The following is a 57,671-nucleotide window of genomic DNA, read 5'->3' on the forward strand; positions in this document are numbered from 1 at the left end:
CTGGAGCAATGGCCGATCAAGGCCATACAGTTGACCCCCAGCTGCAACAACCCGCTGGGCTACATCATGCCCGACGCCAATAAACGCGCGCTGCTGAACCTGGCACAGCGCTTCGACGTGGCGATCATCGAAGATGATGTGTATGGGGAATTGGCCTACACATACCCCCGCCCGCGCACCATCAAGTCCTTCGATGAAGACGGCCGCGTCCTGCTCTGCAGTTCGTTTTCCAAGACCCTGGCGCCTGGCCTGCGCATCGGCTGGGTCGCGCCCGGCCGGTATCTGGAGCGGGTGCTGCACATGAAATACATCAGCACCGGCTCTACCGCGCCACAGCCGCAGATTGCCATTGCCGAATTTCTCAAGGGCGGGCATTTCGAACCCCATTTGCGGCGGATGCGTACCCAATACCAGCGCAATCGCGACGTGATGATCGACTGGGTCAGCCGCTATTTCCCCTCGGGCACCCGTGCCAGTCGCCCACGGGGCAGTTTCATGCTGTGGATCGAATTGCCCGACGGCTTCGACACGCTGAAGCTCAATCGGGTCCTGCTGGACCAAGGCGTGCAGGTCGCCGTCGGCAGTATTTTTTCGGCGTCGGGCAAGTACCGCAACTGCCTGCGGATGAACTACGCTGCCAAGCCAACGGCCCAGATCGAAGAGGCCGTGCGAAAGGTCGGGGCCGCCGCTATCGTGCTGTTGAACGAAACCCAGCGCGACGCCGTCTGAACGTTAACCAGGGAAGCAGCACCCAACAGCCGATCAACGTGAACAAGCGGAACGATCCTACGTGAGATCCAGACCGATCCTGCCTGCGCTGCTGTTAGTCGCCTCACTGCTGAGCGGCTGCGCCGGTCTTGATATCACCCGTGAGCCCTCTCAGGCCCTGCCGGCCACCGAATCCTCGTTCGGCCGCTCGGTCCAGGCCCAGGCCGCCGCCCATGAAGGACGCTCGGGCTTTCGGCTGCTGTCGGACAGCACCGAGGCCTTCATCGCCCGCGCCGAGCTGATTCGCCACGCCCAAGGCAGCCTGGATTTGCAGTACTACATCGTCCATGACGGCATCAGCACGCGGATGCTGGTAGATGAACTGCTCAAGGCCGCCGACCGGGGCGTGCGCGTGCGGATCCTGCTGGACGACACCACCAGCGACGGCCAGGATCAGATCATCGCGACCCTCGCCGCCCATCCGCAAATCCAGATCCGCCTGTTCAACCCGCTGCACCTGGGACGCGCCACCGGCGTGACTCGCAGCCTCGGACGCCTGTTCAACCTGTCGTTGCAGCACCGGCGGATGCACAACAAGCTGTGGCTGGCGGACAACAGCATGGCCATCGTCGGCGGCCGCAACCTGGGCGATGAGTACTTCGACGCCGAACCCAACCTGAACTTCACCGACATCGACCTGCTCGGTGTCGGCCCGGTGGCCGAACAATTGGGCCACAGCTTCGACCAGTACTGGAACAGCGCCCTGAGCAAACCCATCGAACAGTTCCTGTCCCATCGCCCCACGCCCAAGGACCTGGCCAACAGCCGCCTGCGCCTGCAAGAGTCCCTGGAGCAGACCCACAAGGAAAACCACGCGCTCTACCAGCAGTTGACCGCCTACAAGACCCAACCGCGCCTGGACACCTGGCGCGACCAGTTGATCTGGGCCTGGAACCAGGCACTGTGGGACGCGCCCAGCAAAGTGCTGGCCAAGGAGGAACCGGACCCGCAGCTGCTGCTGACCACCCAACTGGCCCCCGAGCTGACGGGCGTCAGCAAAGAACTGATCATGATTTCCGCCTACTTCGTCCCCGGCCAGCCAGGTTTGGTGTACCTGACCAGTCGCGCCGATGCCGGCGTGTCGGTGAGCCTGCTGACCAACTCCCTGGAGGCCACCGACGTGCCCGCCGTGCACGGCGGCTATGCGCCGTACCGCAAGGCCCTGCTGCAGCATGGCGTGCGCCTGTTCGAGCTACGCCGACAACCGGGCGACACCGGCAGCAGCCCGCACCTGTTCTACAGCAAGTCCTACGGCGAATCCGACTCCAGCCTGCACAGCAAGGCGATCATCTTCGATCAGCAGAAATCCTTCATCGGCTCGTTCAATTTCGACCCACGCTCGGTGCTGTGGAACACCGAAGTCGGCGTGCTGGTGGACAGCCCGGAACTCGCCGGCCAAGTGCGTGAACTGGCCCTGCAAGGCATGGCGCCGGCCCTGAGTTATCAGGCCCGGCTGAAAGACGGAACGCTCGTATGGACCACCGAAGACCACGGCAAGACCCACGACCTGGACCGTGAACCGGGCAGTTGGTGGCGCCGGTTCAATGCCTGGTTCAGCACGACGATCGGGCTGGAGCGGATGCTTTAAGGGCCGACCACTTCCATGACAACCCGTTTTTTTGTGGACAGGCTGCTTTTTATGGCAGGTCGCTTTTGTGGCGAGGGAGCTTGCTCCCGCTGGACTGCGAAGCAGTCCCGGCTTCTGGCGGTTGCTGCGCAACCAAGCAGGAGCAAGCGCCCTCGCCACAAGGTTTTGGGCTGTTCAAGCGGGTTGGGTGGCCCCAAACGCCCCTTGACGCAACAACAGGATCACCAGCCCGAACGCCCCAGCCGCCATGAACAAAGGCAGCGCATGCCCGCTGACCCATTGGCTGCCCGCCCCCGCCACCAGTGGGCCGATCAGGCAACCGAGCCCCCACAGTTGCGCGACATGGGCGTTGGCCCGCACCAGCGCATCGTCGCGGTAACGCTCGCCGATCAAGATCAGCGACAACGTGAACAAACCGCCCGCGCTGGCGCCGAACAGCACCCACAACGGCCAGATCAACAAGGTATCGATCAGCAGCGGAACCGCCAGGCTCGATAACATCAACGCCACCGCGCACCCCGTCAGCAGGGCCCGGCGAGACACACGATCGGCCAGGGCGCCGATGGGCAACTGCAGCAAGGCATCACCGACCACCACGGTGCTGACCATCGCCAGCGCAATGTCGGCCGTGAAACCCTGGCGCAGGCAATACACCGGCAACAAGGTGAGGATCATCGCCTCGAACGCAGCGAACAACGAGACCGCCCAGGCAATTACGTCCACAAATCGCCGAACGTGACGCTGCCGGCCTCGCTGCTCGGCGCACCGCTACGACCCAGCAACAGCAAGGGTGCGACCAACAGCAGGCCGACGCCCACCCAGAACCCGTAATCATGATCGGTCCCCAGCGCGCCCAGCAGCAGCGGGCCGGACAACTGGCTCAGGGCGTAGCTGCTGCCGTACAGCGCCACCAACCGTCCACGCCATTTTTCGATGACCAGTTGGTTGATCCAGCTCTCACCCAGAATGAACACCAGGGTCAGGACCACGCCAATCATCAGGCGCAGCAGCAACCACACCGGATAGCTGGGCAGCAGCGCCAGCAATCCGATGGACACCGCCCCGCCCCACAGACACATGCGCATCAACGCCGCCGTGCCGAACCGCGCCGCCAGCCGACTCGACACCTTGGCCCCGAGCAACACCCCCACGGCCGGCATGGCCGCCATCACGCCAATGGCGAACGCGCCATAACCCCAGCCCTCCAGGCGCAGCGACACCAGCGGCATGCTCACGCCCAGGGCCAGGCCAACGCTCAGGACAGACGCCAGCACGGCGAAATAGGTTGCCCAACGCATTTCCACGCTCCTGTGGAGGGTTATCAATCTCAGCCATCACCCAAAACACTGTGGGAGCGAGCTTGCTCGCGATGACGGCGCAACATTCAACAAAGTCGTCGACTGTCGTACCGCTATCGCGAGCAGGCTCGCTCCCACAGAGGAATCAGCACTGCATGACGCCCCGGACAGGATCCGGGGCCGCCACTGTCAGAGCTTGATCCAGGTCGACTTCAGCTCGGTGTATTTGTCGAACGCATGCAGCGACTTGTCGCGACCGTTGCCCGACTGCTTGAAACCACCGAACGGTGCGGTCATGTCGCCGCCGTCGTACTGGTTGACCCATACGCTGCCGGCACGCAGGGCCTTGGCGGTCAGGTGAGCCTTGGAGATGTCCTTGGTCCATACCGCTGCGGCCAGGCCATACGGCGTGTCGTTGGCGATTTCGATGGCCTGCTCGGCGGTATCGAAAGCGATGACCGACAACACCGGGCCGAAAATCTCTTCCTGGGCGATTTTCATGGCGTTGCTCACGCCGTCGAAAATCGTCGGCTCGACATACGTGCCGCCGGTTTCCTCAAGGATGCGCTTGCCACCGGCGACCAGCTTGGCGCCGTCGCTATGGCCAGCCTCGATGTAGGACAGCACGGTATTCATCTGCTGGGTATCGACCAGGGCACCGACGTTGGTGGCCGGGTCCAGGGGGTTGCCAGGTTTCCAGCCCTTGAGGGCTTCGATCACCAGTGGCAGGAAGGTGTCCTTGATGGAGCGCTCCACCAGCAGCCGCGAGCCGGCGGTGCAGACTTCGCCCTGGTTGAAGGCGATGGCGCTGGCGGCGGATTCGGCGGCGGCTTGCAGGTCCGGGGCATCGGCGAACACGATGTTCGGGCTCTTGCCGCCGGCTTCCAGCCAGATGCGCTTCATGTTGGATTCGCCAGAGTAGATCATCAGTTGCTTGGCGATCTTGGTGGAGCCGGTGAACACCAGCGTATCGACGTCCATGTGCAGGGCCAGGGCCTTGCCGACGGTGTGGCCGTAGCCAGGCAGCACGTTCAGCACGCCTTTCGGAATGCCGGCTTCGATCGCCAGCGCGGCGATGCGGATGGCGGTCAGCGGGGATTTTTCCGACGGCTTGAGCACCACCGAGTTACCGGTGGACAGCGCCGGGCCGAGCTTCCAGCAGGCCATCATCAGCGGGAAGTTCCAGGGCACGATAGCGCCCACGACACCCACCGGCTCACGGGTCACCAGGCCCAGTTGATCGTGCGGGGTAGCCGCCACTTCATCGTAGAGCTTGTCGATGGCTTCACCGCTCCAGCTCAACGCTTGGGCCGCGCCGGGCACGTCGATGTTCAGCGAGTCACTGATCGGCTTGCCCATGTCCAGGGTTTCAAGCAGCGCCAGCTCTTCTGCATTCTGCTTGAGCAAGCCGGCGAAACGGATCATGGTGGCTTTGCGCTTGCTTGGCGCCAGGCGCGACCAGACGCCGGAGTTGAAGGTGGCACGGGCATTTTCGACGGCACGCTGGGCGTCGGCCACGTCGCAGCTGGCGATCTTGCCCAGCAGGCGGCCGTCGACCGGGCTGAGGCAATCGAAGGTTTCGCCGGACACCGCATCGGTGTACTCACCGTTGATGAAGGCGCGGCCTTCGATCTTCAGGTCGCGGGCGCGTTGTTCCCAATCGGTACGAGTCAGGGTGGTCATGCGTGTGTCCTCCTCTTATTGAGTCCGAACGCCGCGCAATGCGCAGCGCTCAAAAGAATTCTGCCCGGCCAGCTGTTTTCGGCGCCGTTTTCGGCTCAGGGCACCCGCCACCCTAAACCAGCGACTGGTCATGTTTCAATATATTTGACACAACAGTGGCAAACGACCTTGCGATGTTCGTTTTAATAAACATAGACTCGAAGCCTTCCAAGCGATCACTGGGGATCACCCGCATGAGCATTCAGGACATCGTCGACTTCAGCCAGGCCAATACCACCGCCGAACGTTATCGCCCGGACCCGGCCAAGGTGTTCAAGGGCGATCCCGAGCAAACCGTGTTCAACCACTACAGCAGCCCCTGCGGGCAAATGAACGCTGGCGTATGGGAAGGCGCCGTCGGCCAGTGGACGGTCAACTACACCGAGCATGAATACTGCGAGATCGTCCAGGGCGTTTCCGTGCTGCGGGACAACGATGGCAATGCCAAGACCCTGCGGGCCGGCGACCGCTTCGTGATCCCGGCCGGGTTCAAGGGCACCTGGGAAGTGCTGGAGCCGTGCCGCAAGATCTATGTGGTGTTCGAGCAGAAGGCCTGAAGATTTGTGTCGCCGGATCTGGCCTCATCGCGAGCAGGCTCGCTCCCACACGGATCTGAGGCGTCATAAGGTCCAGTGTGGGAGCGAGCTTGCTCGCGATGAGGCCCTCACAGGCAACAAAAAAGGCCCGTATCTCGCGATACGGGCCTTTTTTGTAAGAGGGAAAAATCAATTACTTGATTTTGCCTTCCTTGTAGATCACGTGCTTGCGAACAACCGGATCATATTTCTTGATCTCGATTTTGTCCGGGGTAGTACGCTTGTTCTTGTCGGTAGTGTAGAAGTGACCAGTACCGGCGCTCGAGATCAAACGAATCAATTCACGCATGATTAGCTCCCTTAAACCTTGCCATCGCGACGAAGTTCGGCCAGCACGACACTGATGCCACGCTTGTCGATGATACGCATGCCTTTGGCAGATACGCGCAGACGCACAAAACGTTTCTCTTCTTCAACCCAGAAGCGGTGATGCTGCAGGTTCGGCAGGAAACGACGACGGGTTTTGTTGTTTGCGTGGGAAATGTTATTCCCAGTCACCGGACCCTTACCGGTAACTTGACAGACTCTCGACATGCCTCAGCCCTCTAAAACCACATGCCCAACCCGGCATGGGTTGGCCGCTTAATCTCTCATTCATTTGGCGCCAGGCGCCGCGTTTCTTTAAGGGTCTTACCGGCTACACCTACAGTGAAGGAACCGGGCCCCTAGAAAAGAGCGCTGCTTTATACCAGAAAGACCACAGTGCAACAACAGCCGATGTGATTTGTCTTCCAGGGGAAACATCGGCTAACCGTCCCGGACGGCGGGGACAGAGGCTGGCACGGCCCCTTACCGCTCGTCGCTGCACGCAGGTTTTTTTCACGTGCGGCAGGTTCTGACCACCCATACCGTCGCCGCAGAGTGCCGGAAAATGCAAAAAGGGGATAGTCATTTGGCAGCGAGCCCACTAGGGTAGGCCTTTTCCAGACTGCACTCGCAGATGGGCCTTCGACTTGCACAGGAAACCGACCATGCGCCTCGCTGCCCTACCGTTGTTGCTCGCCCCTCTGCTGATCACCCCGCAGGCCTTGGCCGCCGCCCTGAGCGTCTGCACCGAAGCCAGCCCGGAAGGGTTCGATGTCGTCCAGTACAACTCCCTGACCACCACCAACGCCTCCGCCGACGTGCTGATGAACCGCCTGGTGGATTTCGATACCGCCAGCGGCAAAGTGGTCCCCAGCCTGGCCGAGCGCTGGGAAGTCTCCACCGATGGCCTGACTTACATGTTCAAGCTGCGACCCCAGGTCAAGTTCCATCACACCGATTACTTCACGCCGCGCCGCGACCTGACCGCCGAGGACGTGAAGTTCAGCTTCGAGCGCATGCTCGACCCGGCGAACCCGTGGCACAAGGTGGCGCAAAGCGGCTTCCCCCACGCCCAGTCCATGCAATTGCCGGCGCTGATCAAGAAAATCGACGCACTGGACCCATTGACCGTGCGCTTCACCCTCGATCACGCCGACTCGACCTTTCTGGCGACGTTGAGCATGGGCTTTGCCTCCATCTATTCGGCCGAATACGCCAATCAGCTGATGCAGGCCGGCACGCCGGAAAAACTCAACAACCAGCCGGTCGGCACCGGCCCGTTCATTTTCAGCCGGTTCCAGAAGGACGCCTCGATTCGTTACAAGGCCAACGACGCCTATTTCGGCGGCAAGCCCCAAGTAGACCCGCTGGTCTTCGCCATCACGCCGGATGCCAATGTGCGCCTGCAGAAACTGCGCCGCAACGAATGCCAGATCGCCTTGTCGCCCAAGCCGCTGGACGTACAGGCGGCCCGGCAGGAAGCGACCCTGAGCGTGGCCCAGACCGATGCCTTCATGACCGCGTTCGTGGCCATCAACAGTCAGCATCCGCCACTGGACAAGCCTGAGGTGCGACAGGCCATCAACCTGGCCTTCGACAAGGCCAGCTACCTCAAGACCGTCTTCGAAGGCACCGCCGAAGCCGCCAATGGCCCCTACCCGCCCAACACCTGGAGCTATGCCAAAAGCCTGCCCGGCTACGCCCATGACCCGGCGAAAGCCCGCGACCTGCTGGCCAAGGCCGGTTTGAAGGAAGGCTTCAAGACCACGATCTGGACCCGTCCCTCCGGCAGCCTGCTCAATCCCAATCCGAGCCTGGGCGCGCAGTTGCTGCAATCGGACCTGGCGGAAATCGGCATCCAGGCCGAAATCCGCGTGATCGAATGGGGCGAACTGATCCGCCGCGCCAAGGCCGGCGAACATGATCTGCTGTTCATGGGCTGGGCCGGTGACAACGGCGACCCGGACAACTTCCTCACACCGCAGTTTTCCTGCGCGGCGCTCAAGTCCGGCACCAACTTCGCCCGCTACTGCAACCCGGACCTGGACAAGCTGATCAGCGCCGGCAAGACCACCGGCGAACAAGGCGTGCGTGCCAAGCTCTACGAGCAGGCCCAGGCCCAGATCCAGCAGCAGGCCCTGTGGTTGCCCCTGGCGCACCCCACCGCCTTCGCGCTGACCCGCAAGGATGTGCAGGGTTATGCGGTGAGCCCGTTTGGGCGGCAGGATTACTCCAAGGTCAGCCTCAAGTAACCCTGCCCACAAGGAATTGTTCAAGCCTGGCCGGGCTACATCCACCCACACTCCGCCATCGACAACGGCTCCCCATCGCCAACGATGAAGTGGTCGAGCACCCGCACGTCGATCAGCTCCAGGGCCTCCTGGAGCCGCTCGGTGAGCACCCGGTCGGCCTGGCTGGGCTCGGTGTTGCCGGAGGGGTGGTTGTGGCACAGGATCAACGCAGCGGCGTTGTGGGCCAGGGCGCGCTTGACCACCTGCCGGGGATGGACACTGGCGCTGTCGATAGAACCGCGGAACAGCGCCTCGAAGGTCAGCACCTGATGCTTGGAATTGAGAAACAGGCAACCGAACACCTCGTGGGGTTCGTGGCGCAGCATGGACTTCAGGTATTCACGCACCGCGAACGGGCTTTCCAGCATGGTCTTTTCCCGCGCCCGTTCAGCCAAATGCCGTCGACTCATTTCCTGAGCCGCCTGCAGTTGGGCAAACTTCGCCGGCCCGAGCCCCATGTGATTGCTGAACGTGATCTGATCCGCCTCAAGCAGCGCGCGCAGGCTGCCAAATTGAATCAACAGTTGTCGCGCCAGATCCACCGCGCTTTTGCCGGACACGCCGGTGCGTAGAAAAATCGCCAGCAGCTCGGCGTCCGAAAGACTCCCCGCCCCCAGCGTCAATAACCTCTCCCGCGGCCGCTCGGCCGCGGGCCAATCGCGAATACTCATGGCATCTCCCTGATTGTGGGCGCCGCTGTTCCGTAGCGGTCGCTGTGATATCGTAGCCCATCTTTTTTGCAGGCGATTTGCACCCTGGCAGCTGCTGCCAAGGGGTTCGCCTTGCACTGACCACTGAAATCGAAAGGCAGGCCTATGCAGCGGCTGTATCGGAAACGCATCGTTCTGGGCGTCGGCGGCGGCATTGCCGCCTACAAGAGCGCCGAGCTGGTTCGCCGACTCATCGACCAGGGCGCGGAAGTACGGGTCGTCATGACCCGTGGCGGCAGCGAGTTCATTACCCCGCTGACCATGCAGGCTTTGTCCGGGCACCCGGTCCACCTGGATTTACTCGATCCGGCGGCCGAAGCCGCCATGGGCCATATCGAGCTGGCCAAGTGGGCCGACCTGGTGCTGATCGCCCCGGCCACGGCCGACCTGATCGCCCGTCTGGCCCAAGGCATCGCCGACGACCTGCTGACCACCCTGGTGCTCGCCACCGACGCCGTGGTCGCCGTCGCACCGGCCATGAACCAGGCCATGTGGCGCGACCCGGCCACCCAGGCCAACCTGCAATTGCTGGAAAGCCGCGCCCTGAAAGTCTTCGGCCCGGCCTCCGGCAGCCAGGCCTGCGGCGATGTCGGCATGGGGCGCATGCTCGAAGCCACGGACCTGGCCCAGTGCGCCGCCGACTGCTTCCAGCGCCAGGCCCTGACCGGCAAGCACGTGCTGATCACCGCCGGGCCGACCCAGGAAAACATCGACCCGGTGCGCTACATCACCAACCACAGCTCTGGGAAAATGGGCTTCGCCCTGGCCGAAGCCGCCGTGGAAGCCGGCGCCCGGGTGACGCTGATCACCGGCCCGGTGCACTTGCCGACCCCGGATCGGGTCACGCGCATCGACGTGGTCAGTGCCCGGGACATGCTCGCGGCCTGTGAAGCGGCCATCCCCTGCGACCTGTTCATCGCCTCGGCTGCGGTAGCGGACTACCGCCCCGAAGTCGTTGCCCCGCAAAAATTGAAGAAAGACCCTACAAGCGGTGACGGCCTGCTACTACAAATGGTGCGCAACCCGGACATCCTGGCCAGCATCGCCACCCGCCCCGACCGTCCGTTCAGTGTCGGCTTCGCCGCCGAGACCGAACACCTGCTCGACTACGCCGCCCGCAAGCTCAAGGACAAGAACCTCGACTTGATCGTCGCCAACGACGTCGCCAACCCGAGCATCGGCTTCAACAGCGAAGAAAACGCCTGCAGCGTGATCGACCGCCAGTTGCACGCCACGCTTTTCGCCCAGACCAGCAAGAGCAAGATTGCCCGCCAGCTGATCACTTTTATCGCCGAACGTCTGAACCAGGTTTAATGTCATGCACGCCCTACAAGCCAAGATCCTCGACCCACGCATCGGTAGCGAATTCCCGCTGCCGCAATACGCCACACCGGGCTCCGCCGGCCTCGACCTGCGGGCGATGCTCAAGCAGGACACGATCCTGGAACCAGGCCAGACCCTGCTGATTCCTACCGGCCTGTCGGTGTACATCGGCGACCCGGGCCTGGCCGCGCTGATCCTGCCGCGCTCGGGCCTGGGCCACAAGCACGGCATCGTGCTGGGCAACCTTGTGGGCCTGATCGATTCCGACTACCAGGGCGAATTGATGGTGTCGTGCTGGAACCGCGGCCAAACGGCCTTCAACATTGCCGTGGGCGAGCGCATCGCGCAGTTGGTCCTGGTGCCAGTGGTCCAGGCCCACTTCGAACTGGTCGAGGAATTCGACGAGAGCCAGCGCGGCGCCGGTGGTTTCGGGCATTCCGGCAGCCATTGACCGCGCGGTTCCGGGCCGGGCGTCCTGCCCGGCCCGTTTGTTAAGCTTCTGTTTCAGGACAAAAAATGCGCAATGGCTTTCTGCTAGGTTTCCCATCCGGAATCAATGTATTAGGCGAGCGAGGCCGGGGTAACGCTGTCTCATGGCAATTTCCCACCACGAACTCTCTGTCAAAAACGCCGTCATACCCTTCAGCTTGAGCCTGCCGACGCCCCGTGTCGGCCTGTCCAGTCACTTTCCTGATAGAGCGCCCCGCCCATGAACACCCCAGCCGCAATCGCCCCGATCTTCCCTGACAGCATTTTCCGCGCCTACGACATCCGTGGCGTGGTACCGGAAACCCTCACCGCCGAAACCGCCTACTGGATCGGCCGCGCCATCGGCTCCCAGAGCCTGGCCCAGGGCGAACCGAACGTGTCCGTCGGCCGTGATGGCCGTTTGTCGGGCCCTGAGCTGGTCGAACAATTGATCAAAGGCGTTGCCGACAGCGGCTGCCACGTCAGCGACGTGGGCCTGGTGCCGACCCCGGCGCTGTACTACGCCGCCAACGTGCTGGCCGGCAAATCCGGGGTGATGCTCACCGGCAGCCACAACCCGTCGAACTACAACGGCTTCAAGATCGTCATCGCCGGCGACACCCTCGCCAACGAGCAGATCCAGGCCCTGCACACCCGCCTCAAGACCAACGACCTGAGCAGCGGCCAGGGCAGCGTGACCAAGGTCGACATCCTCGATCGCTACAACGACGAGATCGTCAAGGACGTGAAGCTCGCCCGACGCCTGAAAGTGGTGGTCGATTGCGGCAACGGCGCGGCCGGCGTGATCGCCCCGCAGCTGATCGAAGCCCTGAACTGTGAAGTCATCCCGTTGTTCTGCGACGTGGACGGCAACTTCCCTAATCACCACCCGGACCCGGGCAAGCTGGAAAACCTGCAAGACCTGATCGCCAAGGTCAAGGAAACCAACGCCGACCTGGGCCTGGCCTTCGACGGCGACGGCGACCGCGTCGGCGTGGTGACCAATACCGGCAGCGTGGTGTTCCCCGACCGCCTGCTGATGTTGTTCGCCCGTGACGTGGTGGCGCGCAATCCGAACGCCGAAATCATCTTCGACGTGAAATGCACCCGTCGCCTGGTGCCGCTGATCAAGGAATATGGCGGTCGCCCGCTGATGTGGAAAACCGGCCATTCGTTGATCAAGAAGAAAATGAAACAGAGCGGCGCCCTGCTGGCCGGTGAAATGAGCGGCCACATCTTCTTCAAGGAGCGCTGGTTCGGTTTCGACGACGGTATCTACAGCGCCGCACGCCTGCTGGAGATCCTCAGCAAGGAGAAATCCACGGCCGAAGAGCTGTTCGCAACCTTCCCGAACGATATTTCTACGCCGGAAATCAATATCCATGTGACCGAAGAGAGCAAATTCAGCATCATTGATGCACTGCACGACGCCCAGTGGGGCGAAGGCGCCGAACTGACCACCATCGACGGTGTGCGGGTCGACTACCCACAAGGCTGGGGCCTGGTCCGCGCGTCCAACACCACCCCGGTGCTGGTGCTGCGCTTCGAGGCCGACAACGAGGCCGAACTGCAGCGCATCAAGGACGTGTTCCACACCCAACTCAAACGTGTTGCACCTGATCTCCAACTACCGTTTTGATTTTTTGAAGCACTACCGGAGCCCTGAATGACCCTCGAACGCGAAGCCGCCGCCAACACCGCCAAGGTCCTGTCCGAAGCGTTGCCTTATATCCGACGCTACGTCGGCAAGACCCTGGTGATCAAATACGGCGGCAACGCGATGGAAAGCGAGGAGCTGAAAACCGGCTTCGCCCGCGACATCGTGCTGATGAAGGCCGTGGGCATCAACCCGGTGGTGGTCCACGGCGGCGGCCCGCAAATCGGCGATCTGCTCAAGCGCCTGTCGATCGAGAGCCACTTCATCGACGGCATGCGCGTGACCGATGCGCAGACCATGGATGTGGTGGAAATGGTCCTCGGCGGCCAGGTCAACAAGGACATCGTCAACCTGATCAACCGCCATGGCGGCAGCGCCATTGGCCTGACGGGCAAGGACGCCGAGCTGATCCGGGCGAAGAAACTCACCGTCACTCGCCAGACCCCGGAGATGACCCAGCCGGAAATCATCGACATCGGTCACGTGGGCGAAGTGGTCGGCATCAACACCGACCTGCTGAACCTGCTGGTCAAGGGCGACTTCATCCCGGTCATCGCGCCCATCGGCGTGGGCGCCAACGGTGAGTCGTACAACATCAACGCCGACCTGGTGGCGGGCAAGGTTGCCGAGGCGCTGAAAGCTGAAAAGCTGATGCTGCTGACCAACATCGCCGGCCTGATGGACAAGACCGGCAAGGTCCTGACCGGACTGTCCACCCAACAGGTCGATGACCTGATCGCCGACGGCACCATCTACGGCGGCATGCTGCCAAAGATTCGTTGCGCGCTGGAAGCGGTACAGGGCGGCGTCGGCAGCTCGCTGATCATCGACGGCCGCGTGCCGAATGCGATCCTGCTGGAGATCTTCACCGATACCGGCGTGGGTACCTTGATCAGTAATCGCAAGCGTCCGTAAGCGACACCGGTAAAAAAAGACCCCGCTCAACCTGGTTGAGCGGGGTCTTTTTTTACGCCACTTTTTCAGAGGGTGCTTTTGTGGCGAGGGAGCTTGCTCCCGCTGGGCTGCGCAGCGGTCCCAACATTTTTGCGATCGCTGCGCAATCGAGCGGGAGCAAGCTCCCTCGCCACAAGATCAAAATCAGGAACCATTTCAGACGCCGAACTGCGCCCGATAAGCCTCAACCGCCGGCAAATGCTGCTTGAGTTGCGGATCGTCGGCCAAAAACTCCAGCACCTGGTTCAGCGACACAATGCTGATTACCGGAATGCCAAAGTCGCGCTCCACTTCCTGGATCGCCGACAGCTCACCGTTGCCGCGCTCCTGGCGGTTCAGGGCGATCAGCACGCCGGCAGCCTTGGCGCCTTCCTGGGAACCGATGATCTGCATCACTTCGCGAATGGCGGTGCCTGCGGTGATGACGTCGTCGATGATCAATACTTCGCCGGTCAGCGGCGCGCCCACCAGGCTGCCGCCTTCACCGTGGGCCTTGGCTTCCTTGCGGTTGAAACACCAGGGCAGGTCGCGGCCGTGGTGTTCGGCCAGGGCGACGGCGGTGGTGGCGGCCAGGGGGATGCCTTTGTAGGCCGGGCCGAACAGCACGTCGAACGGGATGCCGCTCTCGACGATGGCTGCCGCGTAGAAACGCCCCAACTGCGCCAGGGCGGTTCCGCTGTTGAACAGGCCCGCATTGAAGAAGTACGGGCTGGTGCGCCCGGACTTGAGGGTGAATTCACCGAAGCGCAAAACCCCGCGATCGATGGCAAAGCGAATGAAATCGCGCTGATACGCCTGCATGAAAAAAGCCTCAAATACCGCGGATTTAGCTAAATAGGTACACGGCGTGTATCATACACGCACGTGATTTTTGGGGCCATTTATGCGGATCATCAGTGTGAACGTCAATGGTATTCAGGCTGCAGTCGAGCGTGGTTTGCTCAGTTGGCTGCAAGCACAGAATGCCGACGTCATCTGCCTGCAGGACACCCGCGCCTCCGCCTTTGAACTGGACGATGCAGCCTTCCAACTGGATGGTTACTTCCTTTATGCCTGCGATGCCGAAGTCCCCGCCCAGGGTGGCGTGGCTTTGTACTCGCGGCTGCAACCGAAGGCTGTCATCAACGGTCTCGGTTTCGAGACGGCGGACCGCTACGGGCGCTACCTGCAAGCCGATTTCGACAAGGTCAGCATCGCGACCTTACTGCTCCCTTCGGGGCAAAACGGCGATGAAGATTTGAATCAGAAATTCAAGTTGATGGACGACTTCGCCCGTTACCTGGATAAACAGCGGCGCAAACGTCGCGAGTACATCTATTGTGGCTCGCTGTACGTGGCGCAACAGAAGCTGGATATCAAGAACTGGCGCGACAGCCAGCAATCTCCTGGTTTCCTGGCGCCGGAACGGGCCTGGATGGACGAGATCATTGGCAACATGGGGTATGTCGACGCGCTGCGTGAAGTCAGCCGCGAGGGCGACCAATACAGCTGGTGGCCGGACAACGAACAGGCCGAAATGCTCAACCTCGGTTGGCGTTTCGACTACCAGTTGCTGACGCCTGGGCTGCGCCGCTTCGTACGCAGCGCCCGCCTGCCGCGCCAGCCACGGTTCTCACAGCACGCGCCGCTGATCGTGGATTACGACTGGACGCTGACGATCTGAGTGTCGTTTCGCAGCCACAAAAAAACCGACAGCCGTGTCGGTTTTTTTGTGGACACCCATTTCTACTGTGGGAGCGAGCTTGCTCGCGATGGTGGTGGGTCAGCCAACATTTATGTTGAATGATGAACCGCTATCGCGAGCAGGCTCGCTCCCACAGGGACAGGCGTTTACTGATCGTTATTTGACCAACCGCCAGGTGAACGGATACCGATACGGCAGCCCTTCATTGGCCTTCACGCCGCCAATGATGGTCAACACCAGCGCACCGATGGCCACCAGGCCGAACAGGAAGAAGCCAATCACCACGATCATCAGCAGCAGGCTGATCGCCGAAGCAATCGCCACGGTGATCTGGAAGTTCAACGCTTCCTTGCCCTGGGCATCGATGAACGGGTCGGATTCACGCTTGAGCTGCCAGAGCACCAACGGCCCGATCAGCGTGCCAAACGGAATCCAGATCCCCAACAAGGCGGACAGGTGACAGAACATTGCCCATTGACGCGCCTCTTTGCTCGGCTGGGGCAGCAGGATTTGTTCATCACTCATGACGCTCTCCTTGTTGTCTTGAAGCGGGAATCGATCAGTCAGCCAACGCGGCCTTTTGCAATTCGAAGATCTCGTTCATGCCTTTCTTCGCCAACTCCAGCATAGCGTTCAAATCTTCAGGCTGGAACGGCGCGCCCTCGGCGGTGCCCTGGACTTCGATGAAACCGCCGGCGCTGGTCATGACCACGTTCAGGTCGGTCTCGGCGGCGGAGTCTTCCAGGTAATCCAGGTCCAGCACCGGCTCGCCCTGGTACATGCCCACGGACACGGCGGCGATCATTTGCTTGAGCGGGTCGCCGCCCTTGAGGCCGCCGCGCTTCTTGATCACTTTCAAGGCATCGACCAGCGCAACCATGGCTCCGGTGATGGAGGCCGTACGCGTGCCGCCGTCGGCCTGGATCACGTCGCAGTCCACATACAGCGTCACGTCACCCAGCTTGGACATGTCCAGTGCGGCGCGCAGCGAACGGCCGATCAGGCGCTGGATTTCCAGGGTACGACCGCCCTGCTTGCCACGGCTGGCCTCACGCTGGTTCCGCTCACCGGTGGCACGCGGCAGCATGCCGTATTCGGCGGTCAACCAGCCCTGGCCCTGGCCCTTGAGAAACCGTGGCACGCCGTTTTCGACGCTGACGGTGCAGATGACCTTGGTATCACCGAATTCGACCAGTACAGATCCCTCGGCGTGTTTGGTGTAGTTGCGGGTAATGCGGATCGAGCGAAGCTGATCGGCAGCGCGACCACTTGGACGTTTCATAGGGAACACCTGTACAGAGGACGGAAAACTGCCGGACATTATAGAGCCGTGGGCCGCCAGAGGGCAGTTTAAAAAACTGACGCGCCAGGTGAGCGCGCTCAAAGACCCGACCGACGGGCTGCAGCGCTTTGTTGCCGGAGCTGTTTGGGCGCTTGCGTCCCACTGCGCTACAATCCTGCGCCTTTGCTGCCCTCGGGCTTTTATCTACAGATCCCAGGCCCACGACCACCGTCGTGCCGGCCTGCATTGCGAGGAACCTCCATGGTGCACAGCATGACCGCCTTCGCCCGCGTCGAAAAAGCCGGGGCCCAAGGCACGCTGAGCTGGGAACTGCGCTCGGTCAACAGCCGTTACCTGGAGCCGCACCTGCGCCTGCCCGAGTCCTTCCGCGACCTGGAAGGCGGCGTGCGCGAAGCGCTGCGTCAGGGCTTGTCTCGGGGCAAGCTGGAATGCACCCTGCGTTTCACCGAAGAAAGCACCGGCAAAGCCCTGCAAGTGGACCGCGAGCGCGCCGCGCAATTGGTCGCCGCGGCCGAAACCGTCGCCAGCCTGATCAAGCATCCCGCGGCCCTGAACCCGCTGGAAGTCCTGGCCTGGCCCGGCGTGCTGGTGGGTGACGCGAGCGACCCGCAGGCGCTGAACGCCGAGGCGCTGGCGCTGTTCAACCAAGGCTTGCAAGAACTCAAGGCCGGTCGCGAGCGTGAAGGCGCGGAGCTGGCCCGGCTGATCAACGAGCGCCTGAGCGCCATCGAAGAAGACGTCAGTACCCTGCGCGAGCTGGTCCCACAGATGCTCGCCACCCAGCGCCAGAAAGTCCTCGACCGCTTCAGCGACATGAAGGCCGAGCTGGACCCGCAGCGCCTGGAACAGGAAATGGTCATGCTCGCGCAAAAAAGCGACGTGGCCGAAGAACTGGATCGCCTGAGCACCCACATCATCGAAGTTCGCCGGGTGCTCAAGTCCGGCGGTGCGGCCGGTCGCCGCCTGGACTTCCTGATGCAGGAGCTCAACCGCGAAGCCAATACACTGGGCTCCAAAGCCTTCGACCCGCGCAGTACCCAGGCAGCGGTCAACCTCAAGGTGTTGATCGAGCAGATGCGCGAACAAGTGCAGAACATTGAGTAAGGCTCACGACATGACCCACAGCACCGGCACTCTCTACATCATTTCCGCGCCCTCGGGCGCCGGCAAGACCAGCCTGGTCAAGGCGTTGATCGACGCCGAACCGCAGATCCGCGTCTCGGTCTCGCACACCACCCGCGCCATGCGCCCGGGCGAAGTCAACGGCGTGAACTATCACTTCGTCGACCGCGAAGAATTCGTGAGGATGGCCGAGCACGGCGACTTCCTGGAGCGTGCCGAAGTCTTCGGCAACCTCTACGGCACCTCGCAAAGCTACTTGCAGCAGACCCTCGACGAAGGCCATGACCTGATCCTGGAAATCGACTGGCAAGGCGCCGAGCAGGTGCGCAAGCTGATGCCCCAGGCCCGCTCGATCTTCATCCTGCCGCCGAGCCAGCAGGCGTTGCGCCAGCGCCTGACCAACCGTGGCCAGGACAGCGACGAGATCATCGAGGGCCGGATGCGCGAAGCGGTCAGCGAAATGAGCCACTACGTCGACTACGATTACCTGATCATCAACGACGATTTCGCCCATGCGCTGGACGACCTGAAGGCGATTTTCCGCGCAAGCCAGCTGCAACAGAAACGCCAACAGCAACGTTTCGGTAAATTATTGGCCGAATTGTTGGGCTGATCAGCCCTTCCCAAAACCGCTGCGACGGCTTTACATTGGTAGTCGCAGCGCGCCGAGGGGTTTGGTTAAAAAATCAGCGCTTCCCTAAACGCTGGTGTTTTTTTAAACTGTCGAGTCCGCTCGCCCAACCGGGCAGCGCGCATATTGCATTCGCTCCGAGGAATACCATGGCCCGCGTAACCGTTGAAGACTGCCTAGAACACGTGGAAAACCGCTTTGAGCTGGTCATGCTCTCTACCAAGCGTGCCCGTCAACTGGCCACCGGCGGCAAAGAGCCATTGGTCCAGTGGGAAAACGACAAGCCTACCGTGGTAGCGCTGCGTGAAATCGCCGAAGGCCTGATGAGCTACGAGTTCATCGCCAACGCTGAGATCGTCGAAGACGAACCGCTGTTCGCAGCGTTCGAGGACGAGTCCAACGAGGCGGTCTAAGCCTATGCCTGGTCGACGTAGCACGGCGCGGGGTCACAGCAAACGGCAGGAGTCATCATCATGCCGAGCATAGACGCCCTCGCCGATCGCTTATCGGCCTACCTCGGCACGGACCAGGTCAACCTGGTCCGCCGAGCCTATTTCTACGCCGAACAAGCCCACGACGGCCAGCGCCGCCGCAGCGGCGAGGCGTACGTCACGCACCCGCTTGCCGTGGCGAATATTCTTGCCGACATGCACATGGACCATCAAAGCCTGATGGCGGCGATGCTGCATGACGTGATCGAAGACACCGGCATTGCCAAGGAAGCGCTGCAAGCGCAGTTCGGCGAAACCGTGGCCGAACTGGTCGACGGGGTCAGCAAACTGACCCAGATGAACTTCGAGACCAAGGCCGAGGCCCAGGCCGAAAACTTCCAGAAAATGGCCATGGCCATGGCCCGCGACATCCGCGTGATCCTGGTCAAGCTCGCCGACCGCCTGCACAACATGCGCACCCTGGAAGTGCTGTCCGGCGAAAAACGCCGGCGCATCGCCAAGGAAACCCTGGAAATCTACGCCCCCATCGCCAATCGCCTGGGCATGCACGCGATCCGCATCGAGTTCGAAGACCTGGGCTTCAAGGCCATGCACCCGATGCGTTCGGCGCGGATCAACCAGGCCGTCAAGCGCGCCCGGGGCAACCGCAAGGAAATCGTCAACAAGATCGAAGAGTCCCTGAGCCACTGCCTGGCCATCGACGGCATCGAAGGCGAAGTCAGCGGGCGACAGAAACACCTCTACGGCATCTACAAGAAAATGCGCGGCAAGCGTCGGGCCTTCAACGAGATCATGGACGTCTACGCGTTCCGGATCATCGTCGACAAGGTCGACACTTGCTACCGCGTGCTGGGGGCTGTACATAATTTGTACAAACCGTTGCCGGGGCGCTTCAAGGATTACATCGCGATCCCCAAGGCCAACGGCTACCAGTCGCTGCACACCACGCTGTTCGGCATGCACGGCGTGCCAATCGAAATCCAGATCCGCACCCGCGAAATGGAAGAGATGGCCAACAACGGCATCGCCGCCCACTGGCTCTACAAATCCAGCGGCGACGAACAACCCAAGAGCACCCACGCCCGCGCCCGGCAGTGGGTCAAGGGTGTGCTGGAAATGCAGCAGCGCGCCGGCAATTCCCTGGAATTCATCGAGAGCGTGAAGATCGATCTGTTCCCGGACGAGGTCTACGTCTTCACGCCCAAGGGTCGGATCATGGAGCTGCCCAAAGGCTCCACGGCCGTGGACTTCGCCTATGCGGTGCACACCGACGTCGGCAACAGCTGCATCGCCTGTCGCATCAACCGTCGCCTGGCACCGTTGTCCGAGCCGCTGCAAAGCGGTTCCACGGTGGAAATCGTCAGTGCCCCCGGCGCACGGCCCAACCCGGCGTGGCTCAACTTCGTGGTCACTGGCAAGGCCCGCACGCACATCCGCCATGCCTTGAAGCTGCAACGCCGCTCCGAGTCCATCAGCCTCGGCGAACGCCTGTTGAACAAGGTCCTGAACGGCTTCGACAGTTCCCTGGACAAGATTCCGGGCGAGCGCGTGCAAGTGATGCTCCATGAGTACCGTCTCGAATTGATCGAAGACCTGCTCGAAGACATCGGCCTGGGCAATCGCATGGCCTATGTCGTCGCCCGCCGCCTGCTCGGCGAAGGCGAACAACTGCCAAGCCCCGAAGGTCCGCTGGCGATTCGCGGCACCGAAGGCCTGGTGCTCAGCTATGCCAAGTGTTGCACGCCGATCCCGGGCGACCCGATTGTCGGCCACCTGTCCGCCGGCAAGGGGATGGTGGTGCACCTGGACAACTGCCGCAACATCAGCGAAATCCGCCACAACCCGGAAAAATGCATCCAGCTCTCCTGGGCCAAGGATGTCACCGGCGAATTCAATGTCGAGCTGCGGGTCGAGCTGGAGCACCAGCGCGGCCTGATCGCCCTGCTGGCCAGCAGCGTCAACGCCGCCGACGGCAATATCGAAAAAATCAGCATGGACGAGCGCGATGGTCGCATCAGCGTCGTTCAATTGGTGGTCAGCGTGCACGACCGTGTGCACCTGGCCCGCGTAATCAAGAAACTGCGCGCCCTGACCGGCGTTATCCGCATCACCCGCATGCGCGCATAGCGCCCCAATAGCCCTATTCCTTACAAGGAGTCATCAATGACCAAGACCGTTATCACCAGCGACAAGGCCCCAGCCGCCATCGGCACCTATTCCCAGGCGATCAAGGCCGGCAACACCGTGTACATGTCGGGCCAGATCCCGCTGGACCCGAAAACCATGGAACTGGTGGAAGGCTTCGAAGCCCAGACCGTGCAGGTGTTCGAAAACCTCAAGGCCGTGGCCGAGGCCGCCGGTGGTTCCTTCAAGGACATCGTCAAGCTGAACATCTTCCTCACCGACCTGAGCCACTTCGCCAAGGTCAACGAGATCATGGGCAAGTACTTCGACCAGCCTTACCCTGCCCGCGCCGCCATTGGCGTAGCGGCCCTGCCAAAGGGCGCGCAGGTTGAGATGGATGCCATCCTGGTCATCGAGTAATAAGGTCGGCGCAGCCTCCCCCGCTGCGCCGTTTTCGTCTTGAAAGGATTCCACCATGCGCAAAGCGCTTGCTTTCTCGCTGCTCGCCCTCTTTCTGGGCGGTTGCGCCAGCGACCCTGCCGACCGTGACATCAGCGGCACCTGGATCAACCAGGCGGCCATCGACGCTGCCGCCAAGGGCGGCCCGCTGCGCGAAGCGCTGCAAGGCTACGGCCCCAACCTGGAATGGGACGTCAACACCCGGGCCGGCCAGGCGCGCTACACCAACGGCTTTGAAAACGTCGAAGGCAAATTGCTGGGCGAAGAAGACGGCGCCTGGAAAGTCGATTTCTACGGCAGCTCCGCCAGCGAACTCAAGCGCGACGGCGACCAGCTGAGCCAAGCCGCCACCGAGAACGAGCCGCAGCAGGTATTCGACCGCGCGCAAGTGCAGGTACCGGAGGGCGCACCCATCGGCGCCAGTTTCGAACGCGCGCTGTATGCCGCCTACCTGGGCGGCACCTGGAAAATCGCCGAAGGTCCCGGCCAGGGCGCCACCGTGCAATTCCAGCCTGACGGCCAGGTCAGCGGCTTGCCTGGCGCCGATCGCTACGCCTTGTGCCTGGCTGGCGGCTGCGCCTCCATGAGCGATGGCAACGACAACATCTGGCTACAGCAGAACGGCCTGGGCAACACCTGGATCTTTGCCCGCGATGGCAAGAAGCTGGAAATCTTCCAGACCATCAACGCGTCGCTGGCCGATGAAATACCTTCGTTCACGCCGGGCAACCGGCAGTGGGTGCTGGAAAAGCAGTAACCCGCTCCAAGCAACAGCAAAGATCCCCTGTGGGAGCGAGCTTGCTCGCGATAGCGTCCTTCCAGCCAACCAAGATGTCGGATGTGATGGCCTCATCGCGAGCAAGCTCGCTCCCACAGTAGTATGCGGGGTACAGGAATCAGCAGCGCTCCTCCAGAATCGCCGCATACCCCTCGCGAAAACTCGGATACCGCGGCGTCCAGCCCAGCGCTTTTGCCCGGGCATTGCTGCAACGCTTGCTGCCGGCGCGACGCACGCTGGCATCTTCGGCCCACTCGGTCACGCCCATGAATTCCCGCAACCAGCCCACCACCTCGGCCAGCGGCGCAGGGGCGTCGTCGACGCCGATGTAGCAGTCATCCAGTGCCTTGCCCTGGCGATCAGCCTCCAGCAGAAACGCCAGCAAGCCGGCGGCATCGTCGGCGTGAATGCGATTGGCGTACAGCGGCGGGTCGATCACCACGCGATAACCTTGGCGCACCTGACTCAGCAACCACTCCCGACCCGGCCCGTAGATGCCGGTCAGGCGCACGCGGCTGGCCGGGATGCCACTGTCCAGGGCCACTTGCTCGGCTTCGAGCATCAGCCGACCGGAATACCCGCCGGCCACGGTGGGCGAGGTTTCATCCACCCATTCGCCCTGCTGCTGCCCATAAACACTGCTGCTGGACACAAACAGCAGGCGCTTGGGCCGCTGCCCGTGTTGCTCCAACCAGCCCAACACATGCTGCAACCCTTCGACATAAGCCGCGCGATAGCCCGCTTCGTCATGCTCGGTGGCAGCGGCGCTGTACACCAGGTAGTCCAGCGGGCCGGTGGGCCAAGCGACGGGACATTGCTCGCTGAACAAATCCCCCGCGACCCCGATAACCCCAGCCGGCAGATGCGAAACCGTGCGGCGCAGGCCGTAGACCTGCCATTGTTCGGCCACTAACTGGCTGGCCAGGCGGCCGCCGATATCACCGCAGCCGGCGATCAAAACAGAAGGCGCGGACATCAAGAACTCCTCTGGCAAAGCCGCAGACTAGCCTCCGTGGGGGACGAGCGGCTAGCCATGGGACAAAAAAAGTAACTGTATTACTTTTGTTAACAAGAATTACTTGCAATAATGCTCGCCACTTTTGTTCTCGGCCCCACGAGGCCTGGAAGAACACCTACCTTCTTTTTTTCTCAGGTCCGGCCAGCATGAAACGCTCTCTATCCCCCGCTTCGCCAACCAATCGACCTCGTGCCTGGAGCACGGTAGCCGCCCTGCTGTTCAGCCTGCTGCTGGCACCTGCCGCCGCGTTCGCTGATGCGCAGACGCCCACCACGCCCCCAGCCACAACCCCGGCCGCCCAGGCACCGGCAGACCCGGCCGCTCCCGTTGCGACGCCGGTAGCCACCGATGCGCCCCAAGCCGTCGAGGCCCAGGCACCTGAAGCACTCGAAGCCGACAACTCCCTGGGCATGGCCCACGACCTGTCGCCATGGGGCATGTACAAGAACGCCGACATCATCGTGAAAATCGTGATGATCGGCCTGGCCATCGCCTCGATCATCACCTGGACTATCTGGATTGCCAAAGGCTTCGAGCTGTTGGGTGCCAAGCGTCGCCTGCGCGGTGAAATCGCCGCCCTGAAAAAAGCCGCCACCCTCAAGGAAGCCAGCGCCACCGCCGCGAAGGAAGGCACCCTCGCCAACCTGCTGGTGCATGACGCACTCGAAGAGATGCGCCTGTCGGCCAACAGCCGCGAGAAGGAAGGCATCAAGGAACGCGTGAGTTTCCGCCTGGAGCGCCTGGTTGCCGCCTGCGGTCGCAACATGAGCAGTGGCACCGGCGTGCTCGCCACCATCGGTTCCACGGCCCCCTTCGTCGGCCTGTTCGGCACCGTGTGGGGCATCATGAACAGCTTCATCGGCATCGCCAAGACCCAGACCACCAACCTCGCCGTCGTCGCGCCCGGCATCGCCGAAGCCCTGCTGGCGACGGCACTGGGCCTGGTCGCGGCCATTCCAGCCGTGGTGATCTACAACGTCTTCGCCCGCTCCATTGCCGGCTACAAGGCTCAGGTCTCCGACGCTTCGGCTGAAGTCCTGCTGCTGGTCAGCCGTGACCTCGACCACCTGCCGACCGAGCGCAGCTCGCAACCGCACATGGTGAAAGTGGGGTAATCGGCCATGGGCCTGCATTTGAAAGAAGGCGCAGACGACGATCTGGCCGAAAACCACGAAATCAACGTCACGCCGTTCATCGACGTGATGCTGGTGCTGTTGATCATCTTCATGGTGGCGGCACCGCTGGCCACCGTGGACATCAAGGTTGACCTGCCGGCGTCGACGGCCAAGCCTTCGCCGCGGCCGGAAAAACCGGTGTTCCTCAGCGTCAAGGCCGACCAACGCCTGTTCCTGGGTGAAGACGAGGTCAAGGTCGACACCCTCGGCGCGACCCTCGACGCCAAGACCCAAGGCAAGAAAGACACGACGATCTTCTTCCAGGCCGATAAAGGCGTGGACTATGGCGACCTGATGAGCGTGATGGACACGCTGCGAAGCGCCGGCTACCTGAAGGTCGGCCTGGTCGGACTCGAGACGGCGCGGCAGAAATGATCACGACGCGCCAAAAGCTGACGCGTTACAGCGGTAGCCTGGTGGTCGTGCTGGGCGTGCATGCGCTCGCCATCGCCCTGGCGCTGAACTGGACCTCGCGCGCGCCCATCGAATTGCCGCCCCAGGCGATGATGGTCGAGCTGGCGCCAGTGCCTGCCCCGCCACCGCCGGCACCGCCAAAAGTCGTCACACCGCCGCAACCGCCCGAGCCGGTGGAAGAGCTGCCGCTGCCCAAGCTTGCCGAAGCGCCGAAGCCGGAAATCGCCGTGCCCAAGCCGGTCAAGCCCAAGCCCAAGCCTCAACCGCCCAAACCCAGGCCCGTGGTTGAGAAGAAGCCGGAGCCGCCGAAGGAAGAGCCGTCGGAGCAGAAACCGAGCGACACCCAGCCGACTCAGGCACCGACCGAGAAGTCCGCGCAACCGGCGCCTGGCCCGTCACCGGCACAAATGGCCGCCAAGGCCAATTGGCAGGGCACGCTGCTGGCGCACTTGGGCAAGTACAAGAAGTACCCGCCCAGGGCCCAGCAAATGAACAAGGAAGGCACCAACCGCCTGCGTTTCGTGGTGGATGCCGACGGCAACGTGCTGTCATTCGAATTGGTGGGCAGTTCCGGCACGGAGCTGCTGGACCGGGCCACCCTGGAAATGATCCGCCGCGCCCAACCGCTGCCCAAGCCGCCGGCGGAGCTGCTGACCAACGGCACCATCGAACTGACGGCACCGTTTGTGTACTCCATCGACAAGCGTCGGCGCTGACCAAACCTGACAGCCCGGTGTGGCTGGGTAAGTCCTGTGGCGAGGGAGCTTGCTCCCGCTGGGCCGCGAAGCGGCCCCGAACCGGTGAATGCGCGACATCAGGCAGATCGCATCAACCGCACTAGGGCCTGCTGCGCAGGCCAACGGGAGCAAGCTCCCTCGCCACAATGGGCACAACCGGCACAAAGGCATCGAAAGGTGCCTTTTTCATACCCGGCAACGACCCAACAGACATTCGACAGTGTCCCACCGCGCCCCCAGTCTGATAACGTGCGTCTATCGATTGCAGCCGGTATGCTTGGCTCGCAACTTCACGGACGCTCGCCATGACCCTCACAGAATTACGCTACATCGTGACCCTCGCCCAAGAGCAGCATTTCGGCCATGCGGCCGAGCGTTGCCACGTCAGCCAGCCGACGCTGTCGGTGGGTGTGAAAAAGCTTGAAGACGAACTCGGTGTGCTGATTTTCGAGCGCAGCAAAAGCGCCGTGCGCCTGACCCCGGTGGGCGAAGGCATCGTCGCCCAGGCACAGAAAGTCCTGGAGCAGGCCCAAGGCATCCGTGAACTGGCCCAGGCCGGCAAGAACCAACTGACCGCCCCGCTGAAAGTCGGCGCGATCTACACCGTCGGTCCGTACCTGTTCCCGCACCTGATTCCGCAACTGCACCGGGTCGCCCCGCAGATGCCGTTGTACATCGAAGAAAACTTCACCCACGTGCTGCGCGACAAACTGCGCAACGGTGAGCTGGACGCAATCATCATCGCCCTGCCGTTCAACGAGGCCGACGTCCTGACCCTGCCGCTCTACGACGAACCGTTCTACGTCCTGATGCCGGCCGAGCACCCCTGGACCCAGAAAAAAACCATCGACGCGGCCCTGCTCAACGACAAGAGCCTGCTGCTGCTCGGCGAAGGCCATTGCTTCCGCGACCAGGTGCTCGAGGCCTGCCCGACCCTGACCAAGGGCAGCGAAGGGGCCAAGCACACCACGGTGGAATCCAGCTCCCTGGAAACCATTCGCCACATGGTCGCTTCGGGCCTGGGCATTTCGATCCTGCCGTTGTCGGCGGTGGACAGCCATCATTACTCCCCCGGCGTGATCGAAGTCCGCCCGCTGACGCCACCCGTGCCGTTCCGCACCGTTGCCATCGCCTGGCGCGCCAGTTTCCCGCGGCCCAAGGCCATCGAAATCCTCGCCGACTCGATTCGCCTGTGTTCCGTGGCCAAGCCGCCTGCCGCCAAGTAAGCCGCTGCCATGACTGAGCTGTCGAAAGTGCCGGTCACGACACTCAAGGGTGTCGGTGAAGCCATGGCCGAGAAACTGGCCAAGGTCGGCCTGGAAAACCTCCAGGACCTGCTGTTTCACCTGCCGTTGCGCTATCAGGACCGCACCCGCGTGGTGCCCATCGGCCATCTGCGCCCGGGGCAGGATGCGGTGATCGAAGGCACCGTCAGCGGCGCCGACGTGGTCATGGGCCGCCGTCGCAGCCTGGTGGTGCGCCTGCAGGACGGCACCGGCGGGCTCAGCCTGCGCTTCTATCACTTCAGCAATGCGCAAAAGGAAGGCCTCAAGCGTGGCACCCGCGTGCGCTGCTACGGAGAGGCGCGGCCCGGGGCGTCGGGGCTGGAGATCTACCACCCGGAATACCGCAGCATTACCGGCGACGAACCGCCGCCGGTGGATGAAACCCTGACCCCGGTCTATCCGCTCACCGAAGGCCTGACCCAACAGCGCCTGCGCCAGCTCTGCCAGCAAACCCTGACGTTGCTCGGCCCCAGCAGCCTGCCCGACTGGCTGCCCACGGAACTGGCCCGGGATTATCAACTGGCGCCGTTGGCCGATGCGATCCGCTACCTGCACCACCCGCCCGCCGACGCCGATGTCGACGAACTCGCCCTCGGCCATCACTGGGCCCAGCACCGCCTGGCGTTCGAAGAACTGTTGACCCATCAACTGTCCCAGCAACGCCTGCGCGAAAGCCTGCGGTCCCTGCGCGCCCCGGCCATGCCCAAGGCCAGGGACCTGCCGACCCGCTACCTGGCCAACCTCGGCTTCACCCCCACGGGCGCCCAGCAACGGGTCGGCAACGAAATCGCCTACGACTTGAGCCAGCCCGAGCCCATGCTGCGGCTGATCCAGGGCGATGTCGGCGCCGGCAAGACCGTGGTCGCCGCCCTCGCCGCGCTGCAGGCCTTGGAGGCCGGTTATCAGGTGGCGCTGATGGCGCCCACCGAGATCCTCGCCGAACAGCATTTCATCACCTTCCAGCGCTGGCTCGAACCGCTGGGCATCGAAGTCGCCTGGCTGGCCGGCAAGCTCAAGGGCAAGAACCGCGCCGCCGCCCTGGCACAGATCGCCGAAGGCGCACCGATGGTGGTCGGCACCCATGCGCTGTTCCAGGACGAAGTACAGTTCAAGAACCTGGCCCTGGTGATCATCGACGAGCAGCACCGCTTCGGCGTGCAACAGCGCCTGGCCCTGCGGCAGAAAGGCGTCGGCGGGCGGATGTGCCCTCATCAACTGATCATGACCGCCACGCCGATCCCGCGGACTCTGGCAATGAGCGCCTACGCCGACCTCGACACCTCGGTCCTCGACGAGTTGCCCCCCGGTCGCACACCGGTCAATACCGTGCTGGTCACCGATACCCGACGGGTGGAAGTGATCGAGCGCGTGCGCAGCGCCTGTGCCGAAGGGCGGCAGGCCTATTGGGTGTGTACGTTGATCGAAGAGTCGGAGGAGCTGACCTGCCAGGCGGCCGAAACCACCTTTGAGGACCTCACCGCCGCCCTCGGCGAGTTGAAGGTCGGGTTGATCCACGGCCGCATGAAACCCGCCGAGAAAGCCGCGGTGATGGCTGAATTCAAGGCCGGAGCCCTGCAACTGCTGGTCGCCACCACGGTAATCGAAGTGGGCGTCGACGTGCCCAATGCCAGCCTGATGATCATCGAAAACCCCGAGCGCCTGGGCCTGGCGCAGTTGCACCAGTTGCGCGGCCGGGTGGGCCGGGGCAGCGCCGCCAGTCATTGCGTCTTGCTCTATCACCCACCGCTGTCGCAGATCGGCCGCCAACGACTGGGGATCATGCGCGAAACCAACGACGGTTTCGTCATCGCCGAAAAAGACCTCGAATTGCGCGGCCCCGGTGAAATGCTCGGCACGCGCCAGACGGGTCTGCTTCAATTCAAGGTAGCCGACCTGATGCGCGACGCCGATCTGCTCCCCGCCGTACGCGACGCCGCCCAGGCCCTGCTGGAACGCTGGCCCGACCACGTCAGCCCGCTGCTGGATCGCTGGCTGCGTCACGGGCAGCAATACGGCCAAGTGTGAGCACGCGCTCAGTTTTCCAGACCCGCGTGCCGGACAAGCTGGTTATACTGACCAACTTGTAGGAAAACGGATACAGACCATGACAGAAGCTGCCCTCGTCCCCGAAGCCCCGCACGCTCCGTCTGTTATTCGGCTGTTGCTCGAGAAATTGGGCATCGGCTATGACGAAGTACTCGAACGCCCCGGCCTGAACCCTGCCCGCAAAGTGCAGGCGGTGTTGCTGCACGATGCCGTTGGCGCGCTCATGGTGCTGTTTCCGCAAAGCCAGCTGCTGGACCTCAATCGCCTGGCCGAACTCACCGGTCGCAAGCTCACGGCGGTGCCGACCGAACGCCTGGAGCGCATGCTCGGCAAACACAGCCTGAGCCTGCTGCCCGGCCTGCCGGCACTGACCAGCTCACCGTGCCTGTACGAAGAAAGCCTGCTGCGCGAACCGAAGCTGCTGATCACCTCCGGCGAGCCGGGGCTGCTGCTGGAAGTGACCAGCGAAGCATTCAAGACCATGCTCACCAAGGCCAGCGCCGCGACGTTCGGCGAAGCCGTGAGCAACATCACTCCCAACCTGGACCGTCCGCACGACGACCGCGCGGAAATCACCCAGGCGGTACAGGCGTTCACCGCCCGGCGTATCCAGCAACGGCTGGAAGAAACCATCGAGATCCCGCCGCTGGCTGAAACCGCGCAAAAAATCATCAAGCTGCGGGTCGACCCCGACGCCACCATCGACGACATCACCGGCGTGGTGGAAACCGACCCGGCCCTGGCCGCGCAAGTGGTGAGCTGGGCCGCGTCACCCTACTACGCCTCGCCGGGCAAGATTCGCTCGGTGGAAGACGCGATCGTGCGGGTACTGGGCTTCGACCTGGTGATCAACCTGGCGCTGGGTCTGGCCCTGGGCAAGACCCTGAGCCTGCCCAAGGACCACCCGCAACACACCACGCCATACTGGCACCAGTCGATCTACACCGCCGCCGTCATCGAAGGCCTGACCCGCGCCATGCCCCGCGCCCAGCGGCCCGAAGGCGGCCTGACCTACCTCTCCGGCCTGCTGCACAACTTCGGTTATCTGCTGCTGGCCCACGTGTTCCCGCCGCACTTCTCGTTGATCTGCCGGCACCTGGAGGTCAACCCGCACCTGTGCCACAGCTACGTGGAACAGCACCTGCTGGGCATCAGCCGCGAGCAGATCGGCGCCTGGCTGATGCGCTACTGGGACATGCCCGACGAACTGGCCACCGCCCTGCGCTTCCAGCACGACCCGCACTACGACGGCGAATACGCCGCCTACCCGAACCTGGTGTGCCTGGCCGTGCGCCTGCTGCGCGCGCGCGGCATCGGCTCCGGTCCAGATGAAGAGATTCCGGATGCGCTGCTCGAACGCGTGGGTTTGACCCGGGAAAAGGCTAACGACGTGGTCAGCAAGGTGCTTGAGGCGGAAGTGCTGCTGCGGGAACTGGCTTCGCAGTTCAGCCACTGATTGCGGGCTGGGAGTGGAGCTTTTTGTGGCAGGGGAGTTGGCTTCCCCCGCCACCGATCCATAGCCATTCAAGCCAGGTAGCGGATGATCCAGCCTTTATCCTTACCGGGCAAACCTGATCCGCCTAACCACGTAAAACCGCCAACGACGATCCGTCCGTTTGGCATTAACGCCATATCCACGACCGTCTCGTACCGTTCTTTTTCGTCAAAAAGCACAAAACCACTTTCATTGAAAGTCGGGTCCAGCGAACCATCAAAACGGAAACGCGCCGTCAGTGCTGTCGTTCCCTCTTCAACAAACCCCCTGCCGGTATCGCCCACGACAACGATAGAACCGTCTGCCTGCCATGCACAGCGAAGCCATCTCTGTCCCTCATCCACCAAGGAAGAGAGAAGTGGCTGCCCGCGATTGAAAGCAAAATCGAAGAATCCGCCGTGGGTTAACACGAACGTCAGCCCATGGCTATATCGGTCGCGCCTAATCTCACCTACAGCAACAATCGCACCGTCGCTTGCTCTCAGCGCCATCGCATTTACATCGATGAGAGTTGAATTCGGAACGGTCACGGTCACAACGCCGACGCAGCCATTGAAATGGGTATCGAGACGTCCCGTTGCATCCAGACGTATCACATAAACGCCTTTGGTGAGAGCGCCTTGGATATAGTTCCCGGAAACCAACACTTTCCCATCTGCCTGAACGACAACAGCGTAGACATTGAGCCTGTCATAGGAAATACCCGGGAGCTCAATAATCGCGAATCCACTCCCGTTAAACGTATCGTCAGTTGAACCATTCGGGTTAAAACGAAATACCGCTGCCTGTGACGGGCCGGAGTCGAGACGGACAACACTGGGCAGAACGATCTTTCCATCCGACTGCACAACCGCAGAGGCACCTTTATCGCCTGAAGCTCGCGGAGCCCCTGCGGAGGTTTCTCGGTCCCGCCGACTAAAAGGCGCCGGCCCCTCCTCTTCATCTCCACCCCTTGCCTCACCACGATACGGAAGCAAGCGCACACCGCCCTCGCCAAAAAACGTGTCCAACCACCCATCCTGGAAGTACCGCAGTATATAAACGCCTCCAGAGCCAGAACCGAGCGGTGAATACTGACCTATTACCAGCCATCCCCCATCGCTCAGGCCGCAGAGTTGGCGGACGTCCAAGTCGTAATCTTCCATGGAGAATTTCACCAAGCCTGTCCCAGCTTCGCCAAACACCATATCGATCGACCCACCCTCTTTCACTTTCGCCAGTCCGATAGGAGTGGGTTCTCCCGGTAAAAGCACGGCGATCAGCAGTTGGTTTTCGGCAAGCGGCAGGATGGCTTCTATGTAGTAACCGGTGAATTCTGGGGTCGGCAGCTTCAGTACGCCATCTTTGGCAAAGGTCGGGTCCAACGTACCTGCCTTTACAGAGTGAGTGGATCGAGACATGATTTTTGCTCCATCAACGTATCAAGCTCGATGAAGCGCCGAAACGAGCCGCCCCGCACCTGTAGAAAATAACAGATCTATTGTCATTGGAGGCCAGGTCGCCGGCTTATCAAGCCACCATGGCTATTGCTGGCTGATCCACATTCTGTGGCGAGCGGCTCAAGCCAGATATCGAATCACCCAACCGCCAATCATGTAAGGCAACGGATCAGCGCTTTGCCATACCACGCCACAGACAACGATCCGACCGTCTGTCATGACCGTCACATCCCGCTCGTCGGCCATCCCTTCTTCCGTGTGAAAAACAGTAAATCCGTTACCGTTAAACGTCGGATCCAGAGTGCCTTCAGGTAGATAGCGTGCTGTCACGGCTGCAAGCTCTTCTGTGACAAACCCTGCACCGGTAAAACCACTGACAAGGATCGAACCGTCGGTTTGCAAGGCGCAGTGCTCCCATCCAAGCCCCTGGAGCACCAGGTCGGAAAACAGTGGTTTCCCACGATTGAAATTAAAATCGAAGAATCCGTCGGCGGTGAGCACAACAATCAAGCCATGGGAAATACGCTCGGGAGAAACCGCCCTGCCCGCCAGTACGATCCCGCCGTCAGCTGCCCTTACGCTGATCGCCGCGAAATCGATAAGGCGTGGGTAAGGGACGGTCACCGTCCCGCCATTGAACAACCTATCGACCCGCCCCATTGCGTCGAAGCGCGTCACGAAGGCGCCTATGGATTCAGGGCTTTCCTGAACATACATGCCAGAAACCAGGATTTTGCCATCCGCCTGAACCGCAACACCCCGACAGCTGTTCCAGTCATGGGCGATGCCTTCAAGCTCGACGATCGCAAAACCAGTCTCGTTAAATGTCTTGTCAGTCGAACCATCCGGGTTAAGGCGTAGCACGATCCCTCTCTGGCCGGAATCGGTAATGACATAGTGGACAAGAACGATCTTGCCATCCAATTGCTGAACCGCAGCAGCCGCTGCATGACTCGCGGCACGTGACTGCTCAGCGCAAGACCGTGGGCCATCCCAACCATCGGCGGTGACTTTCACGCCCGTATCCCCAGGCCTGCCCAGGTCGTGATAGGGAATCAGACGTACACCCTGCTCGCCAAACGACTTATCCGGTCTTCCGTCTGCATGGTGACGCAGAAGAACCACGCCACCGTCACCAGAATCAATGGATACGTATTGGCCATGCACCAACCATCCGCCATCGCTTGAGCTGCTGATTCCCCAGACAAAGGATATATGGGCATCTGCTAAAACAACTTCAACATGACCAACCCCCGCGCCGCCAAACCCAGTATCCAGCGATCCATCCTCATTCAAGCGCGCGATTGCGAGAGGGGCGGCGAATCCCCCCAATGGAAAGACAACGATCAGCTTGTTATCAGCCAATCCCAGGATGGCTGATGCCAAATTCCCGGAAATTTCCGGAAACTCCACCTTCAGCACCCCGCGGTCGGCAAAGGTCGGGTCGAGCGTTCCAGCTTGAACGGAGCTTGGTGCCTGGGCCATGTTCGTCACTCCATCAAGGTGTATGAAACCATGCTGGTTTCATTACAATGAAGCACCTAAACACCAGCCCGCACACCTGTCAGAGCTGACAGAGGCCATGTCCCTGACGGCCAAATCATTGGCCTTTCAGGCCGAACCAATCAAGCCTTGGGCTTGGCCTTCTTCGGCTTCAAATATTTGGTCAGCCCTTGGAACCAGATCACCAGCGCCGGGTTGCCCTTGATCTGGATCGACTTGTCCTGAATCCCTGTCATGAACGCCAACTGCTTATTCTTGGCCTGCATCGTGGCGAAGCCATAGGCGGCGTCCTTGAAGGCGATGGCGAACGCAGGCTCCGGGTAAGTGCCGGACTGGCTGGTGATGCGCTGGTTTTTCACGGTGAAATGCCGGGCGACCTTGCCGTCCAGGGTTTGTAGCTGGAACACCAATTCCTTGTCGCCCAACTGCTGTTGGAACGCCGGATTGGTCCGGCTGGCCTTGCCCATCAACAACCCCAGCATCCACAGCAGAAAACGAAATTTCATGGGCACAGCCTCGAGAGAACAAATGAATGGCTGGCAGTTTAGCGATTCTTCGGCGTAACGCCATCATCGGATCGCTTTAGCGGAAGATACGCCTGTTTTCGCGAAAGATGACCGCCAAGTCACAAAAACCGAAAGTCAAAAGATCGCAGCCTTCGGCAGCTCCTACATCGATTTCCGTAGGAGCTGCCGAAGGCTGCGATCTTTTGATCTTTTTTACCTTCCTGCTCCTCGGACATTTCCTTCAACACGCCGGGCTGTTCATGAACTAGGCGCGGTGGGTGTGGGTCGCTAACCTCTGTTCGTCACTAAAAAACGGTGACACGGACGTGCAAGTCCGGTACATATCGGCGCGCAACTGCCACGCCAAACGGCTCATGCTCGTATTGGTGCGTTAATGGCGGCTGCGCGCGGGAGACTCTCGAGGTCTGCCGGGGTCCGATATGCCCGGTCTTGCACACCCGCGCACAGCTGCCACCCCTTTCGGTGCAACGAAAGGTTGTCAGCCTTCATTCAATTACATATCGGGTAAATTTATGTTCAAGGTCACTCCAAATCCGCCACAAAGCGGCCACAAATCCCGCGTCGAAGCGCAGGAAGAAAAAAAGCGCGAAGACGCCGCCACCCGCGTCCTCGACTACTACCTCAACCCCAAGCCCGCCTCACCGCCCGAACCCGACAAACACCAACTCTTCATCGTCTCGCCTCACATCGACACCGAAACCCTGCTCGCCAACGCCTCCGAAGACCTGCTCTCCATCAGCACCATCGCCGCCGACCTGGCTGACGATGTGGATGACTCACGCCGCTGCGTCGCCCTGGCGATCAGCCGCATGGCCGATGGGGTGCAGTTGTTGGTTGAGCGGGCGTTGGATCATTTGGAAACCAAGGAGATGGCGGCGCCTGGGACCGAGGGGTAGCACTTTGCTTTGATGCAAGCTGAGCTGAAGCCATCGCGAGCAAGCTCGCTCCCACAGGGGAAGTGGGTTGTCGCGGATATAGCAGTCGACACAAAACAACTGTGGGAGCGAGCTTGCTCGCGATGGCGGTGTATCAGGCACCATCGATGCAAGCTGATACGGCCCCATCGCGAGCAGGCTCGCTCCCACAGTTGGATCGGGGTACAACCGGAAGAGATAGGTCGGCTGTCAGGCCGCCTTCGCGGGCAAGCCCGCTCCCACAGGAGGAACGCAGTCTGATCAAGAAACAGGCCGGCTGTCAGGCCGCCTCGCTTCGGCTTTTGATCTTGGGGCCCCGTTAACCACGATGGCCGAACGCAGGCATTGTGGAGTGGGCATCCCGGCATGGATGCCGGGATAGCCGCGCTGGACCATGGATGGTCCTTCGCGGCGGGCCCACGGAGCAATGCCTGCGTTCGGGCATGCCGAGCCTAGGCGAGGCACCGAGTGGTGGGGCAAGACCTTTTGGTTACTTTTGGGGCGTTTGCCAAAAGTGACACGCCGTAAGGGCGTAACCGCCAGCCGCCGTTACCGCAGCAATGGATATGTACCCGGTCAACAAAATCCTGGTCGGCTGTCAGGCCGCCTCGCGAGCAAGCATTGCCCCCACAGGGGATTGGGGGTTTGGCCCGGATATTTCAGCCAGCACAAAACAAAAGTGGGAGCGAGCTTGCTCGCGATGGCGGTAGGTCAGTCAGCACGGATGCCAACTGAACCACCGCTATCGCGAGCAAGCTCGCTCCCACAGATTTCGACTGCTGATCAACGATCAGCTGCCCTCACTCAATCAAACATTCGGGCAAGGCACTGGTGCCCAGTCGCCCAGGTCCGGGTTTTTGCACATGCTGTTGACCTGAGTGGTACCAGCGCTGGCAACCTGCTTGCTTTCATCCTGCTTGGCCTTGGCGGTCTGCAGGGTTTTCTCAGTGGTGACCGCTTCTTTCGGCACGGTCGGCAACACCGGCGGTTTTTTCGCCGGTTTCACAGGCTTCTTGGTCTTGCTGGTGGTCTGAGCCACAACCGGCGTGGTATCGGCGGTAGCCACGGTCACCACATCAGTACGCTGCACACCCACTTGCTGCAGGTCTTTCTCGTAAGCCTGGGTGTAGTTGTTCAGGTCTTCGGCGGCTTTGCCGTTGACCGCAACGATCAGGTCGTTCGACTCTTTCAGGCCCGCGACGATTTCCGCCAGACGCTTGCGGCCTTCAGTGTCGTTGACAGTCTTGGCCTTGCGGTCGGCAACCAGTTTGCTGAACGCATTCTGGTAGCACTGCTGCGAAGTCTTGGCGTAAGCGGTGCTGCGGTCGATGTCGGAGACACTTTTGTTGACGTCAGCGGCGTAGGACGCGATGCGCTGGTTGTCATCGGCGATCTGCTTCTGGCGCTCGGTGTAGTAACCGGCTGCACCACCGGCCAGGGCGCCGCCCGCGGCACCGATGGCGGCGTTGCGGCCACGGTCTTCCTTGTCGGCGGTCAGGGCGCCCAGCAGCGCACCACCGACGGCGCCGACAGCGGCACCGGTGACAACCGACTTGGTCATGTTGCCTTCGGTGGAGCGCAAGTGCTGCACCGGCTCGTAGCAGTTCGGGTAGTACTCGACCTTGGTGCTCGACGCGACCTTGGAGGTCGGCGACGTGGCGCAGCCGGTCAGTACGGTGCTGAAGCCGACAGCGACCATCAGCAAATGACGCTTGGAAACCGAAGCAAAAGGTTTACGGGAGAAAAGCATAGTTGTGTTCTCGTTTAAGTGTTGACCAGCTCAGCGCGGCGCTATCGCCGCCTGAGTCCCTTCCAAGCTCGCTGACAACGAACACTCAAGACCGCTGAGCGTTCGATGCGAGCAATTCCTTCAATATCGCCGCCGGGTCGGCTCGTTTTTGCTGACGATAATCCCCGACATGACGAACGAATAACGTTGCACGCGCCACCAGGCTCTTGCCCAGTACCGGTTTGCGCTCCAATTCTTCCTTGATGCGCTGGAACTGCGCCTGGATCACGGCATCGGTGTAGCGCGTACCGGTCGCCAGGTTGTCGATGTAGATCGCCACCGCGCCATCCAGCGCGCTGCGGCCGTTGTCGATGGCCGTGGCGAACAGCGTGGCACTGGCCTCATCCTTGGCGTCCAGCGCGGCTTGCCGGCTGTTCTGCAGATTGGTCAGGCGAATGTTGTAGTTGTTGACGGTCTCGGCCACCAGGGCCGAGGACTGGATCAGGTTGCCCGCCGCTTCTTCGCGCTGCTGGGCGATGAGCGAGACGTTGCGCTTGAGCTCTTCGTTGACCAGCCCCAGTTCGGCTTGCAGGCGCGGGTCGACGCTGGCGGCGATGATGCTGTCCAGGCGTTTGGTTGGGTCGTCGGCGTCATCGATGGCGTCGGTCAGCGACGCGAGCCGCCCTTCTTTCTGCCATTGGGCGAACAATTCCTTGTAGCGCGAACGCGGCGCCGACAAGGCACCTACAGCCACGCGAAAACCGGTGGTCTCGTTGCTTTGCTCGGTACCATCGGCGGCGAACAACGGGTATTCGCGGCGCATGCCGGTGAACAGCGTGCCCTCGCCTTCCAGGTAGTTGCCACCCTTGACCACAAAGCCGCCATAGGCGCCCTGGCGGCGACCGGCGTGCACCAACTGGAAGGACTCCTGGACCATCTCGGCAGCGTTGCCCACCACATCGAACAGGCCAATGGGGTTCGGCAGCTTGGTGCCGATGGGCATCAGCCGCGCCGCCTGACCGGTGCCACCGGCGACCTGATTGAACACCGCCCAATCGGCCAGCGGCCCGTCGCTTTCGCTGCCTTCCAGGCGTCGTGGAAACAGGCGTCCTTCCAGGTCCTGGCGGCTGACGGCTTGGCCGCCACGGGCGGCGAATTCCCACTCGACTTCGGTAGGCAAGCGCACGAAACCCAGCCCACCGTCTTCGGCGGAGGTGCCGCGACCGCTCACCGGCAGCAGGTCTCTGTGGTATTTCATCAGCCAGGCGCTGTACACCGCCGAGAAACGCTCGGCCTCGAACTTCGACAGTTTCACCTTGGGCAAACGCCCCGCCACGCCTTGGGGCAGATCGGCTTGCAGGGTTTCACAGGCCGGCGCTGGCTCACCGCCGGCCAACGATTGCGCCTGGGCCATGACCTGGGCGTATTGCCGGGCCGTGACCTCGTACTTGCCGATGAAGTACAGCATCGGCTTGAGCGGCGTCTTGGCGTCGGTCTTGGGCATCAACGGCGTGATGGTCTTGTTCCAGTCCTTGGGCAGGTCCTTGAGGGTGAACTGGCCGTTGATGAAGTCGCGCCGGTAACCGGAAATGAACGACTGTTGATAGCCCGCCTCGCCCTCGCTGAATGGGTAACCGAGGCTGATCTCACGGTCGTCCAGGGTGCCCTGGGCGAGGATGTAGACGTAGCGGAACACCATCTGCCCTTCACACGGCAGCGGCAGGCTGACGTCGTCGGGCAACGGCTTGGGGTTGTCCAGCTTGTCCGTACCTTCATCAGCCCATGCCAGGCTGGCCAGGCTCAGCGCCACGGCGGCGCCCAATAACTTATACATCGCGAATTCCTTCACACGCCTGGATGCGCGCCACCCGCCAGCCACCACAAGCCGCCGCGACGGCGCTGACGCCGAGCACGGCCAGCAGGGCCAAGGTGTAGTGACGCACCAACAGATGACTGGCGTATTCGCCGGGCATCTGTGCAAATAAATAATTCAGACCCGACTGCGCCAGGCCATACAGGCCGGCACTCAGCAGGGCCGCAAACGTGGCGCTGTAGAGCGCCTGCAACACCACGAACAGCAACAGCGCCGCGGTGGAAACCCCCAGCAGGCGCAACACCGACAGCTCCCGGCGCTTGCGCTCGACCGCCGCCAGGGCACCGGCAAAGATCGCCGCGAACGCGCCGGCCAAAGCCAACCCGGCGATGATCCAGAACACGATCGACAGATTGCGGCTTAGCGATTGCACTTGTGCGATGGTCTGGGCCTGAGTCGATACCAGCAGGTTCTGCCCGGCGAAATACTGCCGCAGCGGCTCGACATCGCCGAGGCTGCGGGCATACAAACGAAACGCCGGGTAGACCCGTTGCCCGCTCACACCTACCGCATCCCCCGGCCAGCCGAACGCGGGCACGGCGCGGCCGTCGCGGTAATCCTCAGCCGCCTCCAGCAACGCCAGCGGTGCAAACAGACCGTCCCGGGCGAAGGCTTCCAAGGGCAGCACGTGCTGCACCTGCACGCGGGTGCGCTGTGCCTCGCTGCGACCGGCCACCTGCCGGCCGAAACTGGCCTGCAACCAATCGCCGGCCTTGGCCCCGAGCTTTTCAGCGGCGGTCTGGCTGAGCACCACTTGATCCAAGCCTTGCGGCACGGGCAGGTGTTCGAACAAGGGATCGTTGGCGGCGGTGGGAATCATCTCGACCGTGACGGCCGAAGCATCGCTGCTCAAATCCGCCGTCGCGGCGATCTGCCGAGTGCGCGGCAAGGCAAAGGCCACGTCGCCGCGCTGACTTAATTGGTCGATGAATTCGGCACTGAAGCGACCGCCGCCCAAAGGGATGATTTCCCGGGTGGCCGGGTCGTTCTGCAAACGCTCGGTCAGGCTGCTGACCAGGCCGAACTTCAGACCGAACAGCACCAGCAACGGCGCCACCACGGCCACCAAGGCCAGCACCGAGCAGGCCGACAGCCAGGCATCGTTGCGGTAATCCTGCCAGGCCAGGGAAGCCACCAGCGCGCCGCGCATCAGCAAGCCTCCCCGAGCGTAGCGGTGACGCCGCCGTCGACATCGCGACGGCAACTGATGCGCCGCACCTGCAAACCGCTGGCGCGGGCCAGCGCTTCGTCGTGGGTGGCAACCACACAGCAGACGCCGTGCTCGCGGGCCTGGGCCACCAGCAACTGCATGACGCGCTCGGCGTTCAGCGGGTCGAGGGCGGCAGTCGGTTCATCGGCCAGCAACAGGCGCGGCCCATGGGCCAACGCCCGGGCACAACTGACCCGCTGGCGCTGGCCGACGGATAAGTCCGCCGGTTTCTTGTCCAGTTGATCGGCGATGTCCAACTGTCCAGCCAGGCGCGTCACGCTTGCGTCATCCTTCAAGCCCAGCAATTTGCGCGACAAGGCGATGTTGCCGCGCACATCCAGGAAGCCCAACAGGCCGCCGGTTTGCAGAACATAACCCAGGTAACGGCTGCGCAGCTCGGCCAAGGTGCCCTGTTGCGACGCACGCCACAATTTGGCGATGTCCAGCGGTGTGTCGGCGGGCGTGAAGTCGAACTGCCCGGCCTGATCCGGCGCCAACACCAGCGCCAGCAAGTCCAGCAAGGTGCTCTTGCCACAGCCGCTGGGGCCGACCACCGCCAGTTGTTCACCGCCGCGCAATTGCAGCCGTGGAATCACCAGGCTGTAGCGCTGGCTGCCGGCGCCCCGGCTTTTATGCACGGCGTTCAAGGTCAGCATCACGGCAGCGTCGACAACGGAACGCGGTACAAGGCATCACCCGGCTCGGCGTCGCCGAAGCGCACCCAGTTGGCGAGGTCGTTGTGGAAGGTTTCGTAGAGACGGATTTTCGAATCCAGCTCGTCGATGAAATCTTCCTGCTCGGCCACGCTCAAGGACAGCCACAAGTCCTGGGTCATGTTCAGCGACTTGCTGCGGTAGGGCAGCCCTTCGAGGTACTCGCCGAGAATCCCGCCGTCGGCCAGGTTGCCGCCCTTGCGCAGGGCCGACGGGTCGCGGCTCATGTAGGCACTGGCGCTGGCGATTTCCTGGAAGAAATCCTTGGGCGAGCTCTGGGTCTTGCGGGCCGCGTCGACGATCAGCTTCAGCGACTGCTGCAGGTCGTTGAGTTGCAGCTTGGTCAGCATCACGCAGACTTGGAACGCCGGCAGCGCCGGGTTGGTCAGGTCGCGGTCGGCGGTCCAGGCGCTGACCAGTTGCGGCGCCTGGCTGGCGGATTTGCGCCCCAGGAAATCCATATGCATCGCGTAGCCGACCGCCGCCGATTTGTCGGCCAGGCTCGGCGCGGCGCTCAGCAGTGGCACGGTTTGCGGCTTGTTGCTGCGCACCTGATGCACCAGGTCGGCGAACACCGAACCGATCTCGTCGACCCGCTCGCCGAACTTGCGCACATCGGCGCCCGGCACCGGAATGTACAGGTCGCCGATCTGCGGGTTGGCGTCGGCGGTCAGGATGCGGTACTGGCTCTGGGCGCCGGCGTGGGTTTTCTTGCCGGCGTCGCTGAGCAGGTGCAGGGCGTAGATCTTGATCTGCTTGCCCAGCGCTGCCTGGCGCACTTCGGCCTCGTTCATCTGCGTGGCGGCAAACGGGTCGTTCTTGCGCAAGGCACCGGCGTCGGTGACCAACAGGATCAAGCGCCCGCCGTAACCGGACCAGTCCATGCCTTCGACGGCTTCCATGACCCCGGCGAACGCGTCTTCGTTGAACGAATGGCTCGACACCGTCGATGCCTTGACCTGCCGCGCCAGCTCCATGAAGCGTTGCGGGTCGCGGCCCTGTTCCAGGGTGATCAAGGTCTTGGCGACGTATTCCAGGCCCGGGGTTTTCTTGATGCTGCTGCGAAAACCCACCATGCCGAAGCTGACACTGTCCAACTCGCCGCGCTCGGCGATGCGGGTTTGCAGTTGGTGGACCACGTCGCGGACCTGGTCGATGTAGGGCTGCATCGACACCGTAGTGTCCACCACCAGCACCACCGCTGTGCGGAACGCATCGGCGTTGGCGGTGGTGATCGGCGTGTTGCTCGAAGCCTTGGGGGTGTTGCCCGGGTCGATGGAGGCGACATTCAGCAACTGCACCGGCTGGCCGTTCTCATCCATGCTTTCGCGGGAATCGAAGATCGGCAACAGGTAGAACTGGCTCTGCGGCACGGCGCTGGCGGCCGGTTCCAGGGCCAGCACTTGCTGGTCGTCCTGCGGGCTCTGCTGGGCCTTGAGCAACACGTTCTTGGCGGCCGATGGGTTAGCCAGGAGCTTTTCCACTTCGCCAGGCTGACGCAGGAACATCACCGGCGCACGGCCGGAACGTTCGGTGAACTTGAGCACCAGGCTTTGCTTCCAGTCGCTGACCTGGGCGGCGGGCAACCAGCCGTCGCTGCGCCCGTCGGTGGCCGCGCCGACCCGTACCCAGGCGCTGCCATCCACGTCTTTGCGCTGATACACGTACAGCACCGAAAACGCCGGCAGTGCCTTGCCCGGTGCGGCGCCCGGCGCCTCGGCGAGTTTCGCCCCCGGCTTGCTGAGCACACGCTGGAACAGGGTTTTCTTGCCCGCCATCAGCAACGGTCGCTGGCCGCCATCGGCCTCGGTCGCCACGGGCGGTTGGGCCGCGGGGACGACAGGCGGTTTGACCGCCGGCACTTCCGGGGTCTTCGGCGGCTTCACTTCCGGTGGCTTGACCGAAGGAGTCGTGGCCACTGGCGTCTTCACGTCTTTGCCATCGTCACCGGCCAACCACCAATAACCCGCGCCACCCAACGCCAGCGCCACGGCGACCGCAACGGCGGCCAGGGCGAACACCGGCCCCTTGCGCTGCTCCGAGACCGAGGATTGAACCGTCGGTTTTACTGGCGGCGGAACGGGCTTGGGCTGCGGTTGAGGCGGCGGTGGTGAGTAAGCCGGGCCGCTGGGAATGTCGATGGACATGGGCGTCAAGCCCGCCAAGTCGTCCACCGGCGGTGGTGTGGTCGGCAGTTGAAACGACAACGGTCGGATCAGCGTCGCCTCCGACGATTCCTCTGGCAGGTTATCCAGCGCCCGCAACAACGCCGCCGCATCCGGGAAACGCTCCGCCGGGTCCTTCGCCAGCAACTTGCGCAACACGTCCTGATAACGGCCATGGTGCACCGGCAACTCCGGCAACGGTTCAGTCAGGTGCGCCAGGGCCGTGGAGAGTGCGTCGTTGCCGGTGTACGGCAGTTTGCCGACGAGGATTTCGTAGAGCACCACGCCCAGGGCGTACAGGTCGGCGCGGCCGTCGATGTCTTGGCCACGGGCCTGTTCCGGGCTCATGTAGCTGGGTGTGCCGACGGCAAAACCGGCCTGGGTGAACTGAGTGCGGTCGTCCAGGGACTTGGCGATGCCGAAGTCCGAGAGCACCGCCGTGCCATCGGCGCGGAACAGGATGTTGGCCGGCTTGACGTCACGGTGGACCAGGCCCAGCCCGTGGGCATACCCCAGGGCCGAGGCGATCTGGCGGATGTAGGTCAGGCCCTGCTCCGGCGTCAGGCCCGCGGCGATGCGCTCCTTGAGCGTGCCGTTGGGCAGGTATTCCATCGCCATGTAATACAGCTCACCGACGTTGCCGATGTCATGGATGGTGACGGTGTGCGGATGGGACAAGCGCGCCAGGGTCTTGCCTTCGCGCAGGAAACGTTCGCAGAAGGTCGGGTCGGCGGCCAGGGCGGCGGCCATGACTTTCAATGCCACCTTGCGCTCCAGCGAACGCTGGGTCGCCAGGTACACGCTGGCCATCGCGCCTTCGCCGATCGGCCCTTCGATGTCGTAGCCGGGGATGACAATGTTCAGGGTCAAACTCATGACGGCACCTTCACGACCACCACGGTGATGTTGTCCGGCGCACCGCGCATCAGGCCCAGGGACACCAGGCTGCTGGCGATTTCGCCGGGCTCGTCGTGGCTCAAGACTTCGCGGATCTCATCATCCTCGACGGTCTTGGTCAGCCCGTCGCTGCACAACAGGTAGCTGTCGCCAGGCACCAGCAGCAGTTCGGTCAGCGCCAGGTTCAGTTGCGCCTCGACGCCAATGGCCCGGGTGACGATGTTGGCCCGTGGATGGACCCGCGCCTCGGCTTCACTGAGCAGGCCGCTGTCCTGCAAGTCCTGGACGTAGCTGTGGTCCCGGGAGATGCCCTCGAGCACGCCGTCGCGCAGGCGATACAAACGGCTGTCACCGGCCCACAGGCACATGCCACGCAGGTCGCGGGCGGCCAGCACCACCACGGTGCTGCCCATCATCGTCACGCCACGGTTGGCGGTTTCTTCCCGCACGGCGGCGTTGACCCGCAGCAGATCGCTTTGCAGCGCCGCAACGTACTCATCCAGCGAACGCCCCACGGCAATGCCGCGCAGGCTGTCGACGATCAGGCTGCTGACGTAGTCGCCCGCCGCGTGCCCGCCCATGCCGTCGGCCACCACCCAGAGGCCGTTTTCCGGCAGGTCCAGGCAGGCGTCTTCGTTGACCTGACGGACCATCCCGACATGGCTCTTGCTTGCAGACTTGATTGCTTTTCCGGCACTTGGACGCATCTACACAACACCTTCTTGGCCGAGCAAAAATTGCGCAAAATCAGCCGCTGCCGGCAATCCCTGGCAGCGCATCAAACCCGGGGCAATGCGCTCCGATCCCTGGCCCCACCACAAGCTCACGCCTTCGCAGGCCGCTTCGGCCAGGGCGCTCATGCGCCGCTGCGGGTCGGTGGCATCGAAGCGATGCAGGCTGGCGAAACGGCTGCTTGGCGTGCGCGGCAAATACATCGGGCTGCCGAGGGTTTCCAGCTGTTCGTTGAACGCCTCGAAACTGGCCTCCACGCTCAACGTGCTCAGCAACAGGTTCTCCACCCGCTCGAACCACTCGTCCGCACCGCCCACCACCGACGCCGGGTCCGCGTCGGGCTCCAGCAGCACCGCGACGGTCAACGGAAAATAACGGCCGACCCGGTCGATGCTCGGCATCACTACCCCAACGGCGGCGTCCGGGCCACACACACCGGGCGCGACCATGAAGCGCCACAGCGGGCTGACCAGATAGGCGTCCAGCCAGCGCTCACCGAGGCTGGTCTGGCTGGCGAGCAACCCCGCCGCCAGCCACGAATCCCACGGGCCGATAAAACTCTGGGGCAAGCCGCGGCTGACAAAGTCACCGCGGCTGGCCAACTTGCCGTAGAAGCCCGGCGTACTCATAGCCGCTCCGGCAGGCTGAAGCCGCTGAGCACCCGGCTCTTGAACGGGTTGAAGGCGCTGTTGGCCCGCAGCTCGTAAGAGGCGCTGGCGCCATCGACCCGCAGCCGCAGGTTGAAGCGATCCGGCGAGTTGCCGGCGGTCAGGTCCGATTGCTCCAGCAGCCGGAACCAGGCCCACGGCCCATCCAGGGTGATGCCGGAGCGACCGTTGGAGGACGGCGGCATGATCGAGATCCGCACCACGCCGATGCTGCCCGGGTTCGGCCACTGCATGGCGGTCGGACGGCTCGGGCCGTGGTCGTAGCTCAGTTGCTGGCCGTCGAGGTCGAGCAGGAACTGGGTGATGGTCGAGTCCATCGCCACCGGCTTGAGTTCGAAGCGCACCATCGGCTGGGTGCCGCCGGAACGGAAGAACGCATCGCGGATGGTCGCCGCGCGCTGGAAGGTCTGCAGCACGCCGGGGGCGATGCCGAGCTTCTGCGCCGCGCCCGGCTGCCAGCGCCAGGTCGGGGTCGAGGTGTCGACGTAGGGTTGCAGGTACTTGCGGAAGTAGTTGTCCATCACCCCGCCGACGCCGAAGAACTGACCGAAGTCATCCAAGGTCGCGTCCCGCGCACTGCCCGGCGACATTGGATAACGCCCAGCCAGGGACTGGCGATAGATGTTCACCACTTCGCTGGTCCAGGCGGCGTTCAGTTGGTTGCGTACCCCACCCATCATGCTGTTGGTGGTGGAGTTGACCACCGACTTGACCAGGCCCTGCACCAGCGGCGGCTGGCGTTCGGCGTTGAGGCTGACGCGAGTGGCGGCGGCCGTGGCCTGGTTCTTGGCTTCGCCGAGCAAGGCGTCGCCGCTGGCACCGACCATGGCGCTGACCTGCACGTACAGGGCGTTCATGTCGGCCAACAGACCGTCGATGGCCGCCGGCTCGCCTTCGCTTTTGCTGACGATGCTGTTGAGCTCGGCGAAGTGCGCGGTAATCGGGTCATCGCTCGCCGCCGGCGCGTTGGGCGTTGCCTGCTCCTGGCCGAGCAAGCTGCCCAGGCGTTCCTTGAGCTTGTCCACGCCACCTTCCACCGGCGTACCTTGGGCGGCCAGCAGGCGTTCATCCTGTTGCAGGTCGGTTTCCTTCGCCACCGCCACCAGCAGTTTTTTCAACGGCGAGGTCGGGCCGGAAATCACCCGCAGCACGTCGGCGGCCTGGGCCACGCTGGTGATCGGCACGAAGTCGATGTCGGCCAGCAAGGCGTCCCATTGGCGCAGGTAGTCCTGGAAGTACAGGCGACGCACATCAGCGGCCAGGCTGGCGACGTTCTGCTGATCGGCCTGCTCAAAGCCCAGCACCCATTGCTCTTCCGCCAGGGTGCCGGTCTGGCTCAGGCTGCTGAGCAAGAAGCCCTGGCGGTAGCCCTTGACGGTGAAGAACCCGCTCAGCGGCTCGCCCAGCGGCTTGCCGCTCTTGCGGCTGAACACCAGCGCCGCGTCACGCCCGGCGGCTTCGTTGATGCGGAAGTCCGGGATGCCTTCGGGCAGTTTCTGCCGCTTGATCCGGTCATACACACGTTGGGCCACCGGCAACTGCTGCAACTGGCGGCGCAGGTCTTCGACCAGGCGCGTGTCGAGGCGCGCCAGCGGCGGACGCCGCTCGAACAGCGCCTGTAAATGCGCGGTCAGGGCTTGCCGTTGCTCGGCCGGCAAGTCCCGCGGCAGGCTGCGGTCCCAATCCAGGGCAATCCAGGCCTTGATGAAGTCGGCATCGTAATGCTCGGTGTCGGCGAGCATCAGGTAGGCCTTCAAGCCTTCGTAGAGGAAATCCGAATTGCCGCCGCTGTGCAGTTGTTCTTCGATGCGCGTCAGCAGGCGTGGGGCGAAGACTGCGATCAGCAGCTTGCGGTAGACGCTGCCGGACTCGGCTTCAAGCATGTCGCCCTGGTAGAGGCCCAGGCCTTCGGCCCAGCTCGGGGCGTCGTCGGCCAGGTGCTTCACGGCGTTGAGCAACGGCAATACAGCGAGCACGTCGCGTTGCGCCGGGCTGAGGTTCTGCACCGTCTGGCCCAATGGCGCGACCTTCTGATCGACCTGGGCGATGTAGGCCTGGTTGGCACGGTAGCTGACCCACCACAGCGTGCTGACCACCAGCACCAGCACCACCGTGGAGGCCAGTACACCCCGGGCGATCCACTTGCGCCGACGCTCGACTTTCGGGTCGACGCCCACCAGCCCGCGCTCGGCGAACGCCACGGCGGTGAAGAGTTTTTCGATGAAGTAGCTACGCCCGGTGCCGGTCTGGCGCGCCAGGTGCTGACGGTCCAGGTTCATGCTCTGGGCCATGGAACCGATCAGGCGATCGATCGGGCTGCCTTCCTGGGTGCCGCTGGTGAAATACACCCCGCGCAGCAACACGCGCTCTTCGAAGGCGTTGGGTTTGAACACGCCTTCGAGGAAGCTTTGCAGGCAATCTTTCAAGGCGCCGAACTGCTGCGGGAAGCCGTAGATCAGATCACGGCGCGCCGGATCGCGCTCTTGTTGCAAGCGCTCCACCAAACGGTCGTTGAGGCGCTGCTCAAGGCCGGTGAATTCGCTTTGCAGATGCGCCAGCGGGCTGTCGTTGCTCTTGCCATCGTCCAGGGCAAAGGTCATGCCCCAGACCTGGGCGCGCTCTTCCTTGCTCAGGGTATCGAAATACTCCATGAACCCGGGCACGAGGTCGAGCTTGGTCAGCATCAGGTAGATCGGGAAGCGCACGCCCAGTTGGGTGTACAGCTCCTGGATGCGCAAGCGAATCGCGGCGGCATGGGCGGCGCGCTCGGCGTCGCTGCCCAGCAGCAGGTCCGACAGGCTGATGGCGATGAACGCACCGTCAATCGGGCGTCGGGCCCGTTGCTTTTTCAACAGACCCAGGAAGCCCAGCCAGGCGGCCTTGTCGATGGTCGCGTCGCTGTCCTGGGTGGTGTAGCGGCCAGCGGTGTCGAGCAGGACCGCCTGGTCGGTGAACCACCAATCGCAATTGCGCGTACCGCCAACACCGCGCACAGCACCGGCGCCCAGTTGCGCGGCCAGCGGGAAATGCAGCCCGGAGTTTACCAGCGCGGTGGTCTTGCCCGAACCCGGCGGGCCGATGATCACGTACCACGGCAGCTCGTAGAGGTTACGGCGCTCGTCACCGCCCAGCTTGGCTTTCTTGAGCAGCGCCAAGGCTTCGTCCATGCGCTGGCGCAGGGTTTCGAGCTCTTCGGCGGTGGCGATGCTGGTGGGGTCGGGCGGGGTTTGCGCGGCCAGGCTGCGCATCACTTCGGCGGCCTGACGGCGCGCCTGGATGATGCGAAACACCCGGTAGGCGATCCACACCGCGAACACCAGGATGATCAAGGCCCAGCGCCGGCCTTCAGGCACCAGCCAATCGAGCAGCGGGCCCACGAACCAAATGATCAGGCTCAGGGCGATCAGCCCCAGCAATGGGATGACCCAGCGGGTCATAAAACTGAAAAACGCCTTCACTCGACCCCCTCCGCCAATACTGTGATTTCAACCCGACGATTGCGCGCACGCCCCTCTGGGGTGGCGTTGGACGCCAACGGCTCGGTGTCGCTGCGGCCCTCGGCGCTGAAGCGCTCGGGCTGGCCGGTCTTGGCCGACAGAATCTGCAGCACCGATTGGGCTCGCGCTTCGGACAACGCCCAGTTGGACGGGAACCGGAGGGTGGCGATCGGCCGATTGTCGCTGTGGCCGGTCACCAGGACCTGGCCCTTGACCTTGCGCACCGCATCGGCGATGCGCAGCATCAGCGGCTGGAAATCGTCCTTGATGCTGGCGCTGCCCGAGGCGAACAGTTCATCGCCACGGATGGTCACCACCGAGCGATCGACGGCGTCTTCCACGGCAATCCGGTTGGCGCGGATTTCATCGGCCAAGAAGCCGGCCAGGCGTGGACGCTCGATCACTTTCGGCTGCACCACAGGGCGGTCGATGGTTTGCACCGGGATTTCACCGAGGAAATGAATGTTCTTGAACACCGGCTCGGCATCGGACGCCAGTTTCATGCGCAGGCCGAACAGCAGCGCCAGCAGCAGGGCCGCGCCAATGGCCACGGCGATCCACGGCGGCATGAATTGCGCCAGCCGATCACGGGCCACGGTCACACCACGCCAGTGCGGCGACAGCTCGCGCTCGTATTCGCCCCGGGCGCTGCGGATCACCGCGCTGGTGCGCTCACGCAAGGCTTCCAGTTGGCTGCGACCGTCGTTCATTACCCGGTAGCGCCCTTCAAAACCGAGGCACATGCACAGGTACAACAGCTCCAGCAGGTACAGGCGCTCGCGAGGGCTTTGCAGGCAATGCTCCAGCAACTGGAACACCTTCTCGCCGCCCCAGGCTTCGTTGTGCACGGTGATCAACAGGCTTTGCTTGCCCCAATCACTGGTTCCGCCCCACGGCGTGCTCAGCACCGCTTCGTCCAGCGCGGTGCACAAGGCGTAGCGGGCCAGCAACACATCGTTGCGCACCACACCTGCGGCCTCGGCGCGCTCTTCGAACTGGCGCAAATAGGCCAGCAACTGCGCGCGCAAACTGGCCGGCGCCGGGTGGGCGATGGTGTTGCGCAGGCGCGTCAGCAGGGCCAGCAGCGGGCCGGCGGCGCTCTCCAACGGGTTGAGGCCCTCGGCCTTGCCGGTCAGGACCGGGGCGGCCGGCATCGACAGCGGCGCAGGTTGTGGACGACCCGGTTCCGGACGGCCAGGGTCCGGGCGAAATGGATCGGCGCCACGGCCACCGGGCGTCGGCATGAATTGGGTACGATCGTCGTTGCTCATCGCGGTTTATCCTCGGATCGCCCAGAAAGCCAGGTTCAGCCCTGGGAACTGGCCGGCGATGTGGAACGCAAAGCCGCCGGAGTTGCTCAACTGTTGCCAGTGGTCGCTGCCCCGGTCGAGTTCGTAGTAGGTGGAACCGGCGTGGTACGGCAACTGCCGTGGCGCCACCGGCAACGGCAGCAGGCCGATGCCCGGCAGTTGCAGGTTGACCAGGTCGCGGATGTGCTCCACCGAACCGACCTTGCTCTGTTGGCCGAAGCGGCCGCGCAGGGTTTCGGCCGGCACATCGGCACGCACCACCAGGATGAAACTGGCGCTGTCGAGCAGGGTCTTGTCGGCCAGCATCGCCACGTGGATGCCGTAGGCTTTCTCGACAATCGGAATCGGCGTCGCCTTGCTGTCGATCAGCATCGACAGGGCTTCGCGCAGGGCCTGCATCACCGGCGCGTAGCTGAGCGCCAGGTCATCGTGCTGGTAAGGCGGGTATTGCTGCGGTCGTCGCCCGGAAGCGGTGAACGTGGAAAACTCTCCGGCCAGGCTCACCAGTTCGCTGTAGAAGCGCTCGGGGTGCAGCGGGCTCAATTGGCTCAGGTGCTGAATCAGCGGCTGGGCGCGGTTGACCAATTGCAGCAGCATGAAGTCGGCAATCTCCGAGGCGCCACCGGCACCGGACGCCACCACCCGCCCGGCCAGGGCTTCGCCGCGTTGATGCAACAGGCCCAGCAGTTCGCTGCGGAACGCCGCCAACGGCTTGGAAGCGATGACATCCAGCAGCGGCGGGATGTAGTTGTCGTCGAGCACCAACGCACGGTCGGCGCGCTTTTCCTTGATGCGCACCACACCGACGGCGGCGTAGTCGCCAATGCCATCCTGCTCGGTCAGCAACCGCAGGGCCCGGGAGCCGAGGGCTACTGGCGCACGGTTTTCGAACGGCGCGTTGTCGTCGCGCACTTCGCACACCTGGCTCACATACCGCGCAGCACCGAGGTCTTCGCCTTCATCCACAGTGTCGCGGGCGCCGGCGCGCTTGAGCGGCAAGGCCAGGTACACCAGGCCATCGCGCAGGTTGTCATCGACGTTCAGGGGAGTGGGCGCCAGGTCATCCTGGGGAATATTGAACGGCGTACCGTCCGGCAACAGGCCCCGCGCCGAGATGATCGCCAGCTTGCCCTGGGCCAGCAGGCCCTGGTCGATCAGCAATTCGGAAAAACCCCAGGCGCCGGCCGACAATGGGCGGCTGCGTGCGTCGATAAGGTTTTCCAGGTAACGGTCGTGCTGTTGGAAGTGCTGCGTTCCAATGAACATGCCTTCCGACCAGACCACGCGATTGTTCCAGGACATGGGGGGCTCCGATTGCTTATTGGGCAGGGCTGGATGGGGGAACGACGACGGCGCTGCGCACGGCGCGCACATCGAGGCTGATCTGGTATTCGGTGTATTCGCGCGCCGGGACGTTCATCACCGTGCGCCACAGCGACTGGTCCAGCTCGCGATAGCCCACCAGTATTCCGATGTGCCGCGTGGCCGGGTCGAGGTCGCGTTGCAGGCTCAGTTGCTGGCCGGGCTGGATCAGCACCTCGTCCTGGTCGATCAGGTCGGCGCCCAGCGTGGCCTGGGCCCGTTCGGCCAGGGCGAAATAATCGGAACGGCCAAAGGTCGCGGCATTTTTCAGTTCGAAAATGCGCACCCGGACCGGGGCCGGCTGGCCGGTGGCGCCGGGGTTGAGGCCGGCAATGGCATGGAAATGCAGCTCGACGGCGGCAGTGTCGGCCTCAGCTTCTTCGGGCTGGGGGTTGGCCGCATCCTTGGCGCACGCCGTCAGCAGAAGCGCGGTGGCGACTGCGAGTAAAAACCTGGGAATCATCCTGCGTCCTCAATGACGTTTGAGCTATCCGTTGTTGGCTTATCAGTATTGTTATAGGACGGCGCCGCTCAACGGCGTCGCTGTCGTGTGCTGTGTTCTTCGTAGGCGCGACTGAACTCGCGACCGAACAGGTCCTGGAAATCCTCCTGGGCTTCCCGGGAAATGTTGCTATAGAGCTCGGTAAACTGCTGCCAGTACTGGGCCTGTCGCGAGCCGCTGAAGATACCCGACAGTCCGCCGGGCTTGGCCATGCGTTCTTCCAGTTGCGCCGGTTCGAAGCGCCCCAGCAAGTGCTTGATCGCCGCTTCCACGCCGGCCATTACCGCCAGTTGGTGGGCCCGCAAGTCATCGAAACTGTCACGCACCGCCGCGTCCGGGGCCATGAACGCCTGGTTGCCGTGGCGCAACAGCAACAGCAGGGCTTCATCGACATTGGGGGCGAATTTCAGCGGGTTGTTTTCCACCGGCTGGATCATCGTCTGTTGGATGCGGAACTCACCCTTGAGGCTGCTGCGGGCGCGCAAGACATCGATCAGGCCTTCGACCATCAACCGATAACTGCGCCCGATGCTTTCCATCTGCGCTTCGGCCTGGGCCTTGTCCAGGCGCAACTGATCCAGCCCGGCACCGCGCAGGAAGGCTTGCAGCAAGTCGGGTTGGTTGGCCTCAATCGGGGCGGCTGGAGCGACTGGCGCAACCGGAGCAACCGGAGCAACCGGAGCAACCGGAGGTGCGACCGGGGGCTCGACGCGGGTCACCGACGCTTCACGCACGGGCGGCGGCGGAGCACTGATTTCAGCAAAGATGTCGACGAGCGGAGGCTGCGCAACAGGCGTCGCGACAGGTTCAACCACCGGCGGTAGCGGCACCGGCGGCGGGGCCACGGGCAACGGAGCAACCGCCACCGACGCAGGCTTGTCGCTGAACGGGTCCCAGTCGTCCGGAATCACCGAGGCGGACGGCGGTATCACTGGCTCGACCGCGGGCGGTGGGCTCGGCCGGGCAATCGGCGTCGGCGGGCGGAAATTGTGTTGCTCAGCCGGAACATGGTCAGGCTGGGTGGCCGGCGGGACGCTGCTCGGGGCCAAGAAGTCGAACAGGTCCGGCAGGGTGTCCATGGCCGATGCGCCCTGGAAATGCGCGGGCGAGGCCACTTGTATCGGCGACGGCGTATGCGCGGCGGCGCTCTGCTGGCCCATCAAGGCCTCGAAACTGCTGGGCGACTCGGCGAACGGGTTGCTGTCGGTGACCGGCAGGTTGAAATCGACGCGGGCCTGGATTTCATAATCACCGATGCGGATCACTTCGCCGTCTTGCAGGGGTTCGCTGTTGCCCTTGCGCAGGCGAACGCCGGCCTTGACCAATTCCACACCATTGGTGCTGTTATCGGTCAAGTAATAACGCCCGTCTTTGTATTGGATAACGCAATGTTTTCCGGAAACCAGGCGCTCAGGGTCCGGTAATACCCAGTCATTATCGGAATTACGGCCAATTGCCATCACCCCCTGGTCCATGGACTTTTCAGAACACTGGCCTGGGGTAATTTTGTGATAACTAGTGATAGTCAAACACAGCGGCATCTTGCCTCCTTGCTGAATACTTCCGCGCGCGGGCGGGCGTGAGGGGTTCAGACCCTGACGACCCGCCGGCAACCTTGCCAACAACCGCAGAACGGCTTTTTGCCAGCATGATTGCTGATAATAACCGGCTTGCGTGACAAAAACCCCACGTCAGTTGCCGCTTCGACCGGTAGGTCGGGCAGGCTGTTAAGCGCATCACAACTGTTACAGAGGGGCTACACTGGTGAAATAGCTTACCTTGACAAGCGATAAGTACTACACCAAAAATGCACAACTTCTTGAATATAGATGATGGCACTTTAAGATCATTTCGGATCTAAAGGGCCATTACCGTCAAGGAACATGTGAAGTTTCATCCGAAACTTGCGTGTGAACTGCCCGACTTCTATCAAGCGGGTGATAGGGAGATCGATCCAAGTGGATGTGCCTTTGTTGCTCGCCGCCGTTTCCGCGACTTCGCCGTGCGGTGAAGACCTGGAATATGACGCGGATTTCCTGCGCCTGGAACGCGACTCCCGGGGCCAACCCGAGCGCAGCATGGGCGATTCGATCCTGCCTGCCGAACCTCCGGAATGGCGCAGCATCCAGCAACAGAGCCTGGACCTGCTGCAGCGCAGCAAAGACCTGCGCATCACCCATTTCCTGATGCAAAGCTCCCTGGCCCTCGAAGGCCTGCCGGGCATGGCCCGTGTGCTGACGCTGATCAGCGAGCTGCTCAAGCAATACTGGGCCGAACTGCATCCGCGCCTGGACGCCGATGACGACAACGACCCTACCGTGCGCATCAATGCCCTCGCCGGCCTGACGTCCGATGTCACCATCCGCCTGCTGCGCGAAAGCATCCTGACCCGTTCGCGCACCTTCGGTGCCGTCAGCCTGCGCGCCGCCGCCAACGCCAGCGGCCTGCAAAGTTTCCCGGATGAAAACCTCGGCGCCGAACAGCTCGCCGGGGCCCTGCTCGACAGCGATCCCGAGCAGTTGGAAATTACCCGCGCCGCCCTGCTCGAAGCCCGCAGTGCCGCCGAAGCCATCGAGCAGCAGGTCAGCGACCAGGTCGGTTCCGCCCAAGGCGTGGACCTCGGCCCGTTGAAGCAACCGCTGAAGATGGCCCTGCAGATTCTCGGCCAGTTCGCCCCGCAAAGTGGCGACAGCGCCCAGCCCGATTCCGTCAGCGACGACAGCGCCGCAACAACAGAATATGCCAGCGCGCCAAGCGCACCGCGCCACACCAGCAACAGCACCGTCAGCGGCGACATCAACAACCGCGACGACGTGCTGCGCAGCCTGGACCGGATTCTCGCTTACTACACCCGTCATGAGCCCTCCAGCCCGTTGCCGGTGCTGTTGAACCGGGCCAAGAATCTGGTGCATGCCGATTTCGCGGCCATTGTGCGCAACTTGATTCCCGACGGCATGAGTCAATTTGAAAACCTGCGCGGCCCAGACAGCGAATAAAAAGCGAGCGGATCACGCAGTCACGTCACCGGCACCCCCGATGACGCCAACACCGTCGCTCAAGCGACCAGGAGCAGCAACGTGGCGAAGCAAAGTTCTCAGAAATTCATCGCGCGCAACCGCGCGCCTCGAGTGCAGATCGAGTACGACGTCGAGCTCTACGGCGCCGAGAAAAAGGTCCAGTTGCCCTTCGTCATGGGCGTCATGGCCGACCTCGCCGGCAAGCCCGCCGAGCCTCTGGCACCGGTGGCCGACCGCAAGTTCCTCGAGATCGATGTCGACAATTTCGACTCGCGCCTCAAGGCCATGCAGCCGCGCGTGGCGTTCCATGTGCCTAACGAACTGACCGGCGAAGGCAACCTGAGCCTGGACCTGACGTTCGAAAGCATGGACGACTTCAGCCCGGCGGCCGTGGCCCGCAAGGTCGACTCGCTGAACAAGCTGCTCGAAGCGCGCACCCAGTTGGCCAACCTGCTGACCTACATGGACGGCAAGACCGGCGCCGAAGAAATCATCATGAAGGCGATCAAGGACCCAGCGCTGTTGCAGGCCCTGGCGAGCGCGCCGAAGCCAGCACAGGACCAATGATCATGACTGACAATACAGCCCGCGAAGGCGTGCAAAACCTGGGCGCAACCGAAGAAACCAGCGAGTTCGCGTCCCTGCTGCTGCAAGAGTTCAAACCCAAGACCGAGCGTGCCCGCGAAGCCGTCGAGACGGCCGTGCGCACCCTGGCCGAGCAGGCCCTGGCGCAGACCGACCTGGTGTCCAACGACGCCATCAAGTCGATCGAATCGATCATCGCCGCCATTGACGCCAAGCTCACCGCCCAGGTCAACCAGGTCATCCACCACCCCGACTTCCAGCAACTGGAAAGCGCCTGGCGTGGCCTGCACTACCTGGTCAACAACACCGAGACCGATGAGCAGCTCAAGATCCGCGTGCTCAACATCTCCAAGACCGACCTGCACAAGACCCTGAAGAAATTCAAGGGCACCGCGTGGGACCAGAGCCCGCTCTTCAAGAAGATGTACGAAGAAGAATACGGCCAGTTCGGCGGCGAGCCTTACGGCTGCCTGGTGGGCGACTACTACTTCGACCAGTCGCCACCGGATGTCGAGCTGCTGGGCGAACTGTCGAAAGTCTGCGCGGCCATGCACTCGCCGTTCATCGCTGCGGCATCGCCAACTGTGATGGGCATGGGCTCGTGGCAGGAGCTGTCGAATCCACGCGACCTGACCAAGATCTTCACCACCCCGGAATACGCCGGCTGGCGCTCGCTGCGTGAATCGGAAGACTCGCGCTACATCGGCCTGACCATGCCGCGTTTCCTGGCGCGCCTGCCGTACGGCGCCAAGACCGACCCGGTGGAAGCCTTCGCCTTCGAAGAAAACACCGACGGCGCCGACAGCTCCAAGTACACCTGGGCCAACGCCGCCTACGCGATGGCGGTGAACATCAACCGTTCGTTCAAACACTTCGGCTGGTGCTCGCGCATCCGTGGCGTTGAATCTGGCGGTGAAGTGGAAAACCTGCCGGCCCACACGTTCCCGACCGACGACGGTGGCGTGGACATGAAGTGCCCAACCGAAATCGCCATCTCGGACCGCCGTGAAGCGGAGCTGGCGAAGAACGGTTTCATGCCGCTGCTGCACAAGAAAAACACCGACTTCGCCGCGTTCATCGGTGCCCAGTCGCTGCAGAAACCGGCCGAATACGACGACCCGGACGCCACCGCCAACGCCAACCTGGCCGCACGCCTGCCGTACCTGTTCGCCACTTGCCGTTTCGCCCATTACCTGAAGTGCATCGTGCGCGACAAGATCGGCTCCTTCAAAGAGAAGGACGAGATGCAGCGCTGGTTACAGGACTGGATCCTCAACTACGTCGACGGTGACCCGGCGCACTCCACCGAGACCACCAAGGCCCAGCATCCACTGGCTGCCGCCGAAGTGATCGTCGAAGAAGTCGAAGGCAACCCGGGGTACTACAACTCCAAGTTCTACCTGCGCCCGCACTACCAGCTCGAAGGGCTGACCGTGTCGCTGCGCCTGGTATCGAAACTACCTTCGGCCAAGGGCGCGTAAAGCTTTACTGAACGGTACAAGGCCAATGTGGGAGCGAGCTTGCTCGCGATGACGGTGGATCAGTTGTCATCAGCATGCCTGACACTCCGCTATCGCGAGCAAGCTCGCTCCCACAGGGGGTCTTCAGTGAATTGGAGATCGCCTTCGTAGCGTTCAACGGCAGTAATTTCGCAAGGTCAGCGTCAACCAAACAATGTGGTTAGAAACCACACAGGGAGAAAACATGGCTGTTGATATTTTCATCAAGATCGGCGACATCAAGGGCGAGTCCATGGACAAGGCCCACAAGGACGAGATCGATGTCCTGAACTGGAGCTGGGGCATGTCCCAGTCCGGCAACATGCACGTGGGCAGCGGCGGTGGTGCGGGCAAGGTCAACGTCCAGGACCTGTCCCTGACCAAGTACGTCGACAAGGCGTCGCCAAACCTGATGATGCACTGCGCCAGCGGCAAGCACATCGACAAGGTCAAGCTGACCGTGCGCAAGGCCGGCGGTGAAAGCCAGGTCGAGTACATGATCATCAACCTGGAAGAAGTGCTGGTCACTTCCCTGAGCACCGGCGGCTCGGGCAGCGATGATCGCCTGACCGAAAACGTCACCCTGAACTTCGCCAAGGTGCTGGTGGACTACCAGCCGCAGAAAGCCGACGGCACCAAGGAAGGCGGCCCGGTCAAGTTCGGCTGGAACATCCGTCAGAACGTCAAGGTGTAATCGAACACGCCCCCGGTGCCACGCGCCGGGGGTGTTTGGTGCTTGCTCGAATCCAACCTTTTCCCACGTGGTATCTGAGTCATGGCCAAGCCTTCGTTTATCAATTTGTGGAACAGCTATCCCACCACCTCCACACCCTGTGACGGGCCTTGGGATAATCAGTGCGCTATCCGGATGAGCATCACGCTCAATGCGGAACAGACGATCAAGGTCAACAAGTCGACTTACAGCGAACCCAAGTGTGCACACGAACATGCTCGGGGCGCCGAGTCGTTGGCCAGCTGGCTTTGGCGTCATCATCTGGGTCGTCCAACGATTCTGACCGGAAGCGCCGAGGACCGCCGCACACTCAATCAGAAGACAGGAATCATTTTCTTCAAGGACTGTTTTGCACGGCTCGGGCAATCCGAAGAAGCCCGTACCGGCGACC

49 protein-coding genes and 2 pseudogenes (2 of these 51 cut by a window edge) are annotated in these 57,671 nt (G+C 62.7%); 27 read left to right on the plus strand and 24 right to left on the minus strand.

Features of this window, described 5'->3' with window-relative positions:
- Positions 1 to 729, plus strand: partial view of an aminotransferase-like domain-containing protein gene (locus tag AC515T_RS28195; protein WP_496530818.1) — the 3' portion only. Its footprint begins 705 nt before the window's first position; the window shows 729 of its 1,434 coding nt (coding positions 706-1,434); its start codon lies off the left edge, out of view; it ends in the stop codon at positions 727 to 729.
- A 61-nt stretch (positions 730 to 790) separates the two neighbouring features.
- Positions 791 to 2,356, plus strand: a complete 1,566-nt coding sequence (locus AC515T_RS28200; protein WP_496530819.1) for a phospholipase D family protein — start codon at positions 791 to 793, stop codon at positions 2,354 to 2,356.
- Between the two features lie 174 nt (positions 2,357 to 2,530).
- Here AC515T_RS28200 and AC515T_RS28205 read toward each other — a convergent pair.
- Positions 2,531 to 3,654 (minus strand): annotated as a pseudogene (locus AC515T_RS28205) (MFS transporter).
- A 189-nt stretch (positions 3,655 to 3,843) separates the two neighbouring features.
- Positions 3,844 to 5,337 (minus strand): aldehyde dehydrogenase, encoded by a 1,494-nt coding sequence (locus tag AC515T_RS28210; RefSeq protein ID WP_496530820.1) that lies wholly within the window; start codon positions 5,335 to 5,337, stop codon positions 3,844 to 3,846.
- A gap of 233 nt (positions 5,338 to 5,570) precedes the next feature.
- Here AC515T_RS28210 and AC515T_RS28215 point away from each other — a divergent pair, with 233 nt between their 5' ends.
- Positions 5,571 to 5,933 (plus strand): cupin domain-containing protein, encoded by a 363-nt coding sequence (locus tag AC515T_RS28215; protein WP_046064464.1) that lies wholly within the window; start codon positions 5,571 to 5,573, stop codon positions 5,931 to 5,933.
- Between the two features lie 172 nt (positions 5,934 to 6,105).
- Here AC515T_RS28215 and rpmG read toward each other — a convergent pair whose 3' ends face one another.
- Positions 6,106 to 6,261: a 50S ribosomal protein L33 gene (gene rpmG / locus AC515T_RS28220; protein WP_003177274.1), complete on the minus strand. Its 156-nt coding sequence runs from the start codon at positions 6,259 to 6,261 to the stop codon at positions 6,106 to 6,108.
- Between the two features lie 11 nt (positions 6,262 to 6,272).
- Positions 6,273 to 6,506, minus strand: coding sequence for a 50S ribosomal protein L28 (gene rpmB / locus AC515T_RS28225; RefSeq protein ID WP_003177273.1), 234 nt, complete (start codon positions 6,504 to 6,506; stop codon positions 6,273 to 6,275).
- Between the two features lie 437 nt (positions 6,507 to 6,943).
- On the opposite strand from rpmB, the gene AC515T_RS28230 reads away from it, so the two are divergent.
- Positions 6,944 to 8,530 (plus strand): ABC transporter substrate-binding protein, encoded by a 1,587-nt coding sequence (locus tag AC515T_RS28230; protein WP_496530821.1) that lies wholly within the window; start codon positions 6,944 to 6,946, stop codon positions 8,528 to 8,530.
- Between the two features lie 35 nt (positions 8,531 to 8,565).
- Here the strand turns inward: AC515T_RS28230 and radC are convergent, their stop codons facing one another.
- Positions 8,566 to 9,240 (minus strand): RadC family protein, encoded by a 675-nt coding sequence (radC, locus tag AC515T_RS28235; protein ID WP_496530822.1) that lies wholly within the window; start codon positions 9,238 to 9,240, stop codon positions 8,566 to 8,568.
- 144 nt (positions 9,241 to 9,384) lie between these two features.
- Here radC and coaBC point away from each other — a divergent pair, with 144 nt between their 5' ends.
- From coaBC to argB, 4 genes and pseudogenes are all read left to right on the plus strand, one after another.
- A complete protein-coding gene (gene coaBC / locus AC515T_RS28240; protein WP_003206865.1) occupies positions 9,385 to 10,593 on the plus strand; it encodes a bifunctional phosphopantothenoylcysteine decarboxylase/phosphopantothenate--cysteine ligase CoaBC in 1,209 nt (402 codons plus the stop codon).
- Positions 10,594 to 10,597: 4 nt separating this feature from the next.
- Positions 10,598 to 11,053 (plus strand): dUTP diphosphatase, encoded by a 456-nt coding sequence (dut, locus tag AC515T_RS28245; protein ID WP_053126549.1) that lies wholly within the window; start codon positions 10,598 to 10,600, stop codon positions 11,051 to 11,053.
- A 252-nt stretch (positions 11,054 to 11,305) separates the two neighbouring features.
- Positions 11,306 to 12,709: pseudogene (locus AC515T_RS28250) on the plus strand (phosphomannomutase/phosphoglucomutase); the annotation flags it as partial.
- A 27-nt stretch (positions 12,710 to 12,736) separates the two neighbouring features.
- Positions 12,737 to 13,642, plus strand: coding sequence for an acetylglutamate kinase (gene argB / locus AC515T_RS28255; protein ID WP_025216133.1), 906 nt, complete (start codon positions 12,737 to 12,739; stop codon positions 13,640 to 13,642).
- 195 nt (positions 13,643 to 13,837) lie between these two features.
- Here the strand turns inward: argB and pyrE are convergent, their stop codons facing one another.
- Positions 13,838 to 14,482, minus strand: coding sequence for an orotate phosphoribosyltransferase (gene pyrE, locus AC515T_RS28260; protein ID WP_122567564.1), 645 nt, complete (start codon positions 14,480 to 14,482; stop codon positions 13,838 to 13,840).
- Positions 14,483 to 14,564: 82 nt separating this feature from the next.
- On the opposite strand from pyrE, the gene crc reads away from it, so the two are divergent.
- Positions 14,565 to 15,344 carry a catabolite repression control protein Crc gene (gene crc / locus AC515T_RS28265; protein WP_013694557.1) on the plus strand — a complete coding sequence of 260 codons (780 nt, stop codon included), beginning with the start codon at positions 14,565 to 14,567 and terminating at the stop codon, positions 15,342 to 15,344.
- 177 nt (positions 15,345 to 15,521) lie between these two features.
- Here crc and AC515T_RS28270 read toward each other — a convergent pair whose 3' ends face one another.
- Together AC515T_RS28270 and rph are read right to left on the minus strand one after the other, a co-directional pair.
- A complete protein-coding gene (locus AC515T_RS28270; RefSeq protein ID WP_496530823.1) occupies positions 15,522 to 15,890 on the minus strand; it encodes a DUF4870 domain-containing protein in 369 nt (122 codons plus the stop codon).
- A gap of 34 nt (positions 15,891 to 15,924) precedes the next feature.
- On the minus strand, positions 15,925 to 16,647 hold the full coding sequence (gene rph / locus AC515T_RS28275; protein WP_060740056.1) for a ribonuclease PH: 723 nt from the start codon (positions 16,645 to 16,647) through the stop codon (positions 15,925 to 15,927).
- 261 nt (positions 16,648 to 16,908) lie between these two features.
- Between rph and AC515T_RS28280 the strand changes: the two genes are divergently transcribed.
- From AC515T_RS28280 to AC515T_RS28305, 6 genes are all read left to right on the plus strand, one after another.
- On the plus strand, positions 16,909 to 17,772 hold the full coding sequence (locus AC515T_RS28280; protein ID WP_496530824.1) for a YicC/YloC family endoribonuclease: 864 nt from the start codon (positions 16,909 to 16,911) through the stop codon (positions 17,770 to 17,772).
- 10 nt (positions 17,773 to 17,782) lie between these two features.
- Entirely contained in the window at positions 17,783 to 18,403 is a 621-nt protein-coding gene (gene gmk / locus AC515T_RS28285) for a guanylate kinase (protein WP_047735756.1), read from the plus strand.
- Between the two features lie 167 nt (positions 18,404 to 18,570).
- Complete coding sequence (gene rpoZ / locus AC515T_RS28290) at positions 18,571 to 18,834, plus strand: DNA-directed RNA polymerase subunit omega (RefSeq protein ID WP_003177259.1); 264 nt, start codon at positions 18,571 to 18,573, stop codon at positions 18,832 to 18,834.
- Positions 18,835 to 18,894: 60 nt separating this feature from the next.
- Positions 18,895 to 21,000: a bifunctional GTP diphosphokinase/guanosine-3',5'-bis pyrophosphate 3'-pyrophosphohydrolase gene (spoT, locus tag AC515T_RS28295; protein WP_053126562.1), complete on the plus strand. Its 2,106-nt coding sequence runs from the start codon at positions 18,895 to 18,897 to the stop codon at positions 20,998 to 21,000.
- 36 nt (positions 21,001 to 21,036) lie between these two features.
- Positions 21,037 to 21,417: a RidA family protein gene (locus AC515T_RS28300; protein ID WP_014340863.1), complete on the plus strand. Its 381-nt coding sequence runs from the start codon at positions 21,037 to 21,039 to the stop codon at positions 21,415 to 21,417.
- A 55-nt stretch (positions 21,418 to 21,472) separates the two neighbouring features.
- Complete coding sequence (locus tag AC515T_RS28305) at positions 21,473 to 22,213, plus strand: hypothetical protein (protein WP_496530825.1); 741 nt, start codon at positions 21,473 to 21,475, stop codon at positions 22,211 to 22,213.
- Positions 22,214 to 22,352: 139 nt separating this feature from the next.
- Here AC515T_RS28305 and AC515T_RS28310 read toward each other — a convergent pair whose 3' ends face one another.
- Positions 22,353 to 23,210 (minus strand): SDR family oxidoreductase, encoded by an 858-nt coding sequence (locus tag AC515T_RS28310; RefSeq protein ID WP_496530826.1) that lies wholly within the window; start codon positions 23,208 to 23,210, stop codon positions 22,353 to 22,355.
- 188 nt (positions 23,211 to 23,398) lie between these two features.
- Here AC515T_RS28310 and exbB point away from each other — a divergent pair, with 188 nt between their 5' ends.
- The 6 genes from exbB (at position 23,399) to AC515T_RS28340 (ending at position 30,366) form a co-directional block, all read left to right on the plus strand.
- A complete protein-coding gene (exbB, locus tag AC515T_RS28315) occupies positions 23,399 to 24,367 on the plus strand; it encodes a tonB-system energizer ExbB (protein WP_496530827.1) in 969 nt (322 codons plus the stop codon).
- A gap of 6 nt (positions 24,368 to 24,373) precedes the next feature.
- A complete protein-coding gene (exbD, locus tag AC515T_RS28320; protein ID WP_496530828.1) occupies positions 24,374 to 24,802 on the plus strand; it encodes a TonB system transport protein ExbD in 429 nt (142 codons plus the stop codon).
- The gene (locus tag AC515T_RS28325) at positions 24,799 to 25,557 is read left to right on the plus strand and encodes an energy transducer TonB (RefSeq protein WP_496530829.1); all 759 of its coding nucleotides are present in this window, start codon (positions 24,799 to 24,801) and stop codon (positions 25,555 to 25,557) included. The genes exbD and AC515T_RS28325 overlap by 4 nt, the downstream gene beginning before the upstream one ends.
- Positions 25,558 to 25,883: 326 nt before the next feature.
- Complete coding sequence (locus AC515T_RS28330; protein ID WP_186706903.1) at positions 25,884 to 26,804, plus strand: hydrogen peroxide-inducible genes activator; 921 nt, start codon at positions 25,884 to 25,886, stop codon at positions 26,802 to 26,804.
- Positions 26,805 to 26,813: 9 nt separating this feature from the next.
- Positions 26,814 to 28,889 carry an ATP-dependent DNA helicase RecG gene (gene recG / locus AC515T_RS28335; RefSeq protein WP_496530830.1) on the plus strand — a complete coding sequence of 692 codons (2,076 nt, stop codon included), beginning with the start codon at positions 26,814 to 26,816 and terminating at the stop codon, positions 28,887 to 28,889.
- A 79-nt stretch (positions 28,890 to 28,968) separates the two neighbouring features.
- The gene (locus AC515T_RS28340; RefSeq protein WP_496530831.1) at positions 28,969 to 30,366 is read left to right on the plus strand and encodes an aminoacyl-tRNA deacylase and HDOD domain-containing protein; all 1,398 of its coding nucleotides are present in this window, start codon (positions 28,969 to 28,971) and stop codon (positions 30,364 to 30,366) included.
- Between the two features lie 68 nt (positions 30,367 to 30,434).
- Here AC515T_RS28340 and AC515T_RS28345 read toward each other — a convergent pair whose 3' ends face one another.
- The 3 genes from AC515T_RS28345 to AC515T_RS28355 all read right to left on the minus strand — a co-directional run bounded on the left by AC515T_RS28345 (position 30,435) and on the right by AC515T_RS28355 (position 33,853).
- Positions 30,435 to 31,805, minus strand: a complete 1,371-nt coding sequence (locus AC515T_RS28345; RefSeq protein WP_496530832.1) for a delta-60 repeat domain-containing protein — start codon at positions 31,803 to 31,805, stop codon at positions 30,435 to 30,437.
- Between the two features lie 159 nt (positions 31,806 to 31,964).
- Positions 31,965 to 33,329, minus strand: coding sequence for an NHL repeat-containing protein (locus tag AC515T_RS28350; RefSeq protein WP_496530833.1), 1,365 nt, complete (start codon positions 33,327 to 33,329; stop codon positions 31,965 to 31,967).
- A gap of 140 nt (positions 33,330 to 33,469) precedes the next feature.
- Entirely contained in the window at positions 33,470 to 33,853 is a 384-nt protein-coding gene (locus AC515T_RS28355; protein WP_060740034.1) for a hypothetical protein, read from the minus strand.
- Positions 33,854 to 34,386: 533 nt separating this feature from the next.
- Between AC515T_RS28355 and AC515T_RS28360 the strand changes: the two genes are divergently transcribed.
- On the plus strand, positions 34,387 to 34,770 hold the full coding sequence (locus AC515T_RS28360; RefSeq protein WP_496530834.1) for a DUF6124 family protein: 384 nt from the start codon (positions 34,387 to 34,389) through the stop codon (positions 34,768 to 34,770).
- 826 nt (positions 34,771 to 35,596) lie between these two features.
- Here AC515T_RS28360 and tagQ read toward each other — a convergent pair.
- From tagQ to tagH, 12 genes are all read right to left on the minus strand, one after another.
- Positions 35,597 to 36,538: a type VI secretion system-associated lipoprotein TagQ gene (gene tagQ, locus AC515T_RS28365; RefSeq protein ID WP_496530835.1), complete on the minus strand. Its 942-nt coding sequence runs from the start codon at positions 36,536 to 36,538 to the stop codon at positions 35,597 to 35,599.
- 85 nt (positions 36,539 to 36,623) lie between these two features.
- Complete coding sequence (locus AC515T_RS28370; RefSeq protein WP_496530836.1) at positions 36,624 to 38,351, minus strand: formylglycine-generating enzyme family protein; 1,728 nt, start codon at positions 38,349 to 38,351, stop codon at positions 36,624 to 36,626.
- On the minus strand, positions 38,344 to 39,540 hold the full coding sequence (locus AC515T_RS28375; protein ID WP_496530837.1) for an ABC transporter permease family protein: 1,197 nt from the start codon (positions 39,538 to 39,540) through the stop codon (positions 38,344 to 38,346). Before AC515T_RS28375 ends, AC515T_RS28370 begins: the two co-directional genes overlap by 8 nt.
- Positions 39,540 to 40,256: an ABC transporter ATP-binding protein gene (locus tag AC515T_RS28380; RefSeq protein WP_496530838.1), complete on the minus strand. Its 717-nt coding sequence runs from the start codon at positions 40,254 to 40,256 to the stop codon at positions 39,540 to 39,542. Before AC515T_RS28380 ends, AC515T_RS28375 begins: the two co-directional genes overlap by 1 nt.
- On the minus strand, positions 40,256 to 43,354 hold the full coding sequence (locus tag AC515T_RS28385) for a protein kinase domain-containing protein (RefSeq protein ID WP_496530839.1): 3,099 nt from the start codon (positions 43,352 to 43,354) through the stop codon (positions 40,256 to 40,258). Before AC515T_RS28385 ends, AC515T_RS28380 begins: the two co-directional genes overlap by 1 nt.
- Complete coding sequence (locus AC515T_RS28390) at positions 43,351 to 44,082, minus strand: PP2C family protein-serine/threonine phosphatase (RefSeq protein ID WP_003206909.1); 732 nt, start codon at positions 44,080 to 44,082, stop codon at positions 43,351 to 43,353. The genes AC515T_RS28385 and AC515T_RS28390 overlap by 4 nt, the downstream gene beginning before the upstream one ends.
- Entirely contained in the window at positions 44,083 to 44,736 is a 654-nt protein-coding gene (tagF, locus tag AC515T_RS28395; protein ID WP_496530840.1) for a type VI secretion system-associated protein TagF, read from the minus strand.
- Positions 44,733 to 48,233 (minus strand): type VI secretion system membrane subunit TssM, encoded by a 3,501-nt coding sequence (tssM, locus tag AC515T_RS28400; RefSeq protein WP_496530841.1) that lies wholly within the window; start codon positions 48,231 to 48,233, stop codon positions 44,733 to 44,735. The genes tagF and tssM overlap by 4 nt, the downstream gene beginning before the upstream one ends.
- A complete protein-coding gene (locus tag AC515T_RS28405) occupies positions 48,230 to 49,543 on the minus strand; it encodes a DotU family type VI secretion system protein (RefSeq protein ID WP_496530842.1) in 1,314 nt (437 codons plus the stop codon). Before AC515T_RS28405 ends, tssM begins: the two co-directional genes overlap by 4 nt.
- A gap of 6 nt (positions 49,544 to 49,549) precedes the next feature.
- Positions 49,550 to 50,884 (minus strand): type VI secretion system baseplate subunit TssK, encoded by a 1,335-nt coding sequence (gene tssK / locus AC515T_RS28410; RefSeq protein ID WP_496530843.1) that lies wholly within the window; start codon positions 50,882 to 50,884, stop codon positions 49,550 to 49,552.
- Between the two features lie 16 nt (positions 50,885 to 50,900).
- A complete protein-coding gene (gene tssJ, locus AC515T_RS28415) occupies positions 50,901 to 51,407 on the minus strand; it encodes a type VI secretion system lipoprotein TssJ (RefSeq protein ID WP_307572802.1) in 507 nt (168 codons plus the stop codon).
- Positions 51,408 to 51,475: 68 nt separating this feature from the next.
- The gene (gene tagH / locus AC515T_RS28420; RefSeq protein ID WP_496530844.1) at positions 51,476 to 52,987 is read right to left on the minus strand and encodes a type VI secretion system-associated FHA domain protein TagH; all 1,512 of its coding nucleotides are present in this window, start codon (positions 52,985 to 52,987) and stop codon (positions 51,476 to 51,478) included.
- Positions 52,988 to 53,404: 417 nt separating this feature from the next.
- Between tagH and tssA the strand changes: the two genes are divergently transcribed.
- The 5 genes from tssA to AC515T_RS28445 all read left to right on the plus strand — a co-directional run.
- Positions 53,405 to 54,442, plus strand: coding sequence for a type VI secretion system protein TssA (tssA, locus tag AC515T_RS28425; protein WP_496530845.1), 1,038 nt, complete (start codon positions 53,405 to 53,407; stop codon positions 54,440 to 54,442).
- A gap of 81 nt (positions 54,443 to 54,523) precedes the next feature.
- The gene (gene tssB, locus AC515T_RS28430; RefSeq protein ID WP_003177230.1) at positions 54,524 to 55,030 is read left to right on the plus strand and encodes a type VI secretion system contractile sheath small subunit; all 507 of its coding nucleotides are present in this window, start codon (positions 54,524 to 54,526) and stop codon (positions 55,028 to 55,030) included.
- 2 nt (positions 55,031 to 55,032) lie between these two features.
- Complete coding sequence (gene tssC, locus AC515T_RS28435; protein WP_496530846.1) at positions 55,033 to 56,529, plus strand: type VI secretion system contractile sheath large subunit; 1,497 nt, start codon at positions 55,033 to 55,035, stop codon at positions 56,527 to 56,529.
- A gap of 223 nt (positions 56,530 to 56,752) precedes the next feature.
- Positions 56,753 to 57,241 carry an Hcp family type VI secretion system effector gene (locus tag AC515T_RS28440; protein ID WP_135847808.1) on the plus strand — a complete coding sequence of 163 codons (489 nt, stop codon included), beginning with the start codon at positions 56,753 to 56,755 and terminating at the stop codon, positions 57,239 to 57,241.
- Positions 57,242 to 57,322: 81 nt separating this feature from the next.
- Positions 57,323 to 57,671: the 5' portion of a type VI secretion system amidase effector protein Tae4 gene (locus tag AC515T_RS28445; protein WP_122567586.1), read on the plus strand. 92 nt of this gene lie beyond the right edge of the window; the window shows 349 of its 441 coding nt (coding positions 1-349); its start codon is at positions 57,323 to 57,325; the stop codon falls past the right edge of the window.

The organism is Pseudomonas sp. FSO-7 (genome assembly GCF_059579345.1).

Excerpts from the sequence above, each read along its gene's own strand:
- AC515T_RS28210 (WP_496530820.1), bottom strand. The coding sequence starts at position 5,337 with ATGACCACCCTGACTCGTACCGATTGGGAACAACGCGCCCGCGACCTG.
- AC515T_RS28215 (WP_046064464.1), top strand. The coding sequence starts at position 5,571 with ATGAGCATTCAGGACATCGTCGACTTCAGCCAGGCCAATACCACCGCC.
- rpmG (WP_003177274.1), bottom strand. The coding sequence starts at position 6,261 with ATGCGTGAATTGATTCGTTTGATCTCGAGCGCCGGTACTGGTCACTTC.
- rpmB (WP_003177273.1), bottom strand. The coding sequence starts at position 6,506 with ATGTCGAGAGTCTGTCAAGTTACCGGTAAGGGTCCGGTGACTGGGAAT.
- AC515T_RS28230 (WP_496530821.1), top strand. The coding sequence starts at position 6,944 with ATGCGCCTCGCTGCCCTACCGTTGTTGCTCGCCCCTCTGCTGATCACC.
- radC (WP_496530822.1), bottom strand. The coding sequence starts at position 9,240 with ATGAGTATTCGCGATTGGCCCGCGGCCGAGCGGCCGCGGGAGAGGTTA.
- coaBC (WP_003206865.1), top strand. The coding sequence starts at position 9,385 with ATGCAGCGGCTGTATCGGAAACGCATCGTTCTGGGCGTCGGCGGCGGC.
- dut (WP_053126549.1), top strand. The coding sequence starts at position 10,598 with ATGCACGCCCTACAAGCCAAGATCCTCGACCCACGCATCGGTAGCGAA.
- argB (WP_025216133.1), top strand. The coding sequence starts at position 12,737 with ATGACCCTCGAACGCGAAGCCGCCGCCAACACCGCCAAGGTCCTGTCC.
- pyrE (WP_122567564.1), bottom strand. The coding sequence starts at position 14,482 with ATGCAGGCGTATCAGCGCGATTTCATTCGCTTTGCCATCGATCGCGGG.
- crc (WP_013694557.1), top strand. The coding sequence starts at position 14,565 with ATGCGGATCATCAGTGTGAACGTCAATGGTATTCAGGCTGCAGTCGAG.
- AC515T_RS28270 (WP_496530823.1), bottom strand. The coding sequence starts at position 15,890 with ATGAGTGATGAACAAATCCTGCTGCCCCAGCCGAGCAAAGAGGCGCGT.
- rph (WP_060740056.1), bottom strand. The coding sequence starts at position 16,647 with ATGAAACGTCCAAGTGGTCGCGCTGCCGATCAGCTTCGCTCGATCCGC.
- AC515T_RS28280 (WP_496530824.1), top strand. The coding sequence starts at position 16,909 with ATGGTGCACAGCATGACCGCCTTCGCCCGCGTCGAAAAAGCCGGGGCC.
- gmk (WP_047735756.1), top strand. The coding sequence starts at position 17,783 with ATGACCCACAGCACCGGCACTCTCTACATCATTTCCGCGCCCTCGGGC.
- rpoZ (WP_003177259.1), top strand. The coding sequence starts at position 18,571 with ATGGCCCGCGTAACCGTTGAAGACTGCCTAGAACACGTGGAAAACCGC.
- spoT (WP_053126562.1), top strand. The coding sequence starts at position 18,895 with ATGCCGAGCATAGACGCCCTCGCCGATCGCTTATCGGCCTACCTCGGC.
- AC515T_RS28300 (WP_014340863.1), top strand. The coding sequence starts at position 21,037 with ATGACCAAGACCGTTATCACCAGCGACAAGGCCCCAGCCGCCATCGGC.
- AC515T_RS28305 (WP_496530825.1), top strand. The coding sequence starts at position 21,473 with ATGCGCAAAGCGCTTGCTTTCTCGCTGCTCGCCCTCTTTCTGGGCGGT.
- AC515T_RS28310 (WP_496530826.1), bottom strand. The coding sequence starts at position 23,210 with ATGTCCGCGCCTTCTGTTTTGATCGCCGGCTGCGGTGATATCGGCGGC.
- exbB (WP_496530827.1), top strand. The coding sequence starts at position 23,399 with ATGAAACGCTCTCTATCCCCCGCTTCGCCAACCAATCGACCTCGTGCC.
- exbD (WP_496530828.1), top strand. The coding sequence starts at position 24,374 with ATGGGCCTGCATTTGAAAGAAGGCGCAGACGACGATCTGGCCGAAAAC.
- AC515T_RS28325 (WP_496530829.1), top strand. The coding sequence starts at position 24,799 with ATGATCACGACGCGCCAAAAGCTGACGCGTTACAGCGGTAGCCTGGTG.
- AC515T_RS28330 (WP_186706903.1), top strand. The coding sequence starts at position 25,884 with ATGACCCTCACAGAATTACGCTACATCGTGACCCTCGCCCAAGAGCAG.
- recG (WP_496530830.1), top strand. The coding sequence starts at position 26,814 with ATGACTGAGCTGTCGAAAGTGCCGGTCACGACACTCAAGGGTGTCGGT.
- AC515T_RS28340 (WP_496530831.1), top strand. The coding sequence starts at position 28,969 with ATGACAGAAGCTGCCCTCGTCCCCGAAGCCCCGCACGCTCCGTCTGTT.
- AC515T_RS28345 (WP_496530832.1), bottom strand. The coding sequence starts at position 31,805 with ATGTCTCGATCCACTCACTCTGTAAAGGCAGGTACGTTGGACCCGACC.
- AC515T_RS28350 (WP_496530833.1), bottom strand. The coding sequence starts at position 33,329 with ATGGCCCAGGCACCAAGCTCCGTTCAAGCTGGAACGCTCGACCCGACC.
- AC515T_RS28355 (WP_060740034.1), bottom strand. The coding sequence starts at position 33,853 with ATGAAATTTCGTTTTCTGCTGTGGATGCTGGGGTTGTTGATGGGCAAG.
- AC515T_RS28360 (WP_496530834.1), top strand. The coding sequence starts at position 34,387 with ATGTTCAAGGTCACTCCAAATCCGCCACAAAGCGGCCACAAATCCCGC.
- tagQ (WP_496530835.1), bottom strand. The coding sequence starts at position 36,538 with ATGCTTTTCTCCCGTAAACCTTTTGCTTCGGTTTCCAAGCGTCATTTG.
- AC515T_RS28370 (WP_496530836.1), bottom strand. The coding sequence starts at position 38,351 with ATGTATAAGTTATTGGGCGCCGCCGTGGCGCTGAGCCTGGCCAGCCTG.
- AC515T_RS28375 (WP_496530837.1), bottom strand. The coding sequence starts at position 39,540 with ATGCGCGGCGCGCTGGTGGCTTCCCTGGCCTGGCAGGATTACCGCAAC.
- AC515T_RS28380 (WP_496530838.1), bottom strand. The coding sequence starts at position 40,256 with ATGCTGACCTTGAACGCCGTGCATAAAAGCCGGGGCGCCGGCAGCCAG.
- AC515T_RS28385 (WP_496530839.1), bottom strand. The coding sequence starts at position 43,354 with ATGAGTTTGACCCTGAACATTGTCATCCCCGGCTACGACATCGAAGGG.
- AC515T_RS28390 (WP_003206909.1), bottom strand. The coding sequence starts at position 44,082 with ATGCGTCCAAGTGCCGGAAAAGCAATCAAGTCTGCAAGCAAGAGCCAT.
- tagF (WP_496530840.1), bottom strand. The coding sequence starts at position 44,736 with ATGAGTACGCCGGGCTTCTACGGCAAGTTGGCCAGCCGCGGTGACTTT.
- AC515T_RS28405 (WP_496530842.1), bottom strand. The coding sequence starts at position 49,543 with ATGAGCAACGACGATCGTACCCAATTCATGCCGACGCCCGGTGGCCGT.
- tssK (WP_496530843.1), bottom strand. The coding sequence starts at position 50,884 with ATGTCCTGGAACAATCGCGTGGTCTGGTCGGAAGGCATGTTCATTGGA.
- tssJ (WP_307572802.1), bottom strand. The coding sequence starts at position 51,407 with ATGATTCCCAGGTTTTTACTCGCAGTCGCCACCGCGCTTCTGCTGACG.
- tagH (WP_496530844.1), bottom strand. The coding sequence starts at position 52,987 with ATGCCGCTGTGTTTGACTATCACTAGTTATCACAAAATTACCCCAGGC.
- tssC (WP_496530846.1), top strand. The coding sequence starts at position 55,033 with ATGACTGACAATACAGCCCGCGAAGGCGTGCAAAACCTGGGCGCAACC.
- AC515T_RS28440 (WP_135847808.1), top strand. The coding sequence starts at position 56,753 with ATGGCTGTTGATATTTTCATCAAGATCGGCGACATCAAGGGCGAGTCC.